This window comes from Photorhabdus stackebrandtii, from assembly GCF_011189495.1.
GTDB lineage: Bacteria > Pseudomonadota > Gammaproteobacteria > Enterobacterales > Enterobacteriaceae > Photorhabdus > Photorhabdus khanii.
Genome location: NZ_PUJV01000002.1, coordinates 288358 through 343832 on the forward strand (window position 1 = coordinate 288358; position 55475 = coordinate 343832).

Sequence of the window (55475 nt, forward strand, 5' to 3'; positions counted from 1 at the left end):
ACAACATCATAGAACTGCTTATTCATTGACAAACCCTAATATTTTTAACGCAATTTTCGTTTCAATAACATTCCCGGCAAACTCATGACGAGTCTGTTTATAACCCAATGGTTGCCCATCCAAACCCGCCTTAATGACATCACCATGACTAATTGTTTTATTCTCATTACGTGAATAAACCACCAGCTCCTGCTGATAATCAAATGCCAGACAAGGAATACAACTTAACTTAAGTGTCTTGGCTAATTCAAGCCTATGATGACCATCAATCACCACATGGGTTGCTTCATCAATCCAGATTGGTTGAGTCCAAAAACCTTCAAGTTTAACTTTCTCTATTAACTGCTCAACACGAACAGGACAATGTAATTCAGTTGGTCTAAGATTTGAGACTTCTTCTAATATTAATTTCATGTTTATCCCTTAGTTTAAACATACGGCAAAAAATTACCAACACCAACACACTTAATATCGCTAATAATTGAAATAACACGCCACCATTAAAGAACTGAATAACAGTACCACCCACTAATGGAGAGATACAAAAACCGATACTATAAAGTGATGCTGCACCAAAATATGCACCACGTAAATCATTTGGCGCTAAACGATCGATAAAAACATTCACACATGGAAACAAAATAGTTTGACTGATACTCATGGTAAAAGCAGCCAGATACCACAATAAATAAACATCATAATACTTAAATGAAATAAAGAACATTAATTCAGATAAAATGAGTAATACAGTCCCTATTTTTATTTTCGTTTCCAATGCCATTTGTTGCGTTAACATGGAGAACGGTAACTGCATAACCACAATGGTTAGCGCATGCAGCATAATAAGCGAAGCGATAAACTCAGCATATCCATTAAACCCTAATGACGTAATTAATTGTGGTAGAGTTGAATCAAAATGACCAAAAATAAACATCATGAGAATATTATTGATGACCAACATTAAAAACACCCGATCATTCAATAAAATCTTTATCGTGCCTTTAAAATCATCATCATTAGTTAAGTTTATTTTTATTTTCTTACCAAACAAATAGACCGGGATCATAAAAATCACATAGGATACCGAAACAATCAAAAATGAGATAGAATTAATATCCAGGCTTAACTTTACCCCTAAATAAGGTCCGACTACAGCACCCGCATTCAGAAATAAATACCTTAAATACATGGCATTCTCTCTTACCTGCTTTTCTTCGATAATATCACCGATAACTGCTTTTATTGGGTTATTAACCAACGCCCAGGAGATATTCGCTAATAACGTACCAATAATAAAACCAGACTGATGCTCAGATAACCATAATATCAAATATGCCAATGAAGATATAAGACATCCAATGATAATTATCCTGGCTCGGCCAACTTTATCAGAGAAGTAACCTGCATAAAAACTTAATATTGATGAAATCGCAATGGATAAAGAGAGAACTAATCCAATCATCGATGCAGTAAAATAGAACTTGGTATACAAGATGATAGATATAAAAGGCCATACCATCATTGATGTTGATCTTGTTACGAAAGTCCCCAAAAATAAACCCCATATACATGCCGGTATGGATGTATAACTACTAAGAGAAAAATTTTTCATTATTATGTTCTTATATTATTGATATCTTTTAAACCAAGCATTTAAAATATTTACGAAAGTCCATAAAACCCACTTGCCGCTACAAAAATCAAATGTAGAAGCAAGCATTAGGATGATCTGCACGATAAAGAAAATTCAACGATGTATAATTTATCTTTAACATATTATCAAAATAAATGTTAATTGCAAACAAAATATGACATTTTTATTACAGGTTAGACGCAGAACAAATGCTTTTGGTATTAATGAGCAACATAATGACATAAGTACTTTGTACTTTAACAGACGAAAACACGGATAAAAAGGTCCTTAATCTCAGATAAAAACCTTTCAGTTCAATCTTTATCTATTCAAATATTGATCAATCAACTGAAAAACCCAGCTTAATCTAACCAAAAAGCAAACTATAATATTATATTCAAAGTGAAATAGATAAATAAAACTGTATTTTAGTTTAATAGCTAAACTCTGGCGGGATAATTATTATTTATAGATTTATATAAAGCCATCTGAGATAAAACTGGAAACCATTCCGCAGGCCCAAAATATTCACTCACTGAAACTGAGATTAGTAATGAGTTTATTCTTTAGTTTCCTTAATACCAACACCGCAACCGCAATACATGCAGCCATTATGGATTATTCCTGGTCGTTGACATCCTCCCCTTCCTAAACCGCGAAAAGCATGCTAAGTGGTGTGGAGGGTACATTAATGGTCGCACTGGGCTGAAAAACAAAAATCCGCAATAACCTGTGACAGCCATTGCGGACTTTTCAATCGAATCAAATATCAAACGGCAGCAAAAACCTGGTTAACAATATCCTGAGCTTCCTGTTCAATCTTCTCCCGATGTTCAGGGCCAAGGAAACTTTCACAGTAAATCTTATAGGCTTCCTCCGTTCCTGATGGACGAGCGGCAAACCAGCCATTTTCTGTCATCACTTTCAGGCCGCCGATTGATGCTCCGTTACCGGCGGCTTTCGTCAACCGGGCAATAATGGGATCACCGGCAAGCTTATCCGCTGTCACCATTTCTGGAGACAGCTTGGCTAACAACGCTTTTTGCTGATGGCTTGCCGGCGCCTGAATACGGCTGTAACTCGGTGTACCAAAACGGGCGGCTAACTTATTGTAACGCTGCTGTGGATTTTCCCCTGTCACGGCGGTCATTTCTGCCGCCAGCAAACAGAGGATAATCCCATCTTTATCCGTGGACCACGGCGTACCATCGAAACGCAGGAAAGAAGCGCCGGCGCTCTCCTCCCCACCAAAGCCCAATTTACCTTGATACAAACCGTCAACAAACCACTTAAAACCGACCGGCACTTCCACCAATTCACGGCCAAGATCAGCAACTACCCGATCAATCATGGCGCTGGAAACCAGTGTTTTACCTACTGCAACGCTTTCCGACCACTGCGGACGATGACGGAACAAATAATCTATCGCGGTTGCCAGATAGGGGTTTGGATTCATTAAACCGGCTGGTGTGACGATACCGTGGCGGTCATAATCAGGATCATTTGCGAAAGCCAGATCAAACTTATCACGCATTGCCAGCAAGCCTGCCATTGCCCAAGGGGATGAGCAATCCATGCGAATGACACCATCATGATCCAGATGCATAAAACGGAATGTCTGATCGACCTGATCATTAACCAACGTCAGATCCAGATTGTAGTACTCACCGATACGCTGCCAGAACGCAATACCGGAGCCTCCCAACGGATCAATACCAATTTTCAGACCAGCCTTCTGGATAGCGACCATATCAACCACATCACCCAGCGCAACGACATATGGCTCGACTAAATCTTGCTGATGCAGATATTCACTGCTCAATGCCTGAGCAAATGGCAGACGCTTAACGCTTTTCAGACCTTCTTCGAGCAACTCGTTAGCACGACATTCGATAATTGCGGTCAGATCAGTATCGGCGGGGCCACCACCAGGTGGATTGTATTTAATACCGCCATCTTCCGGTGGATTATGGGATGGCGTAATGACGATCCCATCCGCCAGCGCCTTCCCCTGACGGTTATAGCAGAGGATGGCATGAGAAATTGCCGGTGTTGGCGTAAATCCATTATTTTGCTGCACAACCACATGCACATTATTGGCGGTCAACACTTCCAGCACAGAAATAAAAGCAGCTTCTGACAACGCATGAGTATCTTTACCCACATAGCAAGGGCCGTTTATTCCCCGCTGCTTACGGGCTTCCACAACTGCCTGAGCAATTGCCAGAATATGCGCTTCATTAAAGCTACTGCGCTGAGAGCTGCCACGATGGCCGGATGTACCGAATTTAACCTTATGCACCGGGTTTTCCGGCTGAGGATGTAAGGTGTAATACTGTGAAGTCAGTTGCGCTACATTTATCAGGTCACTTTGGCGGGCAAGTTGCCCTGCGCGCGGATGATTTGCCACTTTATCTCTCCTGGATGGCTGCACTGCTTTGACTGTTGCAGCGCAGCTTTAGTCAGTTAAATCGTGCCACACACCTTTTCAATAAGATTGGCTGAAAATTGCATATCCTGCATAATTTGCTCAACCATATTACGCTTACGGTCAGTATTGGTATTAGTAATGACCCAAAAAGGTGTGCCCGGAATATGACGAGGTTTGGTTTGTTTGCCACTGGCAAGCAGCGTCTGTTGATCACCGGCAAAATAAACACGGGTACGGCCATGCATAGCATCGGTTGTCTGAGAAAAACTTTCACTGTTCAAGCTGTATAACGTGGATAAGATCAACATAAAGCGATCAACTGATTTCTTCTTCTCAGAATAGTCATCTGAAAGTAACAATTCACGTATTACACGAACAGAATCACGCGGGCGGGATGCGGATATTTTCTCCACAGCACTAAGAGGCTGGACGTTTTGTACTGGCTGCTCGGCGTTAAATTTCAGCATCCGCCGTAAAATATCAGATGCACTTTCACCGATATGTTGTGTGTGGCTGGCAATATAGCGGTAAAGGTCTTCATCAACTTCTATCGTTTTCATTTCTATCCAGTACTGTTCTAAATAAAAAATTTAGCCGGATTATAAAGTATAAAAAGAGAAAACAAAACAGGTAAAATTTCAATAACTTAAAAGTATTTCAGCGTGAAAAACGACATGACGAAGCAGGCAATTTTCATTTAAAACAAATCAATCAGTTACATAAAAAATGTGGATATAAACCTCGTCACAGCGCTAAAGGCTGCTGACAAACAGGAAAATAAATCACCGCTATATTTTTCTAGAAATTTTGTAAGCATTTAGCGAACTCATATGGTCAACTACCGGTATGCATCACGGTGGGTTATAAATAAAACCGGAAGATCACAGAGATCTTTCGGTTTCAAATTTTATTGATTAAGAACCTATCCCAAAAGGAATTGTCTATATTCCATAATTGATAATTTCTGAGGGGATGTTATGGCACGTAGCAAATGGCGGATGAGTGATGAACTTTGGGGAAAAGGGTACCACTTATCCCCAAACATAAAACTCATCACCCTTTGGACACGCTCTTAATGCTTAAGGTTCAGTGTATGAGGCTCGGTTAACCATCAGTTAAAAAACGACTTTTAATAACAGGTTAAAACCAGCCCATCAAGTAAATACCAATTTTCAAAAAGAGAGTAGATTGCATTTAATCGAAAATCATTAACCATTAATAGCGAGTTGAAAAAAATCCTTACGCAAAAGAATATTATCCGAAAAAACAGGTATTAAAACGCTTTCACGCCGGTTATTTTACGAAGAAAACCCTAAAAAATAATGCAATAAAAAATGCCCATCTCCAGACGATAAGGAGATGAGCAAATAGTACCAACCAAAATTTAAATCATTGTCAGGCTGTCTGGGCTAAACTAAGGGTTTGCAATTGCTTATCACCCGCATATAAACGGGCTTCAGTACCACCAATAAAATAACGGCTGCCTCTTATCGGTACTGACGTTTCATCGAACCAAACAATAGCAACCGGCTCCTGATGCCAGCCCAGAGGCTGGACGGAAAGCTGCCAGAAATGCCCGCGAGGACTGACCTCAGTCACCTGTACAGGCAGTGGACTAGATGGTGTAGGTTGCGAATTTATCATGACTTCCCATGGGCGCAGGAATACATCAACCTTCCCCTGATGAATTGGTGTCACCTTAAGAGGCAGATGCTGCCCGCCAATCAAAAGCTGGGATCCCTTAATCTCACCACGAAGATGGTTAACCTCACCAAGAAATTCCATCACAAAACGGCTGGCCGGATAACGCCATACCTCTTGTGGCGTACCTACCTGTTCAATATTCCCCTGGCTCATAACAACAACCCGATCAGCCACTTCCATAGCTTCTTCCTGATCATGAGTCACAAAGACACTGGTGAATTTCAGTTCTTCATGCAGCCTGCGTAACCAGCGGCGTAGTTCCATCCTTACCTGAGCATCCAGTGCACCAAACGGCTCATCCAGTAACAGAATTTGTGGTTCAACAGCCAATGCCCTCGCCAGTGCCACCCGCTGTTTTTGTCCACCCGAAAGCTGTGACGGATAGCGTTCAGCAAGATGTGTCAATTGCACCATTTCCAGCAATTCCATAACCTTCCGGCGGATAACCGCCGTATCAGGACGCTTATGCCGTGGCAACACGGTTAATCCGAAAGCAACGTTATCGAATACGGTCATATGCCGGAACAACGCATAATGCTGAAATACAAATCCAACCTGACGATCTTTAGCATGCATGCAACTCACATCCTGTCCATGGAAACTCAGCCTCCCCGCAGTCTGTTGTTCCAGCCCAGCAATAATCCTTAACAAAGTTGTTTTACCGGAGCCTGACGGGCCAAGTAGAGCGACCATTTCTCCGGAAAAAATATTCAGAGTGATATCGCTCAGAACCTGAGTCCGACCAAAACATTTACTGATGTTATTAATTTCAATACTCATATTGTGCTCCTACCTTAACCATGCTGGCGATTTAACCGCCACTGCAAAGCACTTTTAACAATCAATGTGATAATTGCCATCAACGCCAGCAATGCCGCCGCAGTAAATGCCCCTACGGTGTTGTAATCTTGATGCAATAATTCAACCTGTAACGGCAATGTATAAGTTTCACCACGAATCGCACCGGATACTACTGACACAGCACCAAATTCACCAATCGCCCGAGCATTGGTCAAAACCACACCATATAATAACGCCCAACGGATATTGGGTAATGTCACCCGCCAAAACATTTTCCAACCAGACGCCCCCAACAATATTGCCGCTTCATCTTCCTGACTTCCCTGACTAAGCATCATCGGCACCAGCTCCCGAACAACAAACGGGCAAGTCACAAACACTGTGACCAACATCATACCCGGCCAGGAAAACATCAGTTGAATATCATAGGGTTCCAGCAAACTTCCTGCCCAACCATTCGAACCATAAAACAGCAGATAGAGCAAACCCGCCACGACCGGCGACACAGCAAACGGGATATCGATTAACGTCAGCAAACATTGCCGTCCCGGAAACTGAAAACGTGTCACCAACCAGGCAATCATCACGCCAAAGATCAGGTTTACCGGAACGGTGATCAATGCAATCAGTAGCGTTAACCAAATAGCATGCAGCATGTCAGGATCTAACAGATTCTGCGTGACTACCCCAACCCCTTTAGAAAAGGCGGTCATAAATATCCACACAATGGGGATCACTAACAGCAAGACTGAAAACAGGACTCCTATCGTGATAAGCCCCCATTTTCCCCAATTTACAGGCGGTCGTTGTGCAATAGAAAATTGAGACAGTTCAGCCATTAATGCCCTCCAATCCGCTTACCAAAACGGCTTTGCAGAGTATTAATGCTAAACAGTAATATCAGGGATACCGCCAATATAACCGATGCAATGGCACTGGCAGCCGGATAATCAAACTCCTGCAAGCGGATGAAAATCATCAGCGATACCACTTCTGTCTGCCATGCGATGTTACCTGCAATAAAGATCACAGCACCAAACTCCCCTAGGCTGCGGGTAAAAGAGAGTGCGGCGCCGGCAATTAAAGCCGGAGATAATTCCGGCATGATTACACGCCAGAAAGTTTGCCAGCGGCTAGCACCTAATGTCTGAGCCGCTTCTTCATACTCCGGCCCCAACTCTTCAAGTACTGGCTGAATAGTTCTCACCACAAATGGCAGACTGGTAAACGCCATTGCCACCGCAATGCCCAGCCAGGTATTCACCACTTTCACATCAAAGTGCCCAAGAAGTGAACCATACCAACCTGTAGCAGAGAACAGCGTTGCCAGTGTCAACCCAGCTACCGCAGTAGGCAACGCAAAAGGGAGATCCATCAAGCCATCCAGTAAGCTACGGCCAGGGAAACGATAACGGGTTAAGACCCATGCCATCAGCATACCAAACACCGCATTGAACAAACTGGCAACCGCTGCCGCCAGCACTGTCACTTTGTAAGCCGCCACGACCTGGGGATTAGCAATAACCTGCCAATACTGTTCCCAGGTCATACTGGAAAGCTGCACAACCAATGCACTCAGGGGCAATAATAAAATCAAGCAGGTATAGAACAAACTGCTACCTAAACTCAGCCCAAAGCCAGGCAAGACTCGCTTACTGGATACCGCAAACATTACTTATGCCCTTCCGCCAGCAATTGATCCAGTGTGCCGCCAGTATTGAAGTGAGTTTTCATCACTTGTGGCCAACCACCAAACTGATCTTCCAGCCGGAATAATTTCGTTTCTGGAAAACGCGCTTTTTGCTGATCCATCACTTTTTTATCGCTGACACGATAATTAAAGCCAGTGATGATCTGCTGTGCCTGTGGACTATAGAGATAATTCAGATAAGCTTTCGCCGCTTCCTCAGTGCCGTTTCTCACAATATTCTTATCAACCCAGGCAACAGGGAATTCCGCCAGAATACCTATTGACGGGACAATCACTTCATATTTGTCGTCACCATATTGTTTACGGATGTTGCTTACTTCAGATTCAAAACTTATCAGTACATCACCCAAACCACATTCAATAAATGAAGTTGTTGCACCGCGACCACCGGTATCAAACACGGTGACATTTTTTAGGAAACGTTTCATCCATTCGCGGGTTTTATGCTGATCCCCACCATTTTCCTGTTGAATAGCTCCCCAGGCAGCCAGATAGGTGTAACGGCCATTACCGGAAGTTTTAGGATTTGGGAAAATTAATTTGACATCCTTGCGTACTAAGTCATTCCAATTACGGATATTTTTGGGATTATCTTTACGCACCAAGAATGCCATTGTGGAATAGTAAGGTGAACTGCTATTTGGCAAACGGCTCTGCCAATTAGCAGGTATCAGATCGCCACGATCATGCAAAATTTGCACGTCTGTCACCTGATTGTAAGTCACCACATCAGCACGCAATCCCTGAAGAATTGCCAGCGCTTGTTTGGCGGAACCTGCATGGGATTGTTTGATTATCAATTTGTCTTGTGGATGCTGCTCATTCCACTGTTTTTCAAATTCAGGATTAAGGGCAGAAAATAGCTCACGCGCAACATCATAAGAGCTGTTTAACAACTCTACAGCAAATACATTACTGCTGCCCAATAAAGTTACTGCTACCAGTCCGTTTAGTATTTTATTGTTTACTGAATACTTTTTCATTTCTCACCTTATCCGTTATTTCATCAAATAACGCTCCGGTGACTAATGTATCCAGTTTATTTATAACAGGGTAGATAACTATCGCTGTTTAATATACTAAATTGCAATTAGAAAGTATGAAACGCAATAAGCTGGCAGGAGTAATAAGATTTTTAATTGAAAAATGCGGACCGGCTATGGCTCCGCAATAAACACATCAAATTCACCAAACGGACTCAGTTTGTGCTTTCACTCAGAAACGGCTTTTCACCGTTTCCAAACGATACGTTCCACTTTCCAGTTTTTCAAAGCATCATCAGAAGGAATCAAACCTTCCGGGCCATTCCAGTTGCCTGTAAACAGATAACTGACATTCTTGCTCTGCGGAGATATGCAGATAACTGCCCTCTTCTCTGACTCACCCACCGCATTTCGGCAAGCATCAAATGCCCGGTCATACAGCGCCGAGAATGGCGTACCAATCTTTGTCCCCCAGACAGTTTCAATATCTTTATCCAACACGTCAATACGGCTGACTTTTCCATCTGCCTGACCAAAAAGTTCTATTTTCAGTTGATCACCCGCCATCGCTTGAAATACCGTCATTAACTGACCATTTTTCGTTTCCATACCGCTGCGTAAGTGGTACTTCCCATCTAACCCTTTATCTATCGCGTCCTTATTCATTGCTGTCAGACTATTTATTTCCCCAACCCCTTGAGCTGAGATTTTTAACGAACTACCAAACCAGCTAAAAGGCGACAAACTCGACCATGAAAAACCCGATGAGCCCGCACAACCGGTCAGTAACAATGAACAACCTATTGTGGCAAAACGTAATCCTGACAAAATGTTAGCTAAAGAAAACTCCTGCATAACTGGCTCCTTTTGATTAAATACAGAGATGGCTACTGAGACATCACACCACGATTGTTAGTTTCAGAGAACAGTTTAAATTATTAACCATGAGTGAATATCACATTGATTAAATATCCCTTGGCTGTATACTGTTTTTCTAAAAATAAGTCACCATAATGAGATCAATATGATGAAAAAAACACTTGCAACCGTTGCCCTGATTACTTTATTCAGTGCACCATTAACAGCTCAAACCACACATATGCAATCTGGCGGTTTTTCTGGTCCAAATGCTACCCAGCACCAAACCCAGACAGCACCACAAGGTGGTTTTATCGATAACAATGTAAGAATTTCGACCACTGAACAAGTTAAGAATATGTGGGATGACAGCTGGGTCGTGCTAGAGGGAAATATCGAATCCCGTATTCGTGGTGATCACTTCATACTCCGTGATAACACAGGCGTTATTGAAGTCGAAATTGATCATAAATACTGGAATGGTCAAATAATAACACCTCAGGATAAAGTGCGCCTTGAAGGTGAAGTCGATAAAGAGTGGAGTTCCGTGACAGTTGATGTGAAAAAAGTAACTAAATTGAATTGATGATTTTTGGCTGAATGAGATTCATTCAGCCACATTTCTACTTAATATTCCTGATCAATAATCAGACGCTTGCTGAAAATAACACTCTCCTGATGGCAATCTTCGTATTCCAACTTTTCGCACATATAAAGAGTGGCATCATTATCCTCAGGCACAATAAAAATTATTTTCGGACAACCACGGGCAATCAGCTTCTTTTCCAACCGTGAAATTAATGCATTCGCAATTCCCCGTCCCCGGAATTCAGGATGAACCCCCAAATAATAAGCCGAACCACGGTGACCGTCATAACCACCCATAACAGTCCCAACCACTTCACCCGCCACTTCCGCGACTAAAAACAGGTCAGGATCATGGGTCAGCTTACGCTCAATATCCATTTCAGGATCAACACCAGGATTAAGTAAATCGCAGCGCTCCCATAAGGTGATCACTGCTTCAAAATCATCTTGTCGAAATACCCGAATTTCCATTCCTAACCAACCTGTTTTTATTGAAATAACCATTTCACATTATCTTCGCTTTAGCAGCGGAATCAATACGAAAATGTGTTCTCTATCACCAATAGGTATAATATAGCAATCACTGCATTATTGAGAAAAGAATCATGAATACACCAAACATCAATAAAATTAAATCTTTTTTCCTTTCATTACAGAATGAAATTTGCCACCAACTGGAACAGACAGATGGCAAAGGGAAATTTATTGAACAATGCTGGCAACGGAAAGATGGCGGTGGTGGCCGCAGCCGAATTATGAAAGAAGGTGCGATATTCGAACAAGCCGGCGCTAATTTTTCCCATGTATCAGGCACCATGCTTCCCTCATCAGCAACAGCCCATCGCCCTGAATTGGCCGGCCGTAATTATCAAGCCATGGGGGTCTCTCTGGTTATTCATCCTTTAAATCCCTATATTCCAACCAGCCATGCTAATGTCCGGTTTTTTATTGCGGAAAAAGAAGGTGAAGCGCCAGTATGGTGGTTCGGTGGAGGTTTTGATTTAACACCTTATTATGGTTTTGAGGAAGATGCTATTCACTGGCACACTACCGCCAGAAATATATGTCAACCATATGGAGAAAATCTCTACCAAAAATACAAAAAATGGTGTGATGAGTATTTCTATATTAAACATCGTAATGAAGCTCGTGGAATTGGCGGCTTATTTTATGATGATTTAAATACTCCTGATTTTGAACATTGTTTTCACTTTACTCAGGATATAGGTAAAGGTTTTATTTCTGCTTATCTGCCTATTGTTGAAAAAAGGAAAAACATATTATGGCGTGAACGTGAACGGCAATTTCAATTATATCGCCGTGGTCGTTATGTTGAATTTAACCTGGTTTGGGACAGGGGAACCCTATTTGGATTACAAAGTGGCGGACGAACAGAGTCTATCTTAATGTCCATGCCACCATTAGCACGCTGGGAATATGACTATCACCCTGAACCAGGATCTGCGGAAGCTGCTTTATATACCGACTTTCTGCCAGTAAAAAACTGGATATGATTTTTTATCATGTTAGGAATATTATAAACAATTATTCCTAACTATTTATATTTTTAATACAACCAATACAAATCCATTACACAAATAACACAACAACTTATTAACAATCCTTTAACATAAAAGAATCAGGTTGACCCTGATGACTATCCGATAGAAACGTGTTTAATATGAAAATGTACCTAAAGAGTACATCTAATTAATAACTAATAATTTATTCCAGGAGATATTTTATGCAAATGCAAAACAATAACTACAAAGGTTTAATACCACCGTACATTCTTCAAAACATTTATAAGAATAACAGTGAAAGTGAAAAAGATAACGTATTAATGACATTAAATCATACCCAGAGTTTAATGTTGGACAGTGTTATTAAAACATCAGACTCTATTGATAATACTGATAATGAAGTTGTTAGCGATACTCTACATCGTAGTATTTACGATGCAAAAAATGGAACCAAATTACCTGGAACTTTAGTACGAGATGAAGGTGACCCAGATAATGGCGACGTAGCCGTTGATAACGCATATAAATATCTGGAAGCAACTTACAATTTCTACAAAGAAGTTTTTAATCGCAATTCATTAGATGATAAAGGAATGAAATTGATTGCCACCGTGCATTACGGCAAAGAATACATGAATGCGTATTGGGGTAGAGGACAAATGGTGTTTGGTGATGGTGACGGTAAGGTTTTCAATAATTTCACCACATCTATCGATGTAATTGGCCATGAATTATCTCATGGTGTTATCGAAAAAACAGCAGATTTGATCTATTTCTTCCAGTCCGGCGCATTGAATGAATCAATTGCCGATGTCTTTGGCTCGCTGGTAAGGCAACATTATCTAAAACAGAAAGCTGATGAAGCAAGCTGGGTTGTAGGGGAAGAATTACTGGCTAAAGGTATTAAAGGTGTAGGGATTCGTTCAATGAAAGAACCCGGAAAGGCATATGATGATCCTCTTCTTGGTAAAGATCCTCAACCTGGTCATATGGATGATTTTAAAGACTATCCGATTTATAGAGATAATGGTGGTGTTCATGTTAACTCAGGTATTCCTAATAAAGCGTTTTATAATCTCGCGATAAAATTAGGCGGATATGCCTGGGAAAAAGCAGGAAAGATATGGTACAACACATTGCTGGATAAAGATCTTGCACGCGATACTACCTTCTTATCCTTCGCCAAGTTAACAGTTAAACATGCTCGTGATTTATTTGATGAGGATGTTGAAAAAGCCACTATAGACAGTTGGCAAGAAGTGGGCATTAAAGTGGAAGTGAAGGACGAAGATAAAGGAAAAGACAAGGGAAAAGATGAAGGAAAAGATAAGGAAGAAACTAAAGTGTAATCTATAAACATATCGCTGGTTTAATACCAGCGATATTCTATTATTTGTAATACTTAACCTGGCAACCCCTATTAATAAAAAAAGATAGTTAATGAAAGATGCTGAAATTGTTAACGCCGAATTTCACGCTATACTGTAGAAACCTGAAAAATAACCGTGTAAACCTGGTATATCATGAACAATAAAATCACCGAATTCATAACTGATAGTAAGATCACAATTTCCCTGCAAGGAGGATTTGCTGCTACACCTGGTCTTAGCCAAGATAAAACAGTGAATTTAAAATCACTGTCTTCCCACCAGAAACAACTATTTGTTCAGGCTATAGAGCGGAATTTTTCTGATTCTATGTCACCATCACCATACCCTGACCAACATTATTATCTGCTCTGCATCATCACGGGAAATGAAGAATATCACTTCACATTTCCAGAATTAGACGCGCCAGAAATAATTACTCAAATATGGGATGCCAGCAAAAAGGGTGGTTAATCACCACCCCCTTTCTTTATTAGAATTAACGCTTTTTCAAATGAGACATCAGACGCTTACGTTTACGCATCTGATTTGGCGTCAAAGTATTACGTTTATCAGCAAAGGGGTTGGTCCCTTCTTTAAACTGAATCCGGATGGGTGTCCCCATCACTTTCAAGGACCGACGGAAATAGTTCATCAGATAACGCTTATAAGCATCAGGCAAATCAGCGACCTGATTACCGTGGATCACAACAATAGGTGGGTTATAGCCACCAGCATGTGCATATTTCATTTTTACCCTGCGCCCGCGGATCATCGGTGGTTGATGATCTTCTTCAGCCATACGCATGATACGAGTTAACAGTGCAGTATTTACCCGACGAGTCGCGCAGTCATAAGCCTCAAGAATCGAGTCAAACAGGTTACCCACGCCACTGCCATGTAAAGCGGAGATAAAATGCACTCTGGCAAAGTCAACAAAACCAAGACGATAATCAAGCATTTCTTTCACTTGCTCTTTATCTTCCTGTGACATGCCATCCCATTTATTGACCGCAATAACCAATGAGCGCCCACTATTAAGAATAAAGCCCAATAGCGACAAATCCTGATCGGAAATGCCTTCACGAGCATCGATCACCAGTAATACAACGTTAGCATCTTCAATTGCCTGAAGGGTTTTGATGACTGAGAATTTTTCAACCGTCTCAGTAACCTTACCCCGCTTACGCACACCCGCAGTATCAATCAGGATATATTCGCGGCCATCACGCTCCATAGGAATATAAATACTGTCACGGGTAGTACCCGGCATGTCATAAACCACAACTCTTTTTTCACCTAAGATACGGTTCGTCAAGGTAGATTTACCGACGTTCGGCCTGCCGACAATGGCTAATTTTAATGGCAGAGTTAGTGGATCAAAATCATCTTCCTCTTCTTCCGCCATTTCAACTTCATTCTGTTCCTGCGCAGCCCAATAAGCTGCGTTGGCTTCTTCCTCAGTCAGCTCAACCTCTTCTTCTTCGCCTTTACCGGAGAAAGGCAGCAATGCCCGTTCAATAAGTTGGGTGACACCACGACCATGAGAAGCAGCGATGGAATATATATCACCCAATCCGAGCGAATAAAATTCAGCTACGGATGTATCAATATCAATACCATCGATTTTATTCGCCACCAAAAAAGTGGCTTTTTCGCGACTGCGCAGGTGTTTTGCTATAGCGTGGTCTGCCGGCATCAGCCCGGCACGGGCATCTACCATAAACAGAACAATATCGGCTTCTTCAATTGCCATCAAAGATTGTGCCGCCATATGAGTTTCAACACCATCTTCTGTACCATCAATACCACCGGTATCAATGATGATAAATTCCTGTCCTTCGACTTCGGCCCGACCATATTTGCGATCGCGGGTCAGACCTGGAAAATCCGCTACCAGCGCATCTCTTGTACGGGTTAAACGGTTAAATAACGTGGACTTACCCACATTTGGGCGCCCTACCAGAGCGACGACAGGTGTCATTTGTTAATGCCTCATGACTAAATTTGAAATCAGTATTTTGCTACTCATCGTTAGCTGCAACAAAACACTAAAAAGACGAAACGGCCCCTGTTCTTTTCAGGAGCCGTAGGATTATAACAACTCTTTACTCTCTATTTCCGGTAAACAGACAGTAAGAAATACTCAACGGGTAAACAGGTAAACTGTACCGTCTTTCGCCTGTACCATCAGCTTATCACCGGCAACAACCGGACGGCTCATTAAGCCGGAGCTATCAACTTTATGTTGAGCAACAAACTTACCATCATCCATATTCAGCCAATGCAAATAGCCTTCACTATCACCAACAACCAGATAGCCATTATACATTTCAGGTGCCGTCAAATTGCGGTGTTGTAATTTTGTCTGAGTCCACAGCGTTACACCATCACTTTGACGCAGACTCATAACCCGATCGTTTTGATCAACAATGTAAATACGATCACCGGAAACAACCATCTCGTTCACTGAACCCAAATCGCGTTTCCAGAGGATCTGGCCTGAACGCATGTCAAGCGCCACCAGATTACCGTTATAGGCTATCGCATAGATTACGCCTTCAGAAATAACCGGTGTTGTATCAACATCATTAAGACGACCGATTTCTGTCGAACTGGTTACCTGAGAAATACGTTGCTGCCAAATCAGTTGCCCCTGAGAAATCAGCACTGCGTTGACACGACCATTATCGCCCCCCACGATCGCGGCACCGTAAGCCACAGCCGGAGCTGATTCACCACGCAACGATAATGATGGGGTATCCATATTAACGGACCACTGTGCTTTTCCATCTGACTCATTCAATGCCTGCAACATGCCGTTGCTGGTATGAATCAATACCAGGCCATCACTCACCACCGGACGCGACAACGCTTCCCCGGCAACTTCAGATTCCCAGGCAATCTGGCCGTCTTCGGTATTTAGCGCGATGACTTTGGCACGTTCAGTGCCAACATATAAATGATTCCCAGCAACGGTCAGGCCGCCAGAAAGCAACGCAGGGATACGGGAAGAGAGAAGACCGGCTTTTTCAGCTAGATTTACCGACCATATCTCTTTGCCGCTATCAATGTCCAGCGCCTTAACGATGCCATGACGATCAGCGACATAGACGACAGAACCCTGCCAGGTTGGTGTCAAGTGAGAGTAATAATGACCAACACCATCACCTACAGATTTATCCCAGATAACACTTGGGCTAAATTGATTCTCAACCTGTGGCAACGGTGACATCGTTACTGTGTCCTGCTCACTTGAACAACCCGCTAACAGAACAGAAGCCACCAGACCAACCAAGAGTGTTTTACGCAACTGCATTGAAAGGATCCCCTTAGCTGGATAAATTATTCAATTTAAGATTTAACATCGATTTGATCGCCTGCGGTGAATCTGATCCCAGACCTTTGGTATAAGCTGCACGGGCACCCGCAATATCACCTTTTTTCAACAGCGCATCGCCGCGGATATCCTCTGCCACAGCAACCCAACCGGAACCTTTCACCTGTTCCAGTGTTTTCAATGCAGCATCCGCCTTATCTTCCGCCAATTGAACCCTGGCTAAACGAATATTAGCCAGAGCCTGCAAATCTTCATTTTTTGTCTGACTAACAGCCGCAGATAAAAATTGATCCGCTTTGGCTAGCTCATTCTTTTCAACAGCCAGTTGAGCCAAATGCATATGAGCCATCACGCCATAACTATTGTTAGTTTCAGCAGCAAACTTCTCAGCGGCGGCATGATTCTCTTTTGCACCGGAAATTAATCCACGATTTACCTGTTCAAAAGCTTCCGCACTGCCCTGCAATTGATTTGTCTGATGAGATTGCCAATAACGCCAGCCAATCAGCGCGCCAGCACCCAGTACCAGCCCGAAAACCAACGCTTTGCCATTATCGACAAAAAAGCGTCGGATCGCGTCAACTTGTTCGTTTTCATTGGTATAGACTTCCACGGAGTCTCTCCTTAACCTAACAATTCAGCCAAACGAGCTGCAATTTCGCTTTGCGGCAACGTTTGTTGTTCGCCTGTACGTAAATCTTTAATCGCAGCCTGACCAGAACGGACTTCATCTTCACCCAAGATCAGCGCAATTTTAGCGCCTTGTTTATCTGCACGCCCCAATTGCTTCTTAAAGTTCCCTCCCCCGTGGTTAGTCACCAAGCGCAATTGTGGCAAAACGTCACGTATCTGTTCGGCCAGAATCAACGCTGCCTGCTGACTGCCTTCACCGAAGGAAGCAAGATAAACCTCCGCCACTGATAGCTCCGCCACAAATGCCGGGTTCATTTCCTGCACCAACAGAACCAGACGTTCCACTCCCATAGCAAAACCCACAGCAGGAGTAGAACGCCCCCCCAGTTGCTCAACCAGCCCATCGTACCGACCACCGGCACAGACAGTCCCCTGAGCCCCCAGAGCCGTTGTCACCCATTCAAATACCGTGCGGTTATAGTAATCCAGACCACGAACCAGACGCTGGTTAATCCGGTATTTGATACCAGCCGCATCAAGAAGCGCACGCAGGCCGTCAAAATGTTCCTTTGATTCGGCATCAAGATAATCAAACAGTTCCGGCGCATCATTAAGAAGTTGCTGAACCTCAGGATTTTTTGAATCCAAAACACGCAATGGATTGCTGTACATACGACGTTTGCAATCTTCGTCCAGCTTATCTTTATGCTGCTCAAGGAAAGCAACCAGCGCTTCGCGGTAACTGGCCCGCGCGGCCAATGAACCAATCGAGTTCAGTTCAAGCGTCACATGTTCAGAAATACCAAGCTCACGCCACCAGCGGGCAGTCAATAAAATAAGTTCAGCATCAATATCAGGCCCCTGAAGACCAAAGACTTCAGCCCCTAACTGGTAGAATTGGCGGTAACGGCCTTTTTGTGGACGCTCATAACGGAACATGGGCCCGAAATACCATACGCGCTGTTCCTGATTGTACAGCAGACCATGTTCAATACCTGCACGCACACAACCTGCGGTATTTTCAGGACGCAGGGTCAAACTTTCACCATTGCGATCATCAAAGGTGTACATTTCCTTTTCGACCACATCAGTCACTTCCCCGATAGCCCGTTTGAATAACGGGGTCTGCTCTACAATCGGTGTGCGGATCTCGCTATAACCATAACCCGCCAACACGCGTTTCAAAGTGCTTTCAATACGCTGCCAAATGGCAGTGTCTGCGGGCAAGTAGTCGTTCATGCCACGAATAGCTTGGATATTTTTTGCCACGTCTTATCTCTGTTAATAATTCAAAAATGATGTTGATTATAGAAGCGAATACGGACGAGCTTCAATTAGCAAACTAAAACAACACTGGCTCATCACAACGATGAACCAGTGTCAGGTATATTATTTATCCAGTTGACTTATGCCGATACGCTTATTTTCATCCAGCATTGATGCCTTAGCGCGGATCTTAGCCTCAAGTTGATCGATCATATCAGCATTGTCGAGGCGCTCTTTCTGCCGCACTCCGTCTTCATAAAAACCACTTTTTGTTCTGGCGCCAGTGACACCCAGAGTAGAAACCTCCGCCTCACCCGGTCCGTTAACCACACAGCCAATGATCGAAACATCCATCGGGGTGAGTAAATCTTCCAGGCGTTGTTCCAACGCATTAACAGTGCCGATAACATCAAATTCCTGACGAGAACAGGTTGGACAGGCGATAAAGTTAATACCCCGGGAACGAATACGCAGTGATTTCAGAATATCAAAGCCAACTTTAACTTCTTCGACAGGATCGGCGGCTAAAGAAATACGCAGGGTATCACCAATACCTTCTGACAGAAGAATACCCAAGCCAATTGCTGATTTTACAGAACCGGCACGAGCGCCACCGGCTTCTGTGATACCAAGATGTAATGGCTGATCAATCTCCCGGGCCAATAAACGGTAAGCGCCAACCGCCAGAAATACATCTGACGCTTTTACGCTGATTTTAAACTGGTCGAAATTAAGTCTTTCAAGAATATTCACATGGCGCATAGCAGATTCCAACAGTGCTTCCGGGGTTGGCTCGCCATATTTTTCCTGAATGTCCTTTTCCAGTGATCCGCCATTCACACCAATACGGATTGGAATATTTTTGTCGCGGGCAGCCGCCACAACCTCACGGATACGCGCTTCATTACCGATATTACCAGGGTTAATGCGCAGACAATCGACCCCATACTCTGCAACTTTAAGCGCGATACGGTAATCAAAATGGATATCGGCAACCAAAGGAACATTAGCCTGCTGCTTAATCAATTTAAACGCTTCTGCCGCGTCCATCGTTGGTATTGATACACGGACAATATCAACCCCAACACGCTCAAGCGATTTAATCTGTTGAACAGTAGCTTCCACATCTGTAGTGCGTGTGTTTGTCATTGACTGCACCGCAATGGGCGCGCCATCCCCGACTGGCACATTCCCTACATAAATACGCGTAGATTTGCGTCTTTTTATCGGCGATTCATTATGCATACTGGTGTTTCTCCCATACTTCCATGTGCTTACTTATAACATGACAACGATGCCGTAACTGCCAAAGGCATTCATTGTGTTCCCGGTACTTTAAGACGCGCAATACGATGCTCTTTAATAAAGCGGCTTAAATCGACAACTTGCCCCCGGAACTGTACATCCACTACAGCAGGGGCACCGATAGTTAATTTATAAGGTAATGAACCGGAGAGACTCAGACTGTCACCTTTCTTTTTAGTTCCGCTAAACAGCATCTTTCCATTCGCATCAGCAACCTGTAACCAACAAGATGCTTTGAAATTCATCACCAGTTTATTACTGTCAGCCACTGCCGTTGAACTATTTTCAGACACATTCGGTGTTTGAGCTGTACCCCGGTTAACGGGTAATGGAACAGTTTGTGGCTGAGTTTCAGGTGGTTCCACCGCCTGATGTTGAGCTGATGCTACAGGCGGAGACGTTTCCCCGCGATTGTTATCAGCATTATTCGCTTTCACCGAATTTTCGGTTGAAGCGGCAGATAATGGCTGCTCACTAGCCTGCAACTGTGTCGCCTGATCGTTACTTTCCGTGGATAAACCCGCTGCCTTGGCTTTCTTTTGGGCAATCTGTACCGCAGACTGATCAGCCATCGAAATCAATTCTTTCTGTTGAGCTATGTGATTTTGCCACCACCATGCTCCCGTCAGACTAATCACTACCAGAATAATTAGCCACGTAATCCACATCAACCAACTTTCACGTTTTTTACGTTTCTTACCCAATGAAAAACTCTGCATTGGTGAAACCTTCGCGGTTTTTGCCGGGGTATGCTTATCCAGAATCGTCAGAATTTCCGCCTCTGGAATTTGTACCAATTTAGCATAAGAACGAACATAACCACGCAGGAAAGTGGGTACCATATTGGCCGGTATATTGTCCTCTTCAATATCACGGATAGTGGAAAGTTTCAGACACAGACGATCAGCCACCGTCTGTTGAGTTAGCCCGTGCTGTTCACGAGCCTGACGCAGGAGCTGACCTGCTGTCAAATGAGCTTGTTCTGGAGTCGTTTCAGTATTCATTAGCAAGAAGACGCGGTACTGTCCAAGTTGTGAAAAACTTCGCGCTGGCTCCTTGCGATAATCCTTACATTATACAATGGCCTGCGCGGCGAAATAGATTTGCTATTTTACTAGCGGCAAATCACTGATAACAAATACGCCTGTCAGCATTATTCCCGGTTAACAGAATTTTGGCTTCTTCATACTGCCCCTGCTCACAGAGAAAAACGCTGTAATAATACAATACCGTATCATTTCCTGGCGCATACTGCATCGCCATTTTGTAACGCTGACGGGCAGCTTCCGGCTGGCCAGAATATTGCTCATACAACGCCATACCTAATTGAGCCTGATAATGGTTTGGCTGTGCCAATAATACCTTATCAAAGTGGTATCTGGCGGCAGGTAAATGACCTTCAGCCAGATAGGCCATTCCCAGTTGAATCCGGGTTTCTGCCGCAACTGTTCGCTGTTTATTTCCGTTTGCCGGTTGATTGGAACATCCTGCCAATAATACGGCAGCAACAATCATTCCCGATAACGATTTCCTTATCATTCCATCCCCACTTAATTAAGGATACGCAATTGTCGCAATAATTTCAGTTACTGCATGACAAAACATAGCAACATTCAGACTGTTCTTACCTGGATAGGTTCACCTGCCTGACGTTTTTTCAGTGTCCGTTTTGTACGATCAATCACATCGCCCGCAAGCTGACCACATGCGGCATCAATATCATCACCACGAGTCTTGCGGACAATAGTTGTGAAACCATATCCCATCAGCACCTTAGAAAAACGGTCGATCCGGCTGTTGGAACTGCGGCCATATGGCGCGCCCGGAAACGGATTCCACGGGATCAGATTAATCTTACTGGGTGTGTCTTTCAGACATTCAGCCAATTGATGCGCCTGTTCTACACTATCGTTAATATGATCAAGCATGACATATTCCACTGTCACACGCCCCTGGTTCGCATTCGATTTCGTCAAATAACGGCGCACTCCCGCAAGAAACTGCTCAATATTATATTTGCGGTTGATAGGAACGATATCATCACGCACATCATCTGTCGGTGCATGCAGGGAAATAGCCAAAGCGACATCAATCATATCGCCAAGTTTATCCAGCGCAGGCACCACACCGGATGTGGATAGCGTCACACGGCGCTTAGACAAGCCGAAACCAAAATCATCCATCATGATTTCCATCGCAGGAACCACGTTATTCAGGTTGAGCAGAGGTTCACCCATTCCCATCATAACCACGTTGGTAATCGGACGGCGACCACTGGATTTCAGTGAGCCAATTATTTTCGCCGCACGCCAAACCTGACCAATAATTTCAGAAACCCGCAAATTACGATTAAACCCTTGTTGAGCGGTAGAACAGAATTTACATTCCAGTGCACAACCTACCTGAGAAGAGACACACAACGTAGCCCGATCATCTTCCGGAATATAAACCGTTTCAACTTGCTGATCGCCAACCGTGATAGCCCATTTAATCGTGCCATCGGCTGAACGTTGTTCCTCTGCTACCTCGGGCGCACAGATCTCAGCAACTTGCTGCAATTTCGCCCGCAGGGTTTTGTTAATATCCGTCATCTGCTCAAAATTGTCATAGCAGTAATGATACATCCATTTCATCACCTGATCGGCACGGAAGGGTTTTTCCCCCATATCGGTGAAGAACTGGCGCATTTGTTTGCGATTCAGATCAAGCAGGTTAATTTTCCCGCCTTTTTTTTCTGGAGTTTCAGACACGACAGAAGCAGCAAATTGTGCCGCAGTATTTGATTGGGACATTTTTTTATATCGCCTCGTTGTTACACTTTCGGCTCTGCGTTGATGAATTCAACGCACGAAGTTTCAATTCGGGTATCACTATCAGTTTAGCCTAGTGACAAATAATAAGCGCCCCGCTGAGTTAACAACGGGGCGCGGCATTGTACAAACTTTAATGCAATGATGCTACGGGTAACGACAAATCAATTACGTGGGCAAATTTCATCTTCTGTGAAGAAATACGCAATTTCACGGTTTGCAGATTCAACAGCATCAGAACCGTGAACCGCGTTTTCAGTAAAACTGTCTGCGTAATCAGCACGCAGAGTACCTGCTAATGCGTTATCAGGATTGGTTGCACCCATCAAGTCTCGGTGACGTTGTACTGCATTCTCGCCTTCCAATACCTGAACTACGATTGGACCAGAAGTCATAAATTCCACCAGACCATCAAAGAAAGGACGGCCTTTGTGCTCTGCATAGAAACCTTCAGCCTGTTCACGGGTCAGGTGAAGCATTTTGGCGGCAATAATGTTAAACCCAGCGCTTTCAAAACGGGCATAAATAGACCCGATAGCATTCTTCTTCACTGCATTAGGTTTAATAATCGAAAAAGTACGTTCAACCGTCATGGATAACCTCTTGGTTCTTTTTTAAGCAACTGATAATTTTAATTTTTTATCCCGATAAGTTAACCGGCTAATACTTATCCCGCAACCCTAGCGGGGATAAAAGAGGCGTTGATTATAGGGACCCGAATGGCAGTTGCCTACAGAAAAAATAACATTCTATTAAATTTTTCTTAGCGAAAATCACCATTTTTTCGTACAAATCACACTTTTACCTGAATCGTTTACTTCAAGGTAAAATTAACAGAATCAACCTGTCCCCCCAAATCCAAAACACTAAGCTGATATTTCCCCGGTTGAGTCAATGTCTGTACAAGCCCTTGATTATTTTCTGTGGTCATCATCTGTTCTCCATTGAGAAACCACCATTGTTGCCCACCACTACCGCCTTGCGTTGTAATACGCAAATCAAGGCTGCCAAGACCGGGAAGCCGTTTCAATACATCTCCGTTATGAATGCCGACGATCAACAGCGGCGCTTCATCTGATTTCAGCGGTGGACACTGAGGGTTAACCGATGGCAAACGCTGCACCCGCCGTTCTTCCGCCGGTAACCATGATTCCAGGCTAATCGGCCATAAAGCGATATTTTTTGGTTGAGCATCAGGGCAATCAGGCGCAACACGCAAACCCTGTTTATCCAGCCATACCTGTTCATTGATGCCAGAAATACCTTCTTGCCCCACAGAAGGCAACGTAGGCGGAATGGTGTTATCCAGAATCCAACTCAGACGACGCTGGCGACAATTACTGTCTCCCTTTGGCAGACTCTGACCTCCCGGCCAACAAATGATTGCCTGACTCACATTTGCCGGACGTGGATCAGAGGGGATCCGTTGAGCGCCATTTCGCATATTTGCCAGCAACAGGTTATTAACCTGATTCATTATCGGAACCGCCGTGGCATAACCGAACTGCCCGGTAACCGGCGTTCCGTCCGGCCTGCCAACCCAGACACCGATGGTATAGCGGGCATTTAAGCCAATAGCCCAGGCATCGCGGTAGCCATAGCTGGTACCCGTTTTCCAGGCCAGTGGTACTTGTGCCGGCAATATATCATCAGGTTGCGGGAGACCTTCTCCAGCCATAATCCGTCTGACTATCCACGCAGCGCCCGGGGAAAACAGTTGCCTGTCACGCAATTTCTGCTGCGGTGTAAATCTCAGGGGGGAAACCTTCCCCTGACGGGCAAACGCGGAGTAAGCCGCCACCAACTGATCCATCCGGGTTGCCGTTCCACCAAGAATCAATGATAAATTAGGCTCACTGCCGGGAGGAAAACGCAATACTGTTCCCACATTACGCAGATTGGCGGTAAACCGCTTGGCACCATAGACTTCGAGTAGTTGCACCGCAGGTAAATTCAAGGAACGAACCAATGCTTCACTGACACTGACCGGCCCATTAAAGCCACTGTCAAAATTTCCCGGACGGTAATAATCAAAACGGCGAGGCACATCCTGTAACAGTGATTCCCCATGAATCAACCCATCATCTAATGCCATTGCGTACAAAAAAGGCTTCAACGTTGATCCTGGCGAACGCCACGAATTTATCATGTCCACATGACCAAAACGGCTGTCATCCCGAAAATCCAGCGAGCCGATATAGGCTTTCACCGCCATATCAGTATGATCAACCACCAACACCCCAACAGAGGTTTTTTCCGGTAACTGATACTTCCAATTCACCGCCATATCCTCAAGCTGGCGCTGTAATCCTGCATCAATGGTTGTTTTGATGATTTCCTGACGGTGACCTTTAGCCATTCGTCTGGCAAGAAGCGGGGCAAGTTGTGGCACTTGCCGGGGAGCCAGCCATAACATCTCTTGCCGAATATCAGCCACTTTGTCTTCCGGCCAGATTTTATACTTCGCCAACCGTTGCATAACCTTGTCACGGGCAGCTTGTGCCCGTTCAGGGTAACGGTCCGGCCTTAAACGGCTAGGGGCCTGTGGCAAAATAGCCAGCAAAGCCGCTTCGCCCGCAGAGAGTTCTGATGGCGGTTTGCCCAGATAAGCCCAACTCGCCGCTCCGACGCCTTGTAATGTGCCACCAAACGGTGCACGGTTGAGATACATTTCGAGAATTTCATCTTTGGAATAGTGCCATTCAAGCTGTAAAGTGCGCCAAATCTGTTTCAACTTACCGCCCAAAGTACGTGAATGCGGATCAATCAACCGGGCCACCTGCATTGAAAGCGTACTGCCACCAGATAAAATTTTACCGGCCCGAATGTCCTGCCATGCAGCCCTGACAAGAGAAAGCGGGTTAACCCCCGGATGCTTATAGAACCAGCGATCTTCATACGTCAGCAATGCCTGAATATATTCCGGTGACACTTGATCCAACCTCACCGGGTAGCGCCAAACTCCCTCATCATCGGCAAAACGCCAAAGCGGAGGCCCATCTTCACCTACGACAATACGCGCCATTTTGACTTCACGCAGTGGCAGAGGCCAAATTTTATCTGCCAGCCATAAACCAGCCGGGATCAGAAACAGCACAATCAGCCAAATAAGGTGATGCGTTTTTTTCATGCAAGAATACCTGACGAGCAATCAGCCCTTACGCCTGAGCATAAGGGCTGACTAGGTTTAGCGGACAACTTCCAGTTTTTCAGGTGCAGAGCCTACCGCACGCCAGTAAGGCACATACATAGATTCAACCTGAGGTGCGGGAATAGCGTAGACACCCGGCGTCACTGCACGGGCCAGATAGAGCAATGTCACTGGCTGATTGGAATCAACCGCGACTGCGGCCACATACCGGTCATCACGATATTCAGTATGACGAATAGTCGCCTGTTGCATATCACCAATCAGCTCTTGGAGATTCGCGGCACTGTCACTCAAACTGGCACTGCTGTTAGCCAGATTCTGATTTTCCACTTCCAGACCGGCAGGCAGTAAATCAACAATCAGCGCATCCGGTACTGATTTATCTGAGCTGACCACCAGCTTCACGACCACCATTTCGCCACTTTTTAAACGGTCAATAGAAACGGGATGACCCTGCATATCCAGATAGCTACGCTGAATGTTCAGCACATTTGAGTAGGGTTTTGGTGAATGCAGCGGGTAACCCACCACATTCAGGCGAGAATAGAGAGTGCTATCGCCACGGTTGCTGATATCAACACCTTGCAGAATCTGTTCCGCATTCATCAATTGATTCAATGACTTGTCACGACTCAACGGTGGAACCTGCTGATTAACCCCCGCTTCCCACGGCTGTTCTGAGGTATCTATAAAGAAACGCCCGGCCAAATAGAGTGAATTACTCTCCTGAGTTGAGAAATAGTTACGGGATGTCAACTCATCAGACAAAGCCAGTAATTTCTCATCACGATCTTTTGGCAACATATTGTTTTCAGTCAATAGCGCGACAATCAATGCATTGTCTCGAATGGAACTGCCATAATCCCCCAATCCGACATCATTATTACGGTTTTTATTGATCCCCAAGCGGACAGCTTCATCCGCTCTGGTGTTATCACCCATCAGCTTCAGTGCAACCCCTAGTTGTACCAGCGACAAACCATTTCCAGCCTGAGTACGACGCTCATAAATTTGTCTTAAAGCCCCCAACGACGCTTTCTGCTGGATGGCAAGCACCAGACCGGCATAAGCCTGAGTCGAGAACCGCATGGCTTCCTGATTCTGGCTGTAGCGATAGTTAATAACATTCTTATCCTGTAAATAACGCAGCAAACGGGTATTGGCAGAATTCAGCACTTCCTTGGGTACGCTATAACCTCGCTGGCTCGCACGGAACAAAAAATCTGTAGCATAAGCCGTCAGCCAATATTCTTCATCACCGGTTCGGTCCCACAAGGCAAAACTCCCGTCATGACGCTGCATACTGAGCAAGTGAATAATACCCTCATCAATACTGGCCCGGCGTTTGCTATCACTGTCGGTTTTGATACCCAGTTTTTTCAGCTCCGCTTCATTTGAATAAAGCGACGGATAAAGTCCGCTGATAGTCTGCTCAAGGCAGCCATACGGATAGGCGTACAGTTCACGGATATAGCGTGAAATCTGTAACGGCGGACGACTGGTCAGTAACAACTGGCCTTCGAGCGTTGCTGGCGCTAAACCCGATATGGCATCTAACGGCAACTGCCAATTTTCTCCTTGACGGATAACCTCAGCAAACAGCCTGGTTTCCGCTGGCTGTGCCGGACGCACACCAATCTTCCAGCTATTTTGATACTGTTTCAGAACTTCACCCGGCAAATTCAGGCCATTAATCGTCAGGGAAACTTCTCCCTGACCAAAGCCATGGTCAGCCATGACAGGAATTTCCACTGTTGTACGTTTACCTTTTTCCAAGGTTATTGCCTTGCTGGCCGCATCCTCTAATTTAATTAGCCCATTAGCCGTAAAGTTTAAGGTCAAGTTTTGCGTCTGTTCGGTTAAATTGGTCAGATCCAACGATAACAATGAATGATCACCCCCCGCCATAAAGCGAGGTAACGCCATCTGTGTAATCACCGGTGCGGCAATGACAATTTTACTTTCACCATGACCAAACTCATCTTCACTCCACGCCTGAGCCATCAGCCTCAGTTCACCATTGAAATCAGGAATCGGCAGAACAATCTCCCCTTCCCCATTTTCATTTAATGTCACCGGCTGTGCCTGTTCAGCAATAATCTGCACTTCAGTTAATGGTTTTCTACCACCACGGGCAGGGGCATCTTCATCACCAGAACCACCAAAACGCAGATTTGCCAGACGACCTTCACCTTCAATCAACTGACCATACACATCATATTGATCGACGCTATAGCGTTTACGGCCAAAGAAAGCCTCATAGGGATCCGGGGTTTTGAAGTTAGTGACATTGAGTACGCCAGTATCTACCGCAGAAAGCAGCACATTAACCTGTTTAGGCAATTTCTGCCCTTGCTGTGGTGTAACCTTGACGTTAACTGTCAGGTTCTGATTTGGACGCATTTTTTCCGGCGCGGATAACGTCAGATCCAGTTTACGGTTTTCATCCGCCAACGGCAGATGTAACACACCAATTGCGCGTTTGGGTGTCGCCTGACGGGATTTATCTCCCGGACGAATAACCACCGCCGTCAGATAAAGGTCATGACGGCGCCACTCTTTATTAACCGGCACTTCCACATCCAGACCTTGTGCCGGTACATCAATCTCCTGCCACCAGAGCGGCCCTTCACTGGACTCCACCAACAGATAACCTTTACCTGCCTGTGGTGCGGCTATATGCAGTTTTACTTTCTCACCCACCCGATAAGCCGGTTTATCCAGAGACAGTTTTACCTGATCAGGACGAACGGCACCGGTGCCACCGGTATTATCCTGCCATGAATAACCTGCCCAGAAATTAACACTGCTAACCAATTGATTCTCTGGATTGATAACCTCAATACGATACGATCCCCAATCAACCGGGAAACTGACTTTTGCGGTACCATCCTGCGCAATCTGGATATGTTCATCCGCCATCACCAAATCTTTCTGGTCATAGCCTGACTGCCAGCCTTCACCATCCGACCAGCGCCAATAGTAATCATGGCGTTCATAAACCAAACGGACGGTTAGATCTTTAGCGGCATATTTTTTGCCATTGGCATCTGCATAAACCAGCTCAAATTCAGCCAATGAATTTTCATCCACATTGTAGCGGCTTTGGTCACGACCAGTACGATAGTCATAAACCGTTTTCTGATTAAACAGCGGACGAATACCAACCAGTTTTTCTGCCGGCCAAACCGCCTGTTCAACCCGACGTGTCACCGGGCGGCCGCCAGATTCAAGCAGACTGGCCTGAACAATCACTTTTACCGGCGAAGAAACTGAATTCCAGTTGTCTGCGCTGACATTCAATGCGGCTTCACCGCTACTGTTCAAAGTCAAATCAAATTCGTCCAATGTACGACTGAGATTTTCTTCAGTGGCAGCACCAAACTCATAACCCGGCAATTTTGCTACCGCATCACGGTTTGGACGCAGGAATAACTGCCCCTGCAGACGATTATCCGCAGCGGGAGCACCATACAGGTAACGGCCTTTGATGTCGAAATCGACACTGTGGTTTTTCATCACCGGTTGCGTTTCACTGCTAATTTCCAGCGCCATCCGCTCCGGCATAAAATCTTCTACATTGAACTTGTAATAACGGGGTTTGTTATCGCCCAGATCAAAACGTAGCGACCAGAGTCCGGTAGCCGCTGACTGAGGAATAGTGTAGCGATACTGATACAACCCATTTTCAGGTTGCCAGACAAAACTACGGACAACCTGACCATCTGTTTTTAATACATCAACTTTAACCGGCTGGCTTTTAATTGCCCGACCGTCACCATCACGCAATAGCCCATTCACAATCAGCGTCTCACCGGGGCGATAGAGATCACGAGGCCCGAAAACAAAAAACAGTTTGCTGTATCCTTGTGGACCCGCGATATCAAACTCAGACAGATCCAGCGCCGGTGATACCAAATCAATCATACTGGTTTGGTTATGACGGGTAGCGAGCAATAATTTAGCTTTCGCATTTTTCTCCAGGCTCGCGTGTCCATCAGCGTCTGTCGTTGTTTTTGACAATAACTGCCCCTTCTCATCCAACAGACGAACTTCCACCCCTTTCAGGCTGTTGCCTTGTTCCAGCGATTGGGTAAACACATCCATTTTATCCAGATAGCTGTGCATAGAAACCCCAATGTCGCTTAACGTGAACATTGTCGCCGGATTAGTAGAGACGTATTTACCCGCCTGTCGCATCACCGCCATATAAACACCGTCTTGCTGCAATACTTTAATGTTATTTAATGGCAACAATAATTTTTCGCGAGTATTTAACGTTGGATTAAGATCAAAACGACCGGTATAAACCAATTTCGCATCTTTAAGAATATCTTCAGACTCCCAGGAGTTCAGATTATTGCGATATTGCCACTGTGCAATAAAAGAGGGTAATGCCGTCTCTTTTATCCGGAAAAAGTTAACATCAATACTATTCACATTAAGTGCTAACACTGGCAAACCTTCAGCTACTTTACTTGGCAACAAAGAGCCCTTGCTGGCAAAACCAACAGACGGAGAAATCGTCTCGGTTGTCAGGGTTTTCTCATACGCCGTTTCAAGCTGACGCTCATTGATGCCTTTAACGCCTTTATCTACGGTCAGTTGCAGTTTACGGGATGGCGGCAGATGGCGCAGGCGAAGCGCCATCATGTTATCTGACAGTTCCCACGCACCATCAAGCTTGCCCTGTTTTACATCCACCAAACGGACATTTTGAGCAAAATTCTGATTCGGATCTAAGGGAACAGAAAATGTCACCACCATCGCGCTGGCACCATCAAGCTGCACTTCCGAGGCATCCAAAATTGTCACCTCTTTACCGGCATAACGTTTTGCCAGTTCGGCCAGTGATGCCGCATCTTTCTGTTTTACTGATTTTGTTGGAATATTTGACTGTTGAGGTGCTTTTTCGCTTTGAATTTCTGTGGACTGCGATTGAGCTGCTTTATTATTATCAGTGCTGTCAGACTGGTCACAACCAGCAAGCATCAGCAAAAACGCTAACATCACTGCAAAATAACGCTTTTTTCTTTCCGGCCACCGCCAGAATTGACTTTGATCCATGACTATAACCCCTGCCTTATCCCAACCAATCGGTGATAGGATTTAATAAATAGTTTTATAAATCAACACATTAAATTTAAATCAAGAAAATATAAGCAACTGAGTACCGACTCTACTCTAATACTACTAAGACAACATACAGACATTAAGTTTATATAATAACGCCTTATTTTGACGAATTAAATATCATAAAAACGATAAATAAGTCTGAATTTATTGATTCAATATTTAATTAAGAACTCAATATATCTAAAATATCATGATCGTATGACATTTTCTTAAGTTACTGGAAAAACCCGTTATTGAGTCATCTCCTCCGATAATTTATGAAAAGTAAAATAACCTAAAACAAGCGATTAAAACCAATTGAATAAAGAGGAAATGAAAGTTACCTCACCGGTTATAAATATCATTATTGGATTAAACACATCCATATTCAACATTATATTATCTTCCCTAATAAAATACAGCAATAAATTACAAACAAAACAATACCAATAACTTCTTCATAGTTAATGATTACTATCTGTATAATATCTGAATTAACCACCCCAACAATTAATACAGTAAAAACATTAGTATTGATATTATTTTACGATTTTATTTAACACACAATTAAATAAGATTCCAAAATAGTGCCACATCTTATACCACTTATAATTCTATATATAACAATGGGTTGAAGAGGAATGTGCGTAACAGAATTATGAAACGTTATTTAACTGTTTACTCATATTAATTATCATATAAGCAATATGCCGACAGTTAATTTTAAATTATAAAAACAAAAAATTCAATATAATCCTTATATTTATAACAACATAATTCACATTAATTAATTTAATATTATCATCATTAAATCCACAATAATAAAATAAAAACAAACATCAATATAATTAATGGTAATATAGCAAAAAAATTTACCAAAGCCATTTAATAAATAATTAAAGTATAATTTACGAAGAAATAAAAAATAATAAAAACATTAACAATGATTAATAATAATGTTATAAATACATCTATTTAACTAACATAAATCCAGAAAAAGAAAACACATCATTAAAATGAAACTAAAAAAATGTTGATATATAATGCCACTTTCTTACTAAAAGTGGCAATAATTACTCGCACAAAACTCCCATTATTTAAATTATTTTTTATAAAAAATAAACAAAATCCTCTGTAATAAAAAAATAAAATAGAAAATGCAAATAAATTCAGCAATAAAAATATTAACCAATCATTATTATAAATCCAATACCATATTACTCTACTAATAGCACCTGTCCTGTTTTCAGTTGCTTAGCATTTGGCAACCAAAGCCTTCCCCAGCTACCGGTACAATGACATCCATAGACTTCTTTTATATTTTCTTTTAAAAAAAATTCTCTTATCTTCAATAACTCTGTCGGTAATGCTCTCTTCAAATGCAACCCACCTATTACTGCGCATACTTTATCCACGCCTGTAATCATTTTAGCGTGATTAATTATTTCACAAATACCCGAATGACCACAGCCAATGATAATTACAAGCCCATTATCACTCTTCCAAATTAGTGCACTGTCATCAAGTATATAATCATTAGCCCAGGAACTTCTTCTGACTAAGCCACAGGATTTCCGATGTTCACTTGCTATTTCACCTGAAAAAACAAATCGTTCACTTATTTTCATATGCGATTTTGTTAAACGAAAAAAGACTTTCTTTTTAATTCTTTTATTAATTTTACCCGATGTTTTTTTAAATTTTAAGGCAATATTTTTAAACATAACACCATAATACTTCTCATTTAATGCATCGGGGTGACATATTAATTTAGCGTTATGGGGGAAATAATTAACACCACCTATATGGTCTGAATGGCCATGAGAGATAACAATCCTGGATATATCATCAACAGATATTCCCATCCTGTTCGCATTCTCAAGATAGCTGCCATCTGGGCCGGTATCAAAAATTATCTTCTCTTCACCATCCTCAAGTAAAAGACTCAAACCAGGTTTAGCTATCAAATATGAATCAGACGTTCTATTTTCAAGGAGTACAGTTATTTTTAATGACATGGCATATCCATTAGTTTTGTTGAAGTAATGCATCTATTAAACGATACGGGTAACAATAGCATTGATACACGTCAATAAAATAATGAAAGGCCATTATATCGTCACATTCTTATAAGCAGATCACAAATTATCTCCGCTCCGCCACAAGTTAATTTTTCAACATGAAATGATTATCTCCCCTTCATATTTATTGTCTTGCAATATTAACATACAATTATTATATCTTGCTGTACAACATATAGTTACAGATAAAAAACAAGTATACTATTTAGCAAATAAAATCCAGCAGAAAATTATTCAATATATTTTAGTGAAAGAAATAAATCTACTATTCATCAATGGAAACAAACCTTCCCACATTAATTAAGAATATAAAAATACAATATCTAAACCTTCTATAAACTCATTAGATTTAAATATCGTTTTAAATTCGATCACCAATTGAACAACTCATTCTTATCTGTACTATAGAGTAAAAATATAAGGCATTTATCAGATATAACATTGAGAATTATTATTAAAAATAATTTTAAAATATAATTATATTGATTATCGTTACACGAAACCATTAATTAAACACGCCAATTTCCATTCATCCATTATTGAATTAATATTAATATATTTGTTACAATAACAATACATTATCTTTCTGCGGACAAGTAAGAGATTCTATTTAAACCAAAGGTAAATTATGAAAATATTTATATCTATCTTGTAGATAAACTTCAATCAAGAAAGTAATATCATACATAAGAGCTAAAAGCTCCCTCAACTGGCTATATAAATATGACTAACACTTATAAATAGTTACATTTAAATATCATTATATTTGAAGCAAGATTTGTGATAAGAAATACGTACATAGTGAACCTTTTACTGATAGTATTTTTAGGCTACACATGACCGTGGAGAAGATGCATGAAAAATACAACCACAACAGTAGTTGGGCTTGCGTTAGTTCCAATGCTTATATCAACGCAAGCTCAGGCATTTCAAACATCAGCGCCATTAGCTCGAATGATAGAGGAATGGGGTTCAACAGGTGGCGCACGGACGTTTCCCAAAAAATCCGTGGCAGCGCTGGATGCCAGCATTCGTGAGCATCTTGATGCCTTAACTCACCAGTGCGAAGAACTTGACAAAGCCATAGCTGAAACTCTTAACAAGATTAACTGTGGTGAAGATGTTGTTCTTTCTCATTCGCTTATTTCAAACTCGAACTCTACGATATCTACAATTAAAGAAAGCATTCAATTTGCCGATGAGCTGTTCGAGGATATTTTATGTAACATCCCATCACGTTCTCAGGCAACGATCAAAAGGCTTAAACATGACACTATCTCAGGTTTGCAGGAGGTTATTAAGACTATGAGTAATATAGTGCATATCCAAGAAAAAATTAAAGATCGTGAAATGATGGCAATCGTTGTCATCGACAAAAATCGTGTTGAAATGGCTTTAGCTTCAGAACGAATACAAGCTCCAAGAAGTATGTCCCGCGAAGAAAAACGTAAATTTATTTTGCAACATGCATCTTAGATGCCTATCCCAGTAGTCGTAATTATTGTAGACCGTTCTTGCGAATGAATAGTGAACACAGATAGTACACAGAACCTGGAACGTACACACAGTACGTGAGGAGTAGATTCGCTTCGCTCGCCTTTCAGGCCGCACTAAAATGCGTTCAAAAGTTATCGCTTTTGTCAGAATACTGCCTAATGTTCGCTCTTTACTACAAAGAACGGCAAATAAAATAGCCCTAATAGGATAGACAATTGGAAAGGTTTGTCGAAATGGATTGTATATATACATGGTCTTTTTCTATTGTATTTGCAAAAGAATTTAAACAGTTTCCAAAAGACCAACAAGATAAAATTTTGGATTTTATTGATCGTTATGAAGAAAATGGATTAGTTACACCGGATACTTTCAATAAATATGAAGGTAAAATCAGCCATTCATGGCGTGGGTTAGAAAAAACAGATAAGAACTCTAGATATGCTTACGAAAACAACTTGTGGCACTACCATATTGGTATACAATACATAAATACGCCTTCTAACTATAAGACTTCTGATTGGGTTCTACATTTTCAGTGGATTTATGGAGAAAATCATATAAATATAGTAGATATATATCGGCACTACATTATAGATGGAAAATTCTATTTACCCCCTGTAACAAATTTGAAAACGATATCATGAATCAATGAAAAACCAGCTCAGACAATCTTTTGATTTAACCAACCCTGCCCAGCAGGGTTAGTTATTATTTCTGGCTGGTAGATTCACATTAAAGTAATAATCTATCTCTTAATTCAATATATAAAAAACTGCACCATTATTAAAACAATCACTTATTCATTACCGGAATATTCCCCCGTAACCAACTGCCTAATTTACGCTGATAAAATGGTTGCGTATGCTGAATCAAATAATGGCTGATCCCACGCTCCTTTTCATCAACCAGGCAGAAGTCAATAGGTTCTTCTTCAGATGTGTATTCGCAGGCAATGCCGCCAGCTTCTTGAATTAGCTGTTCAATCTCATTCGCCGTGCCATTCATTTCCAGCCCAATTAATAAATTGGGCTTCTCATCCACATTTTTATCATGAGCTTGAATGATAAAAGCACGGCGAACAGGTTTACGCTGACTGAATAAACTAACCAGAGCTTCAATGAGCTGCGAAGGATATTCTTCCGGCTGGCTGAGTGTTATCGCACTGCCACTTGGCACATCAACTTCAACCGAAACTAACTCACTTAATGAACTCATAAAAATCTCCAATCAGTTTTTTTATATAAAATGGATTTATTTCGCTTTTGCCAACAATAAATTAGCAATCGAACGAACGCCATAACCCGTTGCGCCAGCCGACCAATGTTCTACCGCAGATTTACGGTAAGTCGCAGAGCAGTCAATATGAACCCAGCCCTTTTGGTATTCTTCCACAAAGTGAGACAGGAAAGCCGCCGCAGTACTGGCACCGGCAGTATGTGATGGTGCAGCAACATTGTTCAACTCAGCAAAATTCGATGGCAGTTGGCTACGATGAAATTCAGCCAATGGCAGACGCCAGAACAATTCATTTTCAGATTCTGATGCGGCCAACAGATCCGCCGCCAATTTATCATCAAAGCTGAATACACAGTGATAATCATTACCCACAGCCGTTTTCGCTGCGCCTGTCAGGGTCGCTGCATCAATGATTAACTTCGCTTTCTCTCTGCTGGCATCAATTAAACCATCAGCCAGCACTAAACGACCTTCCGCATCGGTGTTCATAACTTCAACAGATTTACCATTACGGTAACGGATAATATCACCCAGTTTAAAAGCGTTACCACTGACCATGTTATCCGCAATGCAGAGGAACAGTTTAACGCGCTGTTTCAGGCCTCGGCTGATGGCCAACGCCAGCGCACCCGCCAGCGTTGCCGCTCCACCCATATCTGATTTCATGGAGTCCATAAAAGAAGATTGTTTCAGGCTGTAGCCGCCGGTGTCAAATGTGATGCCTTTACCCACCAAACAGGCGAATATCGGCGCGTGTGGGTTGTCAGTCGGGTTGTAATCCAGCGCCAACAATATCGGATCACGGGAAGAACCGCGACCAACAGTATGAATACCCGCATAACCCTGTTCACGTAAATCTTCTCCTTTAGTAATGCGATAATTTACCGCTTCACCAGCAACACCACACATCAAGTCAATAGCACGCTTTGCCAATTGTTCCGGCCCAAGCTCTTCCGCTGACATATTGATGGTGTCACGCACCCAATCAATAATTTTAATTCTGCTTTCCAGTTCTTGTTTTTCAGCCGCAGGCAATTGAGGCCATTCAATAGAACGGCTGCCTTTTGGTGCACGGAAACCTTGCCAAAATGCCCAACTTTTTTCTAAATCCCAGCCTTCACCAACCAGAGCTACATGACGAATTCCCTGACCATCAATTTTACGTCCGGCTCGTTGAACCGCACCCAATTTGCCTTTACCCGTCAGATGAATCGTCATCCCTTGCTCACTCGAACTAATCAGCGCTTTTTCACCCCAGCAAGCTGCTGCTGGCTCATAAGACAGTGTTATTGGCATGATTTGTTTAGTCATTCTTTTCTCACCTCTTATTATTCACCGCTTGATGGCAGCCAGGATTTTATTCAGACTTCCACCCATATAATTATTCGTCTGCCAGATATTAAACCTATAAAAAAACTGGCTAAAGCCAGTTTTTCATTAACGCTCAGACTACCTTAAAACTGTGACAGATAAATAACAAATTAATGCTATTTGTTACTCAAACTCATCCAGCCAGACCAAAAGAATCGCTTCCAGAACTTTTTCATTGGATTTTTCAGGCGCATCCTCAAAATCATCCAGGTCACAAATCCATTGATGCATATCAGTAAAGCGAACTGTTTTTGGATCCAAATCAGGAAATTTGTCAAACAGCGCTTCACCGATTTCACGGCTATCAGACCATTTCAGGCTCATTGATATTTCTCCTGCCAATCAGTGCTCACGGGCATGGTTAATGGTGTATTTTGGAATTTCGATGACCAAGTCTTCGTCCGAGACTCTGGCCTGACAACTCAGACGACTTTCCGGTTCAAGTCCCCAGGCTTTATCCAGCATGTCGTCTTCCAGTTCTGAGCTCTCTTCCAGTGAATCGAAACCTTCACGAACGATACAGTGGCAAGTGGTGCAAGCACAGGATTTTTCACAGGCATGCTCAATCTCAATCCCATTGCGCAATGCAACGTTCAGAATGGATTCCCCTTCTTTGGCTTCCAGAACTGCACCATCAGGGCAAAGATCGTTATGAGGTAAAAATATAATTTTCGGCATAATTAAATCTCGTCCACAGAATGGCCCGCCAACGCCCGACGAACAGATGAATCCATCCGGCGTGCAGCGAATTCCTGCGTTTGCTTATCCAGTTGTTTAATTGCGTTCTCAATCACTTCAGGCTCACTCCCCTGAACGCTTTTTATCAGGGTTTCTACGGCAGTATCAATCGCCGCGTGTTCTTGTTCATTCAGCAGATCGGCATCTTTTTCTAACGCACTGGTGACACTTTCCAGTACCCGCGCCGCTTCTACTTTTTGTTCTGCCAGTTTGCGCGCAGTGATATCTTCCTGAGCATTCGCCATAGAATCTTTTATCATGCGGGCGATTTCTTCATCAGACAAACCATAGGACGGTTTCACCTGAATAGACGCTTCTACACCAGTGGATTTTTCCAACGCGCTCACGCTCAACAAACCATCAGCATCTACCTGAAACGTGACCCGGATATGAGCGCCACCTGCCGGTAACGGAGGAATGCCACGCAGGGTAAAACGGGCCAGTGAACGGCAATCACTCACCAATTCCCTTTCCCCTTGTACCACATGCATACTCATCGCACTCTGGCCGTCTTTGAAGGTCGTGAACTCCTGCGCTCTCGCAGCCGGAATGGTTGTATTGCGTGGGATGACTTTTTCAACCAGTCCCCCCATCGTTTCCAGCCCAAGTGACAGCGGAATAACATCCAACAGCAGCATGTCGCTATCCGGTTTGTTACCCACCAAAATATCTGCCTGAATTGATGCACCGACAGCAACAACTTTATCAGGATCAATGGATGTCAGTGGCTTACGGGCGAAAAATTCGCCAACCATGTGACGAACCAACGGTACACGGGTTGAGCCACCCACCATAACCACCTGTAAAACCTCGTCCGCAGAGACTTCGGCATCTTTCAACGCCCGACGGCTTGCCAGCAAAGTCCGTTTTACCAACGGGGTAATCAATGCTTCAAATTCGGAACGGGTGATTTTTCCCTGCCAGCCGGCTATGTTTATCTCTGCAACATCAACATCACTCAAGGTGATTTTCACCTCGGCGGACACGTCCAATAGCTGGCGTTGCAAACTATGGTTATCACGATTGCCAATACCCGCCTGTTCACGGATCCAGTCAGCCAGTATCGCATCGAAATCATCCCCACCAAGCGCGGTGTCACCGCCGGTTGCCAGTACTTCAAAGACACCTCGGCTTAACCGGAGAATGGAAACGTCAAAGGTACCGCCCCCTAAATCATAAACCGCGATAACCCCTTCCTGACCAGAATCCAACCCGTAGGCAATCGCAGCGGCAGTGGGTTCATTAAGCAGGCGCAGAACATGTAATCCGGCTAAACGCGCCGCGTCTTTGGTTCCCTGACGCTGGGCATCATCAAAGTAGGCTGGAACGGTGATCACAACCCCATCAAGCTTACCATCCAGTGTTTCTTCTGCACGCTGTGCCAGCAATTTAAGAATTTCAGAAGAAACCTGAATAGGATCGACCAACCCCGTCGCCGTATTGATTAACGGCAAACCGTTTTCACTCGCCTGAAATTGATAAGGCAGATTTGGGTAACGTTGCTGAATATCCGCCAGAGAACGCCCCATCATGCGCTTCACAGAACTGATGGTATTAGCCGGATCATGCGCCGCCTGTTGACGGGCTAGCCAGCCAATTTCAATACCATTTTCATGGTAGTGGACAACGGAAGGAAGCAGGTAACGGTTTTCGCTATCCATCAGTGTTTCCGCTTGCCCACTGCGAACAGTGGCAACTAATGAATGCGTCGTGCCTAAATCAATGCCGGCCGCTAAACGACGTTGATGTGGTACAGCGGATAAACCCGGCTCGCTGATTTGTAATAAAGCCATATACGCTTTCCTTAAAAGTCGTCCAGTAAACGTTCTTCCAGTTGTTCAACCTGCTGCTGCAATTTATCCAGAAAACGCAATTTACGAACGGTATCGGCTGCCTGTTCCCACTGCTGGTCATTCAATTGTTGTTCCATTTGCTGACTGCGGGTTTTAATCATCCCGTTCAGACGTTCAGCGAAATCAGCCAGTGCCGCTTCTGCATTCGCTTTACTTTCAATAAATTCCAACTCTTCCCGCAACATGAGCTGTTCCATCAGGAAAGTGTGGTCATTCATGGTGTGCTGCTCATTGGCTAAATCAAAACCATGCAGAGAAAGCATATATTCAGCGCGTTTCAGTGGATGTTTGAGCATCTGATAGCCGTCATTGATAGTCGCTGCCTGCTGCAATGCCAGCGTTTTTTCACGCTCTGGCTGATTAGCAAAGCGATCAGGGTGAAACTGACGCTGCAATTCCTGATAGCAGTGTGTCAGCTGTTCACGGTCAATAACATAACGAGCCGGCAGCCCGAATAAAGTGAAATAGTCCATAATCTAAATTTACTCTGGATTTGGCCGAAAAACGGAATTAAACGTTAAAACTTTCTCCACAACCACATTCGCTGGAAACATTCGGGTTGTTGAATTTAAAGCCTTCGTTAAGGCCCTCTTTAACAAAATCCAGTTCTGTACCGTCGAGATAGACCATGCTCTTGCCGTCTATAATAACTTTGACGCCCTTCTCTTCAAACACGGTATCGTCTTCGTTAATCACATCGGCAAATTCAAGCAAATATGCCATACCTGAGCAGCCTGATGTTCTGACACCAAGACGTAAGCCAACGCCTTTTCCACGGTGGCCCAGGAATGACGAAACGCGTTGTGCAGCACTTTCTGTAAGGGAAATTGACATACAACAACCTCACTTTTTAAAACCAGCAAAGGCGGATACTGGTTGGTATATAACAGCCAGCATCCACCAAATTTATTTTCTATTTTCTTATTATCAAGGGCAATTACTTGCCCTGGCGCTTACTTTTGTAATCCGCAATGGCCGCTTTAATGGCATCTTCTGCCAGAATAGAACAGTGAATCTTCACCGGTGGCAGTTCTAACTCATCTGCAATTTCAGTATTTTTAATCGATTCTGCCTGCTCCAAAGATTTGCCTTTCATCCACTCAGTGACTAAAGAGCTGGAAGCGATTGCAGAACCACAACCGTAAGTTTTGAAACGCGCATCTTCAATAATGCCTTCATTATTGACTTTGATTTGCAGTTTCATGACGTCACCACAGGCAGGGGCACCGACCATGCCGCTGCCAACTGTTGGATCTTCATTATCGAAAGAACCGACGTTACGTGGATTTTCATAGTGATCAATTACTTTTTCGCTGTAAGCCATGATGTTATTACTCCTGAAACCATCTGATTAGTGATGAGACCATTCGATACTGTTGAGATCCACACCTTGTTTGAACATTTCCCACAGTGGAGAGAGTTCACGCAGGCGGCCAATAGATTTGTGAATCAGTTCAATGGCGTAGTCGATCTCTTCTTCCGTGGTAAAGCGCCCTAAAGAGAAACGGATAGAACTGTGAGCCAGTTCGTCATTCATACCTAGCGCACGCAATACGTAGGAGGGTTCCAGGCTGGCAGAAGTACAGGCAGAACCAGAGGAAACCGCCAGATCTTTTAATGACATTATCAGTGATTCGCCTTCAACATAGTTGAAGCTGACATTCAGAATGTGTGGTGCGCCATGTTCCAAGTCGCCATTAAGGAAGACTTCTTCGATATCTTTGATACCCTGCCACAGGCGTAAACGCAGGCCACGCAGACGCTGAGATTCATTGTCCATTTCCTGTTTGGCAATGCGGTAAGCTTCACCCATACCGACAATCTGGTGAACCGGCAAAGTACCGGAACGCATACCACGTTCATGACCGCCACCATGCTGTTGAGCTTCAATACGAATGCGTGGTTTGCGGCGAACATACAACGCGCCAATCCCCATCGGCCCATAAATTTTATGCGCAGAGAAAGACATCAGATCGACTTTCAGTTTGGTTAGGTCGATAGGTAATTTACCTACGCTCTGAGTCGCATCAACATGGAAAATGATACCGCGGCTACGACACATTTCACCGATTGCAGCGATATCCTGCACCACACCAATTTCATTGTTAACATGCATGATAGAAATCAGCATAGTGTCATCACGCACTGCGGCTTCCAGATCGTTTAAATCAATCAGTCCATTGCTCTGAGGTGCCAGATAAGTGACTTCAAACCCTTCACGCTCTAACTGACGGCAAGTATCCAGAACCGCTTTATGTTCGGTTTTGCTGGTGATGATATGCTTGCCCTTTTTCTGATAAAAATTAGCAGCACCTTTAATAGCAAGATTGTCAGATTCCGTTGCGCCGGAAGTGAAAACAATCTCACGTGGATCGGCACCCACTAAATCAGCAATCTGATTACGGGCAATATCAACCGCTTCTTCAGCCTGCCAGCCAAAACGGTGAGAACGGGACGCTGGGTTACCAAATACCCCGTCCATGGTCAGATAATGCATCATCTTTTCAGCAACACGCGAATCAACCGGTGTTGTTGCTGAGTAGTCTAAATAAATTGGTAATTTCATTGCTCACATGCTCCCTTCTAATACTTCAATTCATCACAAGTTCTGCTTATGCGCGCAGATTAACATTAATTGTTTCTTGTGCTCTGCCGTGAGGTGCGCGGCGCTTATCGTTATCCTGGCGGTCAGCAACGTCTAATACTTCCTGGTTATTAACTAATTCTTCTAAACTGATGCTACTCAGGAAACCGGTAATACGATCACTTAAATCGCGCCATAAAGTATGAGTCAGACAGCGATCACCGCCCTGACACCCTTCTCTGCCCTGGCAACGCGTCGCGTCTACCGATTCATCAACAGCGAAAATAACTTCAGCAACGACAATTTTCCCGGCATCTCTGCCCAGTAAATAACCACCACCCGGACCACGGACACTTGAAACCAGACCATTTTTGCGTAAGCGAGAGAATAACTGCTCAAGATAAGAGAGGGATATACCCTGACGTTCAGAGATGTCGGCCAGTGGTACCGGACCTTCTTGTGAGTGTAACGCCACATCAAGCATGGCAGTTACTGCATAACGCCCTTTAGATGTCAATCTCATAAATGATTACCCCGTGGTGAAATATGACGAAATTGTGTCATTCCTGAGTATTTTAGTCAACTATTTAACCAAGTAATTTACTCAACTATTTTTTCGCCCATTTCTCAATGGAGGTCAGGATACCACGCAGAATATTCAGCTCCTGCGTTTCTGGCCGGGCACGGGTAAAAAGCCGTCTTAACTTATTCATTATTTGACCGGGATGGGCTTTCCTGATGAAACCAGAATCATATAATATACGTTCAAGATGATGATAAAAACGTTCCATATCATCAACTAATGGATATTCAGTCTCATCTGTTTTCTGCTCAGGTTTATCCTGACGCGCCAGATATACCATCCGAATTTCATAACTAACAAGCTGGACAGCCATAGCCAGATTTAACGAACTATATTCTGGGTTAGTCGGGATATTCAGATGATAATGACACTTCTGCAATTCTTCATTCGTCAGCCCTACACGCTCACGTCCGAAAATAATTGCCACTGGCGCATGTTGAGCTTCCTGAACACTGCGCTCGCCACATTCACGGGGTTCGACCATCGGCCATGAGAGAGTTCTTGAACGGGCGCTGGTGCCAATCACCAGTTCACAGCCAGCCAGAGCTTTATCCAAACTATCAACAATAGTCGCATTACCAATAACATCACTGGCGCCAGCAGAAAGCGCAATCGCATGGGAATCTGGCTGAACCAGTGGATTAACCAGATAAAGGTTTGTTAATCCCATGGTTTTCATTGCCCGGGCGGTTGACCCCATATTCCCGGTATGGGAAGTTTCAACCAGGATAATGCGGATATTTTCTAACATGATAACTTCTGGATTAGTTAAAAGAGCCAAATATCTTAACACAGCATTAGTCATTTTTCCGAACTACTGCTATACTGCGCGCCGATTAATTATCCGTTCTTTAACATCCTGGTGGAAGATATCCCATGCATCCGATGCTGACCATCGCCATACGTGCGGCGCGTAAAGCCGGCAACCTGATTGCCAAAAATTATGAAACTCCCGATGCGGTTGAAGCTAGCCAAAAAGGCAGTAACGACTTTGTTACCAACGTTGACAAAGCCGCAGAAGCGCTCATTATCGACGTTATCCGCAAATCTTATCCTAAACACTCAATCATTACTGAAGAGAGTGGCGAATTGCCAGGTGAAGATGATGATATTCAATGGGTAATCGATCCACTGGATGGCACCACTAACTTTATCAAACGCCTCCCCCACTTCGCCGTTTCTATTGCAGTACGCATCAAAGGCCGTACTGAAGTTGCTGTTGTTTATGATCCAATGCGTAACGAACTTTTCTCCACAGCCCGTGGTCAGGGTGCTCAGTTGAATGGCTACCGTCTGCGTGGCACCAATGCCCGCGATCTGGATGGCACTGTTCTGGCGACAGGTTTCCCATTCAAAGCAAAACAGCATTCCACTGTTTTTATCAACACATTAGGCAAATTATTTGTTCGTTGCGCTGATTTCCGTCGTACAGGTTCAGCCGCGCTGGATCTGGCTTATGTTGCAGCTGGCCGTGTTGATGGTTACTTTGAAATTGGCCTGAAGCCATGGGATTTCATGGGTGGAGAACTGTTAGTCCGTGAATCTGGCGGTATCATCACTGATTTCATTGGCGGTCATAATTACATTCATTCCGGTAATCTTGTTGCGGGTAACCCACGCGTTGTTAAAGATATTCTGGCCGAAATGCGTGATGAATTATCAGAGTCATTGAAGCGTTAACTCAAATTAACCCTTAAACTGGAATTACTGGGTGATAATAGGCAAACCGTAATAATGCAATATATCCTCCGCCCGGCAATTCTACCTGGCAACAAAAAAGTCACTGATGAACTTTTTTGTTGCCATTTTAGACCTGAATTATTTTGCTAACCAATAAACGGCTTCATAAGGTTGTAATTGTCTATTTTTTGCAGGCGATTGATGTTCAGGATAGTTCCCCATTAACTTAACCCATGAACAATCGGATAAAGAAGCGTCCAGCGACCATTCCTGCACTTCCGCACTGAGATTGGCGATAACCAGCAACGTTTGGTTTTCCCAACGGCGCACATAACACCAAAGCGAAGAGTGAGATGGCAACAAATCTTCATAGCTGCCATAGGTCAATACCGGATATTCCTTACGCAGTTTTATTAAGCGCGCATAACAATGGAAAACGGAATCCTCATCCTTGATAGCATTTTGCGCGTTCACTTCCTGATAATCACTATTCAGTGCTATCCAAGGTTCTCCCTGAGTAAATCCGGCATTGGAAGTCGTATCCCATTGCATCGGCGTTCGCCCATTGTCGCGGGATTTTTTCGCTAAGACCGATAAGATTTTTTCCTTATCATTGCCTTGCTCAATCTTCTCCCGGTAAATATTTAAACTTTCTATGTCCCGGTAATCTTCAATTTGGGAAAAATCAGGGTTAGTCATCCCCAATTCTTCCCCTTGATAGATATAAGGGGTTCCCTGCATACCGTGCAGCACCATTGCCAGCATTTTAGCGGATGGAACCCGCCAGACACCTTCACCACCAAAACGTGAAACAATACGCGGTTGATCGTGATTACACCAGAACAGCGCATTCCACGCCCGTTGATGCATGCCTTGTTGCCACTTAGCAAAGATTTTTTTCAATTCAATAAAATCAGGCGGTGCTGTAACCCATTTTTCGCCATTGGGATAATCGACTTTCAAGTGGTGAAAAGCAAAAACCATCGACAGCTCTTCACCCTCTAATGAAGAATAGCGCTGACAATTTTCCAGTGAAGTAGAAGACATTTCCCCTACCGTCATCACTCCCGCCGGCTGGAAGACTTCTCTGTTTATTTCTTGCAGAAATTCATGAATACGGGGACCATCGGTATAGAATTGACGCCCATCACCCTGCGTTGCTTCTGGAAAATCCTGCTGCTTAGAAACCAGGTTGATAACATCCAAACGGAAACCATCAACACCAAGATCAGCCCAGAATTCACAAATCTTTTTCAGCTCGGCCCGTACGGGTTCATGCTCCCAGTTGAGATCTGCCTGCTCAGCAGCAAACAGATGTAAATAATATTGTTGACTCGCTTCATGCCACTCCCAGGCACCCCCACCAAATTTTGACAACCAATTATTAGGGGGTGTTCCAGGCACTCCATCCCGCCAGATGTAATATTGCCGGTAAGGGCTATTAATATCCTGTGCCTGCCTGAACCATGAGTGTTGAGTAGAGGTGTGGTTGAAAACGATATCCACAATCACACGGATATCACGTTGATGTGCTTCATCAACCAAACGCTTAAAATCATCCATTGAGCCGTAAGCCGGATCAATCGCACAATAATCAGCAACATCATAACCGTTATCTACCTGCGGTGAGCAGTAAAAAGGCGTCACCCAGATAGCGTCCACACCCAGTTTTTTCAGATAATCAAGCCGGTAAGTAATACCGTTGAGATCACCTGTTCCGCTACCGGTAGTATCCTGGAAACTCTTAGGATATATCTGATAGATGACACCTTGTAACCACCACGGAATGATTTTGTCCATCGAAAACGCCTTATCAATATATTTCTGAATTGAATAACCTAAATGGTTACTTTTATATCTGTTACTCAGATGAAGATTTAACAGAATTATTCAACAGCTAACATACCGCTCATACTCTTCTTTCGATAAACAACCGTAGTCAGTATCAACGGAACAATGACAGCTACGAGCATGGCTAATACGTAGATTGCCCAAAATTGCGGTTTGATCGAAAGGATACCGGGTAAGCCACCAACACCAATACCGTTTGCCAACACACCACTTAACCCACAAATCAACCCGGCCAAACCTGAACCAATCATGGCACAGAGCATAGGGAATCGATATTTGATGTTAATCCCATACATTGCCGGTTCAGTGACGCCTAAATAGGCGGAGATGGCGGCGGGTACAGATAACTCACGCTCATTATGCTTTTTGCTGACCAAAATAATGCCCACAACCGCTGACCCCTGAGCAATATTGGATAGAGCAATAATCGGCCATATCGGTGTCCCACCGATACTTTGAACCATCTGCATATCGATAGCTAATGTAGTTTGATGTATACCCGTGATAACCAAAGGCGCATAAAAGAATCCAAATAAAGCCGCACCGACAGGCGCAAAACTTCCCGTCATCAACGCCTTAACAACCCAGGCGACTCCATCTCCAATTAACCGGCCAAACGGCCCAATAAGACTATGTGCTAAAAAGGTTGCCAATATTAACGAAACTACCGGAACAACCACCAAATAAAGATAACTAGGAACCACCTTCTTTAATTGAATTTCAATCCACCCCAACGTAATACCCGCCAAAAGTGACGGAATAACCTGCGCCTGATAACCCACTTTTCCAATCGTGAACAGGCCAAAATTCCATATATCAGGGATCTGTTGCCCTAATTGATAAGCATTCATAAGTTGCGGAGATACCAAGGTTATTCCCAATATAATACCTAATATCGGGGTTCCACCCATTGTTCTGACCGCAGACCAGCAAATACCCACCGGCAGATAGAAGAATATTGCCTCTCCTAACAGCCATAAAAAATCATATATTGTTTTCCAGACAGGATATATTTGAGCTAAAGTTTTACCGTCACTAAAAGGAATATCACCAATAATATTACGGAAGCCCAGAATAAGACCGCCACTAATTAATGCCGGCAGGAGAGGAAAAAAGATTTCTGCAAATTGAGAAATGACACGTTCTTGCCATTTCATATTTTTTTTCTCAGCCTGTTTTATATCTTCTTTATTTAATTCAGTTTTATCAAGATAGCTATTTAAAACCTGATAATAATCACCCACATTCGTGCCTATCACTACCTGGAACTGCCCTGCATTGGTAAAACAGCCTTTAACCATCGGCAGATTTTTTATTTCATCCGGCCGGGCTTCCGTCGGTTCAACCAAAGAAAATCTCAACCGGGTAATACAATGCATTACACTGGCTATATTTTTACAACCACCGATTAATGTAATTAGTTTTTCTATGTCTTTATAATTTATTTTATTTTTCATAATAGCCAGTCATCATAAGTTAGTATCAGTTACTATGCCATGCTTAGTAAGATAATTTCATCCTAATATCATTTAGTTATGCTTGTCATGGGAACGTTCCCAAAAATGCGTTAACGATCACATTGAAACAACAATATTCTTATTTTTAAGCCAACTTACTCGAAATGATTACTTGCTGTTTGGGGTATCGCTGATTTATTTGAGCTATTAATTGACCAGCTGCATATTTACCCGCTTCACCATAACCTAAATCCACAGAAAGCGTGTCAGGGTACAAAAAGTTCAGCAAAGGCGTATTACCAATACTGCCTATTTGTATATCTTCCCGATTATTTTGTTGTAAATACTTATATGCACCTAATGCCAGGCTATCAGTTGCACAGATTAAGGCCGTCGTCTCCTTTCTTAATACCTTGTCGACATGCTGAAACCCACTCTGATAGTTTAAATCACATTGAACGGAAAGCGGGTGTAACGCCTTCTGTTCACAACAACTCAGATAGGATTGATGGCGACGAAAACCTGTCGTGGTATCACAATCGCGTACACCAAGAAAACTGATCTCTCTGTGACCTCGCTGATAGAGTTCATTCATCAATAGACGAACAGCACCAACATCGTCATAGCATACAGAAGCAAAATCAGTATATTCGCGCGCAAATACCACTATTTTGTCACGCCAGGGCAAAAGGGATTCTTCTGGCAATCCGGTGAAACCAAACAAAATAACACCATCTGCATGACGTAATGCCAACTGACGCAGATGTTCCTGTAAAAGCTGGGGATCAAAATCACTTTCCATGATAATGGGGTCATAACCATGCTGATAAAACAGCGGCAACATCGTACTTATTGATAAATTTTCCGAAAAAGATCCCAACCGTGACACAATTAAAGCAATAATTTTGTCACTTTTCACTCGCATCGCTCTCGCTGATTTAGAGGGAATAAAGTTATTTTGATCAATAATCGCTTCAACTCTTTCACGTACTTGTGGACTGACGCTATTTTCGTTATTTAATACCCGCGAGACGGTTGATTTACTGACATTAGCCAGACGTGCAATATCTTTTATTGTTAATTTATTCGACATGATATCTCATGAAAATATTATTATTAGAAGCATCCAGTTTCTTACAAAAATATCATAAGAAACTGAATTCATATTGTTAATAATGATGAGCTTTAACCTGTGGTCGCAGGAAAAGAGCCGGAAAAGCAACGAAAGCCATGACCCAGAAAATGCCGCTGTGCAGATAATCATACATAAATCCCGCAACTACCGTCATAACAGCGATACCGCCCCCCATCGCCAATGCAGAATAAGCCGCCTGCAAACGAACAATTTCCCCTTCCTTTCTCGCGCTGATAAAACGCATTGCTGCCAAATGGCAGACAGTGAACGTACCACAATGCAATATTTGAATGATAATCAATACCGGTAATGTCGTGAATGTGCCCATCAATCCCCAACGAACGACACCACATATACCGGAAAGCAGCAGAAGAGTACGGGCATTCCAGCGCCGGAATAATTTATTACTCAGAGTAAAAATAACAACCTCAGCCACTACCCCCAACGACCAGAGATAACCCACTACCGAGGCGGAATAACCTGCTTTCTCCCAGTAAATGGCACTGAAGCTGTAATATCCCGCATGAGCGCCCTGCAATAAAGCTACGCATAGCAAAAACCGGCACACCGATTTTTCAGACAATAACTGTTTAAATGACACAACATCAACTTTAGCAGATTTGGCTTCACCAACAGGCATGATGGAGGGTTTAAGCAATGTCGCCAACAGCGTTGACAAGACACTGAACAGTATGGTTATCAGAATGGCCTGATGTCCCCAGACAGAGATCAATTCTCCGGTCAACGCCGAGCTGATAATAAAGGCAATCGAACCCCAAACCCGTATTTTGCCGTAATCAAAGGAAAATTGCTTTTGCCATGTCCCCGCCAACGCATCACTCAATGGCATCATCGGCGAAAAAAACAGGTTGAAACCAATCATGATGAACAGCAGCCACGCCCAGTGATTTCCCAATGTAAATCCAATAACGAAAATCAGGGTCAGCAATGCTAATACACGCAGCGCGAAAACAAGTTTTGCAGGATCTTTAACGGTAGGCGCGATTAATAAACTCCCCAGGAAACGGGAAACCAAGCCCGCACCCAATAAAATCCCCATCATATCGGGTTTTATTCCTTCACCCTGGAGCCAGACCGCCCAGAAAGGCAAAAATATCCCGTAAGAAAAGAAATACGTGAAATAATCTAACGCCAGCCAACGTGTCGACTGAATAACCATTAATCCTCCCTGGTTAAAAGTGCAAAAAACCCGCTCAAAACTAACCTGATTAGCTTAAGAAATTAAGATATCAAGGACTATCTTGAGATGGACATTCCTTTAATATCTCGCTTAAGCAAACAATGTCAGCCGGAGCAGGTTTTTGTAATGACTTATTAAAATTATAATTTATGCGTAAACCGGATATTTTGCGCAAATAGCCAGAACTTTTTGCTTAGTCGCTTCAATGATCGCTTCATCATTGATGCTGTCCAATACATCGCACATCCAGCCAGCCAATTCACAAGCTTCAACTTGTTTGAAACCACGGCGGGTAATCGCCGGCGTACCAACACGCACACCGGAAGTCACAAATGGACTCTTCGGATCATTTGGCACGCTGTTTTTATTTACCGTGATGTTGGCACGGCCCAGCGCAGCATCAGCCTCTTTACCAGTGATGTTTTTATCAACCAGATCCAGCAGGAACAAGTGGTTCTCAGTGCCACCAGAAACCACTTTGTAGCCACGTTTCAGGAAGACTTCAACCATGGCTTTAGCATTATCAGCAACCTGATGTTGATATGCTTTGAATTCCGGTTCCATTGCTTCTTTCAGCGCAACCGCTTTACCGGCAATAACATGCATCAGAGGTCCACCCTGGCAACCAGGGAATACGGAAGAGTTCAGTTTTTTATACAGCTCCTCGTCACCACCTTTCGCCAAGATCAAACCACCACGTGGGCCCGCCAGTGTTTTATGCGTGGTAGTCGTCACGATGTGAGCATGAGGCACTGGGTTAGGATAAACGCCTGCAGCAATCAGGCCAGCAACGTGTGCCATATCAACGAACAAATAAGCACCAATGCTGTCTGCAATTTCACGCATTTTTGCCCAATCAACAACGCCGGAGTAAGCTGAAAAACCGCCAATAATCATTTTTGGCTGGTGTTTTTGAGCTTGTGCCGCGATATCGTCGTAATCAATTTTACCGCTTTCATCAATACCGTAAGGTACGATGTTATATAACTTACCAGAGAAGTTTACCGGAGAGCCATGAGTCAAATGACCGCCATGTGCCAGATTCATCCCCAGCACGGTATCACCCGGTTGCAGCAAAGCCATATAAACCGCCGCATTCGCCTGAGAACCCGAGTGTGGCTGAACGTTGGCATAATCAGCACCGAATAACGCTTTAGCACGATCAATCGCCAGCTGCTCAACAACATCGACATATTCACAACCGCCGTAGTAGCGTTTACCCGGATAACCTTCGGCATATTTGTTAGTGAGTTGAGAGCCTTGTGCCTGCATAACTCTTGGGCTGGTATAGTTTTCAGAGGCAATTAACTCGATGTGTTCTTCCTGACGAACAACTTCTTGCTCCATCGCCTGCCATAGTTCGGGATCATAATTAGCAATATTCATTTCACGCTTTAACATTGGGTTCTCCAGACTCAGCTAACTTCTCTTCAAACAACACCCCAAAGGGCAGAATGGCACACAGTGTAAACCCTTTTCACGGATTGAGATAGTCTTGACAAAATATTTTACGCAAACGATTGCACACCAATTAAAGCAAGGCACGGGTTCTTTACAGGCATAACGAAAACTTCCTGTATTTTACCTCATTGTCAGAATTTGTAACCTCAGTCGGCTCCTGCCTTAGTGTAAATATCTATCAAGAATATTTTTTCACCATAAAGACCACATTTTATATTTACAAGATCCTCAAAAAATTATAAGTTGTATTTAAATTACATGTTATAACTTTCATAATCACTTGAAAGAAATTCAGGAGCTTCACCATGCTGGATAGTCAAATCATTGCAACTGTCAAATCAACTATTCCACTGCTTTCTGCTACTGGCCCGAAACTAACCGCCCATTTCTATGAGCGGATGTTCAAACATAATCCTGAGCTGAAAGATATTTTTAATATGAGTAATCAACTCAATGGCGATCAGCGTGAAGCCCTGTTCAATGCTATCTGCGCCTATGCAGCCAATATTGATAATTTGGCAGTACTGCTGCCGGCGGTTGAAAAAATCGCGCATAAACACGCCAGCCTGAATATTCAACCAGAGCATTATCAGATTGTCGGAACTCACTTATTGGCAACGTTAGATGAAATGTTCCAGCCGGGAAATGCAGTGCTGGATGCTTGGGGAAAAGCGTACGGTGTGCTGGCTGATGTTTTTATCAACCGTGAAGAGCAGATTTATCATCATGACGAATCAGTCGATGGCGGTTGGCGTGGTTTGCGTCCATTCCGTATCAACCGGAAACAGGTAAAAAGTGATGTGATTTGCAGCTTTGAGTTTGTGCCACAGGATAGCGGGCAGGTGATGGATTATAAACCCGGTCAGTATCTGAGCATATATCTGGAAGACGGCAGCTTTGATAACCGCGAAATTCGCCAGTATTCACTGACAGCAGCCCCAAACGGCTCCAGCTACCGGATTGCTATCAAACGTGAGCCACAAGGAACGGTTTCCAACCATATGCATGATAAGATGCAAGAAGGCGATACCGTCTGGCTGGCCGCTCCACGCGGGGATTTCTTCCTTGATATTCAGCCAGAAACGCCAGTTACTCTGATTTCTGCGGGTGTCGGCCTGACACCTATGATGAGTATGCTGCATCAACTCCACCAGCAAAATCACAACAGCCAGATTAACTGGTTACATGCGGCTGAACACGGTGGCCATCATGCGTTTACCAATGAAGTGACCGCTATTGCTCAGGCAATGCCGAATCTTAGCAGCACAATCTGGTACCGCGAACCAAGAGATGAAGATCAGCAAGGCATTCATTATCAACATAAAGGTTTTATGGATCTGGCGGTACTGAATAACGCACTGAAAACAGAAGGAATGCATTTCTATTTCTGCGGCCCGGTTCCCTTTATGCAATATGTAGCAAAACAACTATTAGATATGGGAATTGATAAGCAAGATATTCACTATGAATGCTTCGGTCCGCATAAAGTGATTTAAATTTTCAGTTTAACGGTGTTTGTTTATCATGGAGCCCGTCCCATTGGACGTCAGCTCCATTGATTTCAAAAATCATGGGTAAATCCGATTTAAAAAGTGTTGAAATGCCTTATCCAGATTAACGATGTTGCACTTATTATGTGAATCTACCATCAAAGGCAAAAAAATCGTGATTAAGGATTTTTTAAAGCGGGCAAAAGATTCAATATTATACTGATATTAGAAGAGAAAACATCAGGGAAAACGGGTTTTAAATTGATTAACAAAGTGACAAGGTTAACCGTATAACGAAAAAAGAACCAACGCATTTAACAGGGTTAAAAACCATTAAAAAAATAGGCTTTGATTTTAATACCATTGACCACTACAGATTAACTCAGCTATCCATCAATTAAAGGTTAAAAAAAACAGGCATTAATACCCGAAATTTGAAAAGATACAGAGTGACTAAAAACAGCCTATTCACAACCATATTTAATTCGTTTATCGGCAATACTATCCTACGCTGATTTTAAATTTATCTCACCTGCCATAACCATTTAAAAACGCGAATAGAGAGATTAAACCTTTTATATAAAAGGCAGATTTAACTCAATAAACGTGCTTTTCAGAAGGAAAATGAATCGCGTTTAATCGAAGTCCATTAAACATTAGCAGGAAATTGAAAACAAATCAGCACACAAAAGAATATTATCCAAACCGACTGATATTCAAATGCTTTCTCACTGTCATTTTACGAAGCAAGCCATTTTCGCTAAGTCACCTTTTCCCGCGGCAGGAATACCCTGATAAAGATATTGGACTATGGCAGTAACCATCTTACCGCCATGATCTGTCGTATCACCCAGCAGAATAACCGCTTTTGACATTAACGTTCTCCATCGTTTTTCGATTGGTAAATAACATCATTCCCCATTAAACTTCGGTAATTAACGGCAATAATCCTAGGTTAACCAACTGTATTTCGACATCATTGGATTTATCAATATCGTCCTGATTTCTTCCATCAAAAATGCCTTTTTTGGTGATAATCAAGGTGCCGGTTTGTTCATTATTTTGATACACAGGAAGCACACCTTCCGCCATAGGCAGATAGGATTTATCAATAATACGGGGCTGGTAAAGCATCCAGCCAACACTGAGACGATCAGGGAAAACCTGTTTATTCCGTAATGTATATTCGTTGGTTTCGACCTGAATATAAGGAAGATCACGGCTGGTCACCAAATATTTGACAAGTTCAATTAACTGGGAAACATCAAGCTGACTGCTGTCAATTTTTAAGTTTAGTTCTAACCTAACCCAATTAGGGCGTTTTATTGACTGTTTACTATAGCTAATACCACTAGATAGGTTATCTTCTTCGCCATCCCACATATCTTCAATAAGCAATGGAAAATCTTTTTTATAAGATTTTTCAAAATAACTCACCATCTTTTCTGTTGGCCCTTGTTCATCAAATACAATGTGTTTTAGTGCTTCTTTTCGTGAGTAGCCAGTTAAATACCACGTTTTTTTTCGCCCGAAAAAAATATCAGCTTGTCGTGTGATACGAAATAAATCCATTAACGCTGTATTTACGGTAATGGTTTCCTGTTGTTCATAACGTACATTGATTTCTATACGAATTATCGCCATATTTACCTCGGACTAAACTGTTGCCATCAAATCGGAGCAGTGGGTATAGTGAACACTGATGTTTTTATGTTCAATAAATAGTGTCTTAAAATAAGCACAACTTATCGGCTGTAAAAAATGCCATTCCACATGGGGCGTATTATCTAATACGTCACATACAGCTTGTTGTCGAGCGCCTTGTTTTCTTCCTGCTTTCATCCCTTTCCACCAACTTTTAGGTTTACCCTCACTATCAAAAAACTGGTCATACCGCGCCTTGGCTTCCAAAAACAGGCAATACGCTGGTCGCCAGCCATCAAAGGTCACTTTCAGGCACTGAAATTCCTGGATCATTTGTGTGGCCGGGTCATATTTAGTTTTAGCAATAAATCGCTGATAGTTAATCGTGATGGCG

Annotated in this window: 48 protein-coding genes and 2 pseudogenes (1 of these 50 running past the window's edge); 8 read left to right on the top strand and 42 right to left on the bottom strand. The window is 43.2% G+C overall.

Annotated elements, in window-relative coordinates:
- From C5470_RS02860 to C5470_RS02905, 10 genes are all read right to left on the bottom strand, one after another.
- Positions 1-26, bottom strand: the beginning of a protein-coding gene (locus C5470_RS02860; protein WP_166285766.1) for a hypothetical protein. It extends 1171 nt beyond the left edge of the window; the window shows 26 of its 1197 coding nt (coding positions 1-26); it begins with the start codon at positions 24-26; its stop codon lies beyond the left edge, outside the window.
- Positions 19-414, bottom strand: a complete 396-nt coding sequence (locus C5470_RS02865) for a ParB N-terminal domain-containing protein (protein WP_166285768.1) — start codon at positions 412-414, stop codon at positions 19-21. The genes C5470_RS02860 and C5470_RS02865 overlap by 8 nt, the downstream gene beginning before the upstream one ends.
- Positions 380-1612, bottom strand: a complete 1233-nt coding sequence (locus tag C5470_RS02870) for an MFS transporter (RefSeq protein ID WP_166285770.1) — start codon at positions 1610-1612, stop codon at positions 380-382. The genes C5470_RS02865 and C5470_RS02870 overlap by 35 nt, the downstream gene beginning before the upstream one ends.
- Before the next feature lie 790 nt (positions 1613-2402).
- Entirely contained in the window at positions 2403-4043 is a 1641-nt protein-coding gene (pgm, locus tag C5470_RS02875; RefSeq protein ID WP_166285772.1) for a phosphoglucomutase (alpha-D-glucose-1,6-bisphosphate-dependent), read from the bottom strand.
- Between the two features lie 56 nt (positions 4044-4099).
- Positions 4100-4624: a replication initiation negative regulator SeqA gene (gene seqA / locus C5470_RS02880; protein ID WP_166285774.1), complete on the bottom strand. Its 525-nt coding sequence runs from the start codon at positions 4622-4624 to the stop codon at positions 4100-4102.
- A gap of 835 nt (positions 4625-5459) precedes the next feature.
- Positions 5460-6548 carry a sulfate/thiosulfate ABC transporter ATP-binding protein CysA gene (gene cysA, locus C5470_RS02885; protein ID WP_166285776.1) on the bottom strand — a complete coding sequence of 363 codons (1089 nt, stop codon included), beginning with the start codon at positions 6546-6548 and terminating at the stop codon, positions 5460-5462.
- A gap of 14 nt (positions 6549-6562) precedes the next feature.
- Entirely contained in the window at positions 6563-7408 is an 846-nt protein-coding gene (cysW, locus tag C5470_RS02890) for a sulfate/thiosulfate ABC transporter permease CysW (protein WP_166285778.1), read from the bottom strand.
- Positions 7408-8241: a sulfate/thiosulfate ABC transporter permease CysT gene (gene cysT, locus C5470_RS02895; RefSeq protein ID WP_166285780.1), complete on the bottom strand. Its 834-nt coding sequence runs from the start codon at positions 8239-8241 to the stop codon at positions 7408-7410. The genes cysW and cysT overlap by 1 nt, the downstream gene beginning before the upstream one ends.
- Positions 8241-9263, bottom strand: coding sequence for a sulfate ABC transporter substrate-binding protein (locus tag C5470_RS02900; protein WP_166285782.1), 1023 nt, complete (start codon positions 9261-9263; stop codon positions 8241-8243). The genes cysT and C5470_RS02900 overlap by 1 nt, the downstream gene beginning before the upstream one ends.
- 246 nt (positions 9264-9509) lie before the next feature.
- The gene (locus C5470_RS02905) at positions 9510-10118 is read right to left on the bottom strand and encodes an RpoE-regulated lipoprotein (protein WP_166285784.1); all 609 of its coding nucleotides are present in this window, start codon (positions 10116-10118) and stop codon (positions 9510-9512) included.
- Positions 10119-10290: 172 nt separating this feature from the next.
- Here C5470_RS02905 and C5470_RS02910 point away from each other — a divergent pair, with 172 nt between their 5' ends.
- Positions 10291-10707: a YgiW/YdeI family stress tolerance OB fold protein gene (locus C5470_RS02910; RefSeq protein WP_166285858.1), complete on the top strand. Its 417-nt coding sequence runs from the start codon at positions 10291-10293 to the stop codon at positions 10705-10707.
- Positions 10708-10748: 41 nt separating this feature from the next.
- Here C5470_RS02910 and C5470_RS02915 read toward each other — a convergent pair whose 3' ends face one another.
- On the bottom strand, positions 10749-11180 hold the full coding sequence (locus C5470_RS02915; protein WP_036843169.1) for a GNAT family acetyltransferase: 432 nt from the start codon (positions 11178-11180) through the stop codon (positions 10749-10751).
- Positions 11181-11314: 134 nt separating this feature from the next.
- On the opposite strand from C5470_RS02915, the gene hemF reads away from it, so the two are divergent.
- From hemF to C5470_RS02930, 3 genes are all read left to right on the top strand, one after another.
- On the top strand, positions 11315-12223 hold the full coding sequence (hemF, locus tag C5470_RS02920) for an oxygen-dependent coproporphyrinogen oxidase (protein WP_166285786.1): 909 nt from the start codon (positions 11315-11317) through the stop codon (positions 12221-12223).
- Between the two features lie 230 nt (positions 12224-12453).
- Positions 12454-13581: a metalloprotease PrtS gene (gene prtS, locus C5470_RS02925; protein WP_166285788.1), complete on the top strand. Its 1128-nt coding sequence runs from the start codon at positions 12454-12456 to the stop codon at positions 13579-13581.
- A 174-nt stretch (positions 13582-13755) separates the two neighbouring features.
- Positions 13756-14073 (top strand): protealysin inhibitor emfourin, encoded by a 318-nt coding sequence (locus C5470_RS02930; protein WP_166285790.1) that lies wholly within the window; start codon positions 13756-13758, stop codon positions 14071-14073.
- Positions 14074-14098: 25 nt separating this feature from the next.
- Here the strand turns inward: C5470_RS02930 and der are convergent, their stop codons facing one another.
- The 12 genes from der to C5470_RS02990 all read right to left on the bottom strand — a co-directional run bounded on the left by der (position 14099) and on the right by C5470_RS02990 (position 33237).
- Complete coding sequence (gene der, locus C5470_RS02935) at positions 14099-15583, bottom strand: ribosome biogenesis GTPase Der (protein WP_036843165.1); 1485 nt, start codon at positions 15581-15583, stop codon at positions 14099-14101.
- 162 nt (positions 15584-15745) lie between these two features.
- Entirely contained in the window at positions 15746-16918 is a 1173-nt protein-coding gene (gene bamB / locus C5470_RS02940; RefSeq protein WP_166285792.1) for an outer membrane protein assembly factor BamB, read from the bottom strand.
- 13 nt (positions 16919-16931) lie between these two features.
- Complete coding sequence (locus C5470_RS02945) at positions 16932-17552, bottom strand: tetratricopeptide repeat protein (RefSeq protein ID WP_166285794.1); 621 nt, start codon at positions 17550-17552, stop codon at positions 16932-16934.
- Between the two features lie 11 nt (positions 17553-17563).
- Positions 17564-18841, bottom strand: a complete 1278-nt coding sequence (hisS, locus tag C5470_RS02950; RefSeq protein ID WP_036843160.1) for a histidine--tRNA ligase — start codon at positions 18839-18841, stop codon at positions 17564-17566.
- A 120-nt stretch (positions 18842-18961) separates the two neighbouring features.
- Complete coding sequence (gene ispG / locus C5470_RS02955; protein WP_166285796.1) at positions 18962-20083, bottom strand: flavodoxin-dependent (E)-4-hydroxy-3-methylbut-2-enyl-diphosphate synthase; 1122 nt, start codon at positions 20081-20083, stop codon at positions 18962-18964.
- 71 nt (positions 20084-20154) lie between these two features.
- Positions 20155-21147, bottom strand: a complete 993-nt coding sequence (gene rodZ / locus C5470_RS02960) for a cytoskeleton protein RodZ (protein WP_036843156.1) — start codon at positions 21145-21147, stop codon at positions 20155-20157.
- Positions 21148-21268: 121 nt separating this feature from the next.
- Positions 21269-21682, bottom strand: coding sequence for a tetratricopeptide repeat protein (locus C5470_RS02965; RefSeq protein WP_036843155.1), 414 nt, complete (start codon positions 21680-21682; stop codon positions 21269-21271).
- A gap of 74 nt (positions 21683-21756) precedes the next feature.
- Positions 21757-22935 carry a dual-specificity RNA methyltransferase RlmN gene (gene rlmN / locus C5470_RS02970; protein WP_036843154.1) on the bottom strand — a complete coding sequence of 393 codons (1179 nt, stop codon included), beginning with the start codon at positions 22933-22935 and terminating at the stop codon, positions 21757-21759.
- Between the two features lie 182 nt (positions 22936-23117).
- Entirely contained in the window at positions 23118-23546 is a 429-nt protein-coding gene (gene ndk / locus C5470_RS02975; RefSeq protein WP_036843153.1) for a nucleoside-diphosphate kinase, read from the bottom strand.
- 221 nt (positions 23547-23767) lie between these two features.
- Positions 23768-26083 (bottom strand): peptidoglycan glycosyltransferase PbpC, encoded by a 2316-nt coding sequence (pbpC, locus tag C5470_RS02980; protein WP_166285798.1) that lies wholly within the window; start codon positions 26081-26083, stop codon positions 23768-23770.
- 57 nt (positions 26084-26140) lie between these two features.
- On the bottom strand, positions 26141-31171 hold the full coding sequence (locus C5470_RS02985; RefSeq protein ID WP_166285800.1) for an alpha-2-macroglobulin family protein: 5031 nt from the start codon (positions 31169-31171) through the stop codon (positions 26141-26143).
- A 1265-nt stretch (positions 31172-32436) separates the two neighbouring features.
- Positions 32437-33237: an MBL fold metallo-hydrolase gene (locus C5470_RS02990; protein WP_166285802.1), complete on the bottom strand. Its 801-nt coding sequence runs from the start codon at positions 33235-33237 to the stop codon at positions 32437-32439.
- Positions 33238-34155: 918 nt separating this feature from the next.
- Between C5470_RS02990 and C5470_RS02995 the strand changes: the two genes are divergently transcribed.
- Together C5470_RS02995 and C5470_RS03000 are read left to right on the top strand one after the other, a co-directional pair.
- The gene (locus C5470_RS02995; RefSeq protein WP_166285804.1) at positions 34156-34776 is read left to right on the top strand and encodes a hypothetical protein; all 621 of its coding nucleotides are present in this window, start codon (positions 34156-34158) and stop codon (positions 34774-34776) included.
- Positions 34777-35012: 236 nt separating this feature from the next.
- The gene (locus C5470_RS03000) at positions 35013-35441 is read left to right on the top strand and encodes a hypothetical protein (protein ID WP_207626864.1); all 429 of its coding nucleotides are present in this window, start codon (positions 35013-35015) and stop codon (positions 35439-35441) included.
- A 148-nt stretch (positions 35442-35589) separates the two neighbouring features.
- On the opposite strand, the pseudogene C5470_RS03005 reads toward C5470_RS03000, so the two are convergent.
- The 11 genes and pseudogenes from C5470_RS03005 to trmJ form a co-directional block, all read right to left on the bottom strand.
- A pseudogene (locus C5470_RS03005) lies at positions 35590-35982 on the bottom strand (enhanced serine sensitivity protein SseB C-terminal domain-containing protein); the annotation flags it as partial.
- Between the two features lie 66 nt (positions 35983-36048).
- The gene (pepB, locus tag C5470_RS03010; protein ID WP_152962361.1) at positions 36049-37344 is read right to left on the bottom strand and encodes an aminopeptidase PepB; all 1296 of its coding nucleotides are present in this window, start codon (positions 37342-37344) and stop codon (positions 36049-36051) included.
- A 183-nt stretch (positions 37345-37527) separates the two neighbouring features.
- Positions 37528-37728, bottom strand: a complete 201-nt coding sequence (gene iscX / locus C5470_RS03015) for a Fe-S cluster assembly protein IscX (RefSeq protein ID WP_036843142.1) — start codon at positions 37726-37728, stop codon at positions 37528-37530.
- A gap of 18 nt (positions 37729-37746) precedes the next feature.
- Positions 37747-38082: an ISC system 2Fe-2S type ferredoxin gene (gene fdx / locus C5470_RS03020; RefSeq protein WP_036843140.1), complete on the bottom strand. Its 336-nt coding sequence runs from the start codon at positions 38080-38082 to the stop codon at positions 37747-37749.
- Positions 38083-38084: 2 nt separating this feature from the next.
- Positions 38085-39935, bottom strand: coding sequence for a Fe-S protein assembly chaperone HscA (gene hscA / locus C5470_RS03025; RefSeq protein ID WP_166285808.1), 1851 nt, complete (start codon positions 39933-39935; stop codon positions 38085-38087).
- 11 nt (positions 39936-39946) lie between these two features.
- On the bottom strand, positions 39947-40468 hold the full coding sequence (gene hscB / locus C5470_RS03030; protein ID WP_036843136.1) for a co-chaperone HscB: 522 nt from the start codon (positions 40466-40468) through the stop codon (positions 39947-39949).
- 37 nt (positions 40469-40505) lie between these two features.
- Positions 40506-40829: an iron-sulfur cluster assembly protein IscA gene (iscA, locus tag C5470_RS03035; protein ID WP_036843135.1), complete on the bottom strand. Its 324-nt coding sequence runs from the start codon at positions 40827-40829 to the stop codon at positions 40506-40508.
- Positions 40830-40932: 103 nt separating this feature from the next.
- Positions 40933-41319: a Fe-S cluster assembly scaffold IscU gene (gene iscU / locus C5470_RS03040; RefSeq protein ID WP_036843133.1), complete on the bottom strand. Its 387-nt coding sequence runs from the start codon at positions 41317-41319 to the stop codon at positions 40933-40935.
- Between the two features lie 27 nt (positions 41320-41346).
- Positions 41347-42561, bottom strand: a complete 1215-nt coding sequence (locus C5470_RS03045) for an IscS subfamily cysteine desulfurase (RefSeq protein ID WP_166285810.1) — start codon at positions 42559-42561, stop codon at positions 41347-41349.
- Between the two features lie 46 nt (positions 42562-42607).
- Positions 42608-43102 carry a Fe-S cluster assembly transcriptional regulator IscR gene (gene iscR, locus C5470_RS03050; protein ID WP_166285812.1) on the bottom strand — a complete coding sequence of 165 codons (495 nt, stop codon included), beginning with the start codon at positions 43100-43102 and terminating at the stop codon, positions 42608-42610.
- Between the two features lie 85 nt (positions 43103-43187).
- Positions 43188-43913, bottom strand: a complete 726-nt coding sequence (gene trmJ / locus C5470_RS03055; protein WP_166285814.1) for a tRNA (cytosine(32)/uridine(32)-2'-O)-methyltransferase TrmJ — start codon at positions 43911-43913, stop codon at positions 43188-43190.
- Between the two features lie 125 nt (positions 43914-44038).
- Here trmJ and suhB point away from each other — a divergent pair, with 125 nt between their 5' ends.
- A complete protein-coding gene (suhB, locus tag C5470_RS03060) occupies positions 44039-44842 on the top strand; it encodes an inositol-1-monophosphatase (RefSeq protein WP_036843130.1) in 804 nt (267 codons plus the stop codon).
- 138 nt (positions 44843-44980) lie between these two features.
- On the opposite strand, the gene treC is transcribed toward suhB, so the two are convergent.
- The 5 genes from treC to glyA form a co-directional block, all read right to left on the bottom strand.
- Positions 44981-46642 (bottom strand): alpha,alpha-phosphotrehalase, encoded by a 1662-nt coding sequence (gene treC / locus C5470_RS03065; protein WP_166285816.1) that lies wholly within the window; start codon positions 46640-46642, stop codon positions 44981-44983.
- An 86-nt stretch (positions 46643-46728) separates the two neighbouring features.
- Complete coding sequence (gene treB / locus C5470_RS03070) at positions 46729-48150, bottom strand: PTS trehalose transporter subunit IIBC (protein WP_166285818.1); 1422 nt, start codon at positions 48148-48150, stop codon at positions 46729-46731.
- Between the two features lie 145 nt (positions 48151-48295).
- Positions 48296-49243, bottom strand: a complete 948-nt coding sequence (gene treR, locus C5470_RS03075; RefSeq protein ID WP_036843125.1) for a trehalose operon repressor TreR — start codon at positions 49241-49243, stop codon at positions 48296-48298.
- A gap of 76 nt (positions 49244-49319) precedes the next feature.
- Positions 49320-50465 (bottom strand): 3-phenylpropionate MFS transporter, encoded by a 1146-nt coding sequence (locus C5470_RS03080; protein WP_166285820.1) that lies wholly within the window; start codon positions 50463-50465, stop codon positions 49320-49322.
- 168 nt (positions 50466-50633) lie between these two features.
- Complete coding sequence (glyA, locus tag C5470_RS03085) at positions 50634-51887, bottom strand: serine hydroxymethyltransferase (protein WP_166285822.1); 1254 nt, start codon at positions 51885-51887, stop codon at positions 50634-50636.
- A 362-nt stretch (positions 51888-52249) separates the two neighbouring features.
- Between glyA and hmpA the strand changes: the two are divergent.
- Positions 52250-53443, top strand: a pseudogene (gene hmpA / locus C5470_RS03090) (NO-inducible flavohemoprotein); the annotation flags it as partial.
- A 728-nt stretch (positions 53444-54171) separates the two neighbouring features.
- Here hmpA and C5470_RS03095 read toward each other — a convergent pair.
- The 3 genes from C5470_RS03095 to C5470_RS03105 all read right to left on the bottom strand — a co-directional run.
- On the bottom strand, positions 54172-54312 hold the full coding sequence (locus C5470_RS03095; RefSeq protein WP_165577071.1) for a PAAR domain-containing protein: 141 nt from the start codon (positions 54310-54312) through the stop codon (positions 54172-54174).
- A 46-nt stretch (positions 54313-54358) separates the two neighbouring features.
- Positions 54359-55081 carry an Imm52 family immunity protein gene (locus C5470_RS03100; protein WP_036843118.1) on the bottom strand — a complete coding sequence of 241 codons (723 nt, stop codon included), beginning with the start codon at positions 55079-55081 and terminating at the stop codon, positions 54359-54361.
- 12 nt (positions 55082-55093) lie between these two features.
- Positions 55094-55475, bottom strand: a 382-nt coding sequence (locus C5470_RS03105) for a Tox-REase-5 domain-containing protein (RefSeq protein WP_242687794.1), incomplete at its 5' end; no start/stop codon positions are given.

What these genes read in the sequence shown, in the direction of transcription:
- bamB (WP_166285792.1), bottom strand. Translation starts at nt 16,918, where the DNA reads ATGCAGTTGCGTAAAACACTCTTGGTTGGTCTGGTGGCTTCTGTTCTG.
- ispG (WP_166285796.1), bottom strand. Translation starts at nt 20,083, where the DNA reads ATGCATAATGAATCGCCGATAAAAAGACGCAAATCTACGCGTATTTAT.
- rlmN (WP_036843154.1), bottom strand. Translation starts at nt 22,935, where the DNA reads ATGTCCCAATCAAATACTGCGGCACAATTTGCTGCTTCTGTCGTGTCT.
- ndk (WP_036843153.1), bottom strand. Translation starts at nt 23,546, where the DNA reads ATGACGGTTGAACGTACTTTTTCGATTATTAAACCTAATGCAGTGAAG.
- C5470_RS03100 (WP_036843118.1), bottom strand. Translation starts at nt 55,081, where the DNA reads ATGGCGATAATTCGTATAGAAATCAATGTACGTTATGAACAACAGGAA.
- treC (WP_166285816.1), bottom strand. Translation starts at nt 46,642, where the DNA reads ATGGACAAAATCATTCCGTGGTGGTTACAAGGTGTCATCTATCAGATA.
- C5470_RS02915 (WP_036843169.1), bottom strand. Translation starts at nt 11,180, where the DNA reads ATGGAAATTCGGGTATTTCGACAAGATGATTTTGAAGCAGTGATCACC.
- iscA (WP_036843135.1), bottom strand. Translation starts at nt 40,829, where the DNA reads ATGTCAATTTCCCTTACAGAAAGTGCTGCACAACGCGTTTCGTCATTC.
- C5470_RS02870 (WP_166285770.1), bottom strand. Translation starts at nt 1,612, where the DNA reads ATGAAAAATTTTTCTCTTAGTAGTTATACATCCATACCGGCATGTATA.
- C5470_RS02905 (WP_166285784.1), bottom strand. Translation starts at nt 10,118, where the DNA reads ATGCAGGAGTTTTCTTTAGCTAACATTTTGTCAGGATTACGTTTTGCC.
- hemF (WP_166285786.1), top strand. Translation starts at nt 11,315, where the DNA reads ATGAATACACCAAACATCAATAAAATTAAATCTTTTTTCCTTTCATTA.
- iscU (WP_036843133.1), bottom strand. Translation starts at nt 41,319, where the DNA reads ATGGCTTACAGCGAAAAAGTAATTGATCACTATGAAAATCCACGTAAC.
- fdx (WP_036843140.1), bottom strand. Translation starts at nt 38,082, where the DNA reads ATGCCGAAAATTATATTTTTACCTCATAACGATCTTTGCCCTGATGGT.
- suhB (WP_036843130.1), top strand. Translation starts at nt 44,039, where the DNA reads ATGCATCCGATGCTGACCATCGCCATACGTGCGGCGCGTAAAGCCGGC.
- C5470_RS02995 (WP_166285804.1), top strand. Translation starts at nt 34,156, where the DNA reads ATGAAAAATACAACCACAACAGTAGTTGGGCTTGCGTTAGTTCCAATG.
- C5470_RS02965 (WP_036843155.1), bottom strand. Translation starts at nt 21,682, where the DNA reads ATGATAAGGAAATCGTTATCGGGAATGATTGTTGCTGCCGTATTATTG.
- C5470_RS02930 (WP_166285790.1), top strand. Translation starts at nt 13,756, where the DNA reads ATGAACAATAAAATCACCGAATTCATAACTGATAGTAAGATCACAATT.
- cysA (WP_166285776.1), bottom strand. Translation starts at nt 6,548, where the DNA reads ATGAGTATTGAAATTAATAACATCAGTAAATGTTTTGGTCGGACTCAG.
- hscB (WP_036843136.1), bottom strand. Translation starts at nt 40,468, where the DNA reads ATGGACTATTTCACTTTATTCGGGCTGCCGGCTCGTTATGTTATTGAC.
- C5470_RS03095 (WP_165577071.1), bottom strand. Translation starts at nt 54,312, where the DNA reads ATGTCAAAAGCGGTTATTCTGCTGGGTGATACGACAGATCATGGCGGT.
- C5470_RS02910 (WP_166285858.1), top strand. Translation starts at nt 10,291, where the DNA reads ATGAAAAAAACACTTGCAACCGTTGCCCTGATTACTTTATTCAGTGCA.
- rodZ (WP_036843156.1), bottom strand. Translation starts at nt 21,147, where the DNA reads ATGAATACTGAAACGACTCCAGAACAAGCTCATTTGACAGCAGGTCAG.
- C5470_RS02900 (WP_166285782.1), bottom strand. Translation starts at nt 9,263, where the DNA reads ATGAAAAAGTATTCAGTAAACAATAAAATACTAAACGGACTGGTAGCA.
- hscA (WP_166285808.1), bottom strand. Translation starts at nt 39,935, where the DNA reads ATGGCTTTATTACAAATCAGCGAGCCGGGTTTATCCGCTGTACCACAT.
- pbpC (WP_166285798.1), bottom strand. Translation starts at nt 26,083, where the DNA reads ATGAAAAAAACGCATCACCTTATTTGGCTGATTGTGCTGTTTCTGATC.
- prtS (WP_166285788.1), top strand. Translation starts at nt 12,454, where the DNA reads ATGCAAATGCAAAACAATAACTACAAAGGTTTAATACCACCGTACATT.
- seqA (WP_166285774.1), bottom strand. Translation starts at nt 4,624, where the DNA reads ATGAAAACGATAGAAGTTGATGAAGACCTTTACCGCTATATTGCCAGC.
- trmJ (WP_166285814.1), bottom strand. Translation starts at nt 43,913, where the DNA reads ATGTTAGAAAATATCCGCATTATCCTGGTTGAAACTTCCCATACCGGG.
- iscX (WP_036843142.1), bottom strand. Translation starts at nt 37,728, where the DNA reads ATGAGCCTGAAATGGTCTGATAGCCGTGAAATCGGTGAAGCGCTGTTT.
- cysW (WP_166285778.1), bottom strand. Translation starts at nt 7,408, where the DNA reads ATGGCTGAACTGTCTCAATTTTCTATTGCACAACGACCGCCTGTAAAT.
- cysT (WP_166285780.1), bottom strand. Translation starts at nt 8,241, where the DNA reads ATGTTTGCGGTATCCAGTAAGCGAGTCTTGCCTGGCTTTGGGCTGAGT.
- treB (WP_166285818.1), bottom strand. Translation starts at nt 48,150, where the DNA reads ATGAAAAATAAAATAAATTATAAAGACATAGAAAAACTAATTACATTA.
- treR (WP_036843125.1), bottom strand. Translation starts at nt 49,243, where the DNA reads ATGTCGAATAAATTAACAATAAAAGATATTGCACGTCTGGCTAATGTC.
- pepB (WP_152962361.1), bottom strand. Translation starts at nt 37,344, where the DNA reads ATGACTAAACAAATCATGCCAATAACACTGTCTTATGAGCCAGCAGCA.
- C5470_RS03045 (WP_166285810.1), bottom strand. Translation starts at nt 42,561, where the DNA reads ATGAAATTACCAATTTATTTAGACTACTCAGCAACAACACCGGTTGAT.
- C5470_RS03080 (WP_166285820.1), bottom strand. Translation starts at nt 50,465, where the DNA reads ATGGTTATTCAGTCGACACGTTGGCTGGCGTTAGATTATTTCACGTAT.
- der (WP_036843165.1), bottom strand. Translation starts at nt 15,583, where the DNA reads ATGACACCTGTCGTCGCTCTGGTAGGGCGCCCAAATGTGGGTAAGTCC.
- C5470_RS02990 (WP_166285802.1), bottom strand. Translation starts at nt 33,237, where the DNA reads ATGTCATTAAAAATAACTGTACTCCTTGAAAATAGAACGTCTGATTCA.
- C5470_RS02865 (WP_166285768.1), bottom strand. Translation starts at nt 414, where the DNA reads ATGAAATTAATATTAGAAGAAGTCTCAAATCTTAGACCAACTGAATTA.
- iscR (WP_166285812.1), bottom strand. Translation starts at nt 43,102, where the DNA reads ATGAGATTGACATCTAAAGGGCGTTATGCAGTAACTGCCATGCTTGAT.
- C5470_RS02985 (WP_166285800.1), bottom strand. Translation starts at nt 31,171, where the DNA reads ATGGATCAAAGTCAATTCTGGCGGTGGCCGGAAAGAAAAAAGCGTTAT.
- glyA (WP_166285822.1), bottom strand. Translation starts at nt 51,887, where the DNA reads ATGTTAAAGCGTGAAATGAATATTGCTAATTATGATCCCGAACTATGG.